This is a genomic window from Geodermatophilus sp. SYSU D00742, from assembly GCF_054049935.1.
This window is the reverse complement of sequence record NZ_JBJGYJ010000010.1, coordinates 1-57671: the sequence shown is the minus strand read 5'-3', so window position 1 is coordinate 57671 and position 57671 is coordinate 1. Positions and strand designations below refer to the sequence as shown.

The following is a 57671-nucleotide window of genomic DNA, read 5'->3' as shown; positions in this document are numbered from 1 at the left end:
GGACGCCGTCCGGGGCAGCGCGCTGCCCAAGCCGCTGGGCGGAGGGCGATCGTGAAGCTGGACCACGTCGTCATCGAGCTGCTGGACGTCGGCGCGGTCGACGGAGCCAAGGGGCTGCAGCGGCGCATGGAGGTGCAGTACAACCCCACCCAGTACAGCTTGGCCAAGAGTGCGCAGATCGCCGAGATCGCCATTCCGGGCATCGACGCGCCGATCCAACAGTTCATCCGTGGTCAGGTCGAGAAACTCACCCTCGAGCTGCTGTTCGACACGGCCGCGCGGGGCATGGACGACGACGCCCAGGACGTGCGCACGCTGACCGGGCCGATCTACGAGCTGGTTCGCATCCAGCCGAAAACGCACGCCCCGCCACGGGTGCGGGTCACCTGGGGGACCGGGCTGTCGTTCAAGGCGATCGTGGAGACCATCGATCAGAAGTTCACCCTGTTCAACCCGCATGGAACGCCGCTGCGCGCGTCGCTGACCGTCACGTTCCGGGGCTACAAGACCCTGCGCGAGCAGATCGCCGAACTGCGGCTGGAGTCCTCGGACCACACGAAACAGCGGATGGTCCGCCGAGGTGAGAGCCTCAGCCGGATCGCCGGTGAGGAGCTGGGCGACCCGTCGCTGTGGCGGCACCTCGCCGACGCCAACCCCGGCGTCGATGTCCTCGAGCCAGAGCCCGGTGTCGTGCTGCGCATCCCCCCGATCGACCTCTTCCGATCGGCGGCGCGATGAGCACCCAGGCGATCTACGCCGACCAAGACTTCTACGTCCCCGCCTTCGAGCTGAGGCTCCGCGGAGCGAGCGCTCCACGGGACGTCATCCGCGACGTCACGCAGGTGAGCTTCAAGGACAGCCTGATCGACGTGGACAGCTTCGACGTCACGATCAACAACTGGGACGCCGACAGCCGTGCCTTCAAGTACAGCGACGACTACCTGTTCGACCCGGGGACGCAGGTGGAGCTGTGGATGGGCTATCACGACAGTTCCCTGCAGTTGATGATCACCGGCGAGGTCGTCGAGCTGCGCCCGTCCTTCCCCGCCTCGGGCCAGCCGACGCTGACCATCCACGGCATGAACCTGCTGCACCGTCTGCGGAAGGAACAGCGCTCCCGGTCCTACGTGGACAAGACCGACACCGAGATCGCCACGCTGATCGCCGCGGACCTCGGGGTGACGCTGGCCCCTGCCTCCGCCGACGTGCGCATGCGCGAGCCGCGCAACGCCTATCTCGTCCAGGACAACGCGTACGACATCGTCTTCCTGCTCGACCGCGCCCGGAGGATCGGCTACGAGCTGCGCGTCGACGAGATCGGCACCGATGGCACGGTGCAAAGTCGCCGGCTGGTGTTCGCCCCATCGACGACGGTGGCCCGGCCGACCTACGAGCTGCGCTACGGCCAGTCGCTCATCGAGTTCCAGCCCAACCTGAGCACCGCCAACCAGGTCGGGTCGGTCGTCGTCCGCGGCTGGGACGCGGCCAACAAGAAGAGCTTCGAGCACACGGCCACGCTCGACGACCTCAAGACCCGCGGGCTGGGGCCGCAGGGACGCAACGCCACCCTCTACCGGTCGTTCCAGGACCGGAAGGAGGTCATCGCGACGGCGGTGGTGGGCAGCAAGGCCGAGGCCGAGCAGCTCGCGCTGGAGACGCTGCAGCTGATCGCGAAGGGGCTGGTCACCGGGAGCGGCTCGGTCGTCGGGCTGCCGGACCTGCGGGCGGGCAGTGTGGTGATGATCTCCGGCATCGGCACCCGGTTCGACGGTCGCTACTTCGTCACCGAGACGACCCACACCATCGGCGACGGCGGGTACACGACCCAGTTCGGCTTCCGCCGCGAAGAGATCAAGGGGGGCTCATGACCGAGGGCCAGCCCGGGGTCTTCGTCGGGATCGTCGAGGATCTCGACGATCCCGACGGCCTGGCGCGGGTGCGGGTCACCCTGCCGCACCTGGACAACCAGGTCAGTGACTGGGCGCGGCTCTCGGTGCCGATGGCCGGTAAGGACCGCGGCACGTTCTTCCGCCCGCAGAAGGGCGACGAGGTCCTGCTCGCCTGCGAGCACGGTGACCCGCGGCGGCTGTACGTGCTGGGGTCGCTGTGGAACGGGCAGGACAAGCCTCCCTCGGGGATGGGTGAGCCGGAGGACAACGCGATCCGCGCCATCGTGACCCCACGCGGCCAGCGCATCGTCCTGGACGACACCCCGGGCGCGGAGAAGATCCAGGTGCTGGACAGCTCGGGCAAGCAGACCGTCGTCATCGACGGCTCCACCATCACGGTCCACGCCGACGCCGGAAAGGTCGACGTCACGGCGTCGGGCGACGTCAGCGTCTCCGCCGGGGGCGACCTGACGCTGCATGCGGCCAGGACGGTGACCATCACCGGCACCAAGGTCAACATCAACTGAGCACGGGCGCATCCAGGGAGCAGCCAGATGGGCATGCCAGCGGCCAAGCAGGGCGACCGGATCGTCGCCGTCGACGTTCACTTGATCCAGCCACCGGGTCCCACCTCGCCGGTACCCGTGCCGCACCCGTTCTCCGGCCCGCTCTCCGGCGGTCTCAGTGCGACCGTCTTCATCGAAGGCAGGGCGGCGGCGACCGTGGGCTCCACGGCGCAGAACACCCCCCGGCATGTGCCGATCGGTGGCTCGTTCGTCGTCCCGCCCACCGACCGGGGTGAGGTCGCCATGGGGAGCGCCACCGTGCGGGTGGAGGGCAAGGCCGCCGCCCGGGCGGGCGACCCGGCGACCACCTGCAACGACCCCGTCCCGATGGCGACCGGCTCGGTCGTGGCCACGAGCACCGTGCTCATCGGGGGCTGAGATGAGCGGCGTGCTCGGCGCCGGCTGGCGCTTCCCGGTGCGCCCGGGCCAGGACGGTGGGCTCGCGCTCGTGGGCGGTGACGAGCGCATCCGGCAGAGCATCTGGCTGGTCCTTGCCACCGCGCCCGGCGAGCGGGTGATGCTGCCGGACTTCGGCTGCGGCGTGCACGACCTGGTGTTCCAGCCCAACACCGCCGCCGTCCGCGGCTCGGTGCGGGCAGAGGTCCGGGATGCGCTCGTCCGGTGGGAGCCTCGCATCGACGTCATCGACGTCGCCGTGACGCAGCCTCCCGACCGTCCCGAGGTGATGCTCATCGAGGTCGAGTACCGCATCCGGTCGACCAACGCCTTCTACAACCTGGTCTACCCGCTGTTCATCACCGAGGGGATCGCGGCCGGCCGCGGACGGGGCGGGGTGCTCGATGATGCCTGACCGGCCACCCCCGCTGGATGCGCGCACCTACGAGGAGTTCAAGCGCGACCTCCAGCTGCTGATCCCGCGGTACACCCCGGAGTGGACCGACTGGAACGAGAGCGACCCTGGGACCACGCTGCTGGAGCTCTTCGCGTGGCTGGCCGACTCGGTGGTCTACCGGCTCAACCAGGTGCCCGACGCGCTATACCTCAAGTTGCTCGAGCTGATCGGCATCCAGCCCGCCGCGGCCCTGCCGGCGCGGGTGCACCTGACCTTCACGCCGAACGCCGGCAGCATCGCCGACCCGATCGTCGTGCCGCTCGGCACGGTGGTGTCGGCGGATGGCAGCGACGGCCGGCCGGTGTACTTCGAGACCGAGGTCGCTCTGGGGGTGACGCGGTTCCCGCTGAGCGCGCTCCAGGTGTTCGACGGCACGACGCACGGGGTCTCGGGAGCCTTCGCCCCGTTCGGGGAGTCACCCGCGCCGGGCAACGCCGTGTACCTCGGGTTCGGACCGGTGCCACCCGACGTGACCCGGTCCGCGTTCCCGGCCCAGCTGCGGCTGCACGTCGTGTCCGCGGCCGGCCGCGGTGCGGTCGCCTCCGACGTGGCCGCTGGCACCTCACGGCCCGCGCCGCCGGTGACCGTCCAGTGGGAGTACCTCGACCAGCTCGCGCCGAGGCAGCGCTGGACGCGGCTGGAGGTCCGTGACGACGCCTCGGTGGCCCTCACCAGGGACGGGGACGTCGTGCTGGACGCCCCGCCGGCAAGGGCGACGGCCCATGGCCCGCTCGGCGCGGTGGCCGAACCCCACTACTGGGTGCGCGGCCGGCTGGTCAGCGGCGTCTACCCCGATGGCGCCGCACCCCTGCTGGAGGCGATCGAGGCCAACACCGTGCCGGCGGTCGGCCTGCGCACCGTCCGGGACGAGCCGGTCGGTACCAGCAACGGCTTGCCGGGGCAGCGCATGCAGCTGGCCAACGGCCTGATCGACGCCGCCAGCCTGCGCGTGGTGGTCACCACCGGCACCCGGGCGGTGCCGTGGACGGCCCGGGAAGACCTGGTCACGTCGTCGCCGACCGATACCCACTTCGTTCTCGACTCGGCGGCCGGGGTGCTGGTCTTCGGTGACGGCGCTCACGCGCTCATCCCACCGGCGGGCAGCGAGGTCACTGCGTCCTACCGGTTCGGCGGCGGCGCCGGGAGCAACATCGCCGCGGGCTCCGCCACCGCGCTCCTCGGGCCGGTCACCGGCGTGTCCGCGGTGACCAACCCGCGGCCGGCCGTCGGCGGGCAGGACCGGCAGACCACCGAGGAGTTGACCCGCCAGGCGCCTGCACGACTGCGGGCCCAGCAGCGCGCGGTCACCGCCGAGGACCTCGTCGACGAGGCACTGCGGGTGGGCGGGGTGGCCCGGGCCACCGTGATCCGCTCCGCGCATCCCGAGTACCCCGGTGTTCAGGTCCCGGGGGCCGTCACCGTGCTCGTCCTGCCGTCGGCCCCGCCGCAGGGCGGAGTGGCGCTGCCGCAGCCGACGCCAGAGCTCAAGGAGGCCGTGGCCCGGCACCTGGACCCCCTGCGCCCGATCACTGCCGAGGTCTACGTCGACGGCCCGACCTACCGCGAAGTGCGTGTCCGTGCGCGGGTGGAGATCCGCGCCACGGCGAGCCCCGATGCGGTGGGCGACGAGTTGCGCCGGGCGCTGCAGGGTTTCCTGTCACCGCTACCGGTGCCCGGGCCCGCCGGGCCGAGCCAGCCCCGGGACTTCGGTGAGGACTTCCATCCCACGAGCCTGTTCCGGGCGCTCCTCGACGTCGACGGCGTCGTGGCCGTTCCCGCTCTGACGATCTGGGTGGACGGCGAGGAGGTGCCCATCACGGTGCCCGTACCCCTGGGACAGGGGGAGCTGCTCGGCGACTCGGGTCAGCACGTGCTGATCGTCGTGCCCCGTCGCGACGCCCAGGGGTCTCGATGACACCGCCGCCCCGATCGGTCCTGCTCGACGGGACGGTCGGCTGGGGCAAGGGGACGTCTGCGGACGTCGGCACGTTCAGCGAGCTGGGGCTGCACCTCGCCGACCCAGCGGGGGTGCGCCGGCTGGCGATGGCGCTGCCGCCCTGGGTGGCGGCCCCCGCCTGGAGCGGCGGGGGAACGGTACCCGCGGACGTCCCTCCGGCGCTGCTCGGGGACGACGGCACGGTGCGGCGGCTGGACCCGGGCACCGGCACGTTCGTCGCCGTGGTCGGTCCGGCCGACCTCGACGTCGCCGCCGACGACCTCAGCGCGCTGACGGTGTCCCATGAGGACGTCTACCTCCTCGACGAGCAGCGCGCCCGGGTCCTCGTCGTCACCTGGCGCGGCGTGCTCCGTGCGGTGCTGACGCCGCCGGCGCGGCCGGTCGCCGTGTGCGGCCTGCCCGAGGGCGCGGCGGTGCTGTGCGTCCCGGCCGACGCAGGCGCGGACGATGCGGGCGCCACCGTGTGGTGGCACCGCACCGGGGAGCTCGCGCTCGAGGTCGACGTCGTCGCGCTGCCACCCGGCAACTGGGCGCGGTGCCTCGCCGGACGCGACGGCGCGGTCTGGACCGTGGACGTCGAGGCGTCCACGGCTGTCCGGGTGGGAGCGCGCGGGGCGGAGTTCTCGACCGACGACGGTCCGGGGCTGGGGCAGGAGGTCCTCCGGCCCGGCGTCGAACTGCTGCCCGACGGCCTGCTGCTGCCCGGGCTGTCCGGACCGGTCGACCGGGACGGGCGGCCGGTGGCCCCGTCCCACGAGCTGACGGATCCGGTGCTGCCGCAGCGCGGTTGGTGGATCAGCGACGTTCTCGACAGCAGGACTTACCGGTGCAGCTGGCACCGCGTCGCGGTGCACGCGCGGGTGGCCCCGCGGACGAGGGTGCGGCTGAGCACGCACACGGCGGACGCGGCACGGCCGGCAGCGGAGCTGGCGAGCCTGCCCGCTCAGGAGTGGCAGCAGACCGGGCGGGTCGACGACGGCGAGACCGACGTCCTCCTGCTCAGCGGGCCCGGGCGGTTCCTGTGGATCCGGGTCGAGCTCGAGGGCGACGGCTATGCCTCGCCCGAGGTGCGCAGCCTGCGGATCGAGTTCCCGCGCCGGTCCTACCTGCGGTTCCTGCCTGCCGTCTGGTCGGCGGACGCCGCCGCGGCGGACTTCCTCACCCGCTTCCTGGCGATGCCCGGAACGCTGCTCGAGTCCTGGGACGCCCTGTTGCAGGACCTACCGCAGTACGTCGACCCGCGCACGACGCCGGACCGCTTCGTCGACCTGCTCGCCTCCTGGCTGCACGTAGCCGTCGAGGGCACCTGGACGCCGGCCCAGCAACGCTGCCTGGTCGATGCCGCCAGCACCTACCTGGCCCGGCGGGGGACCCGTGCGGCGGTGCGTGCCCACGTCGCCGCCTACCTGACCGCGATGTCGGGAGCGGACCCGGACGACGACGGGCTCCCGCGGATCGTGGAGGGCTTCGAGCAGCGGCGATACCTCGTGCTGCCCACCGGCGACCGGCAGCAGCGGCCGCTGTGGGGCCTGGGACGCGTCGGCCGGCTGCAGCCCGACCGCTACGACCAGCTCGGGCAGGTGCGACTCGTCGCCGATGGTGATCCGCAGCTGGACGTCTTCGCCGAGCACGCGCACCGGTTCGCCGTCCTCGTCCCCGCCGGCTCCGCTCCCACCCTCGCCGACCGGGCGATGCTGCGGCGGGCGATCGAGCAGGAGAGCCCGGCCCACGCGCAGGCCAGCCTGGTCCTGGTGGAGCCGGCCATGTGCCTGGGAGTGCAGTCGCAGCTCGGGGTGGACTCGGTGCTGGCCGCACCCGCGCCGGTGCGCCTGGTGTGCCGGAGCACCGCGGACCGGTACCGGGACGAGGGCGAGGACCCGCCGGTGCCCCGGCTGGGCCCGCTCGCCGTCCTGGGCGGTCCGCCCGGCCCGGACGAGGGGACGGTCGGGCATCCGCCATCCGGCGGTGGCCTGCTGGCGGTGTCGTGATGGCAAGTACGGCGGCGGCACAACTACCACACCGGCGGTTCGAACCGGTTCGAGGAGGAGGACGGGCATGAGGAGCGACGTGGCCGCCGAGTGGCACGCGGACCCCTATGACTCGGCAGACCCCCGCGAGCGGATGCGCTGGTTCACCGGCCGCTTCGTCACCGCGCGGGACCTCACCGACGAGCAGGACTACTTCCTGCGCCGTCGCTGGCTGTTGAACCGGGTGCTGCACGGCGAAGGTGTGCTGTGCGGCATGGGGGTGGTGCGCCACGAGCGCATCGACTGCCGCTCCACCACGGTCTTCATCGAGGAGGGCCTCGCCCTCGACTGTGCCGGCCGAGAACTGCTCCTCGACCGCCGCCTCTGCGTCACTTGGCCGCTGCCGGCGGGCGTGGCCACGACGGGGGAGGAGACGGACGCTGCACCGGACGTCGCCCCGGACGCCGCGTCCGGCGACGACGGTCGCCCCGAGGAGGCCGAGGCCGCCGCGGCGTACCACGGGGGCGATCGCCAGGAGGTCCTCCTGGCCGTGCACTACGACGAGGAGGAGGTGGCTCCGCGCCATGCCGTCCGCAGCGGTTGCCCGAGCTCCGTCGTCAAGCAGCCCAGCCGTATCCGCGAGGGGGTGCGGTACCGGCTCTTCGACCGGGACGAGGCGCCGCACTGCTGGCCCGAGGACTGCGGGGAGGACGACCTCCCGGACGAGGCCGCGGGCCCGGGGGGCGGGTGCCTGCGGCCGGTGTGCCGCTGCGGAGGATGGCTGCCGCTGGCGGTGCTCAGCCGCCGGGGCGGCGGACCGATCCAGATCACCGTCATCGCCCCGGGCCGGCCGACCAGGATCACCGGGACCAACTGGGAACACGGCAGCTCCCTGGACCTGCGGGACATCGCACGCCGACAGGGCCGTCTTGAGGTCGAGTTCGATCGTCCACTGCGCCCGGCGCAGGACGAGGCCCTGGGGATCAACCAGTTCACCTTCCGGGTGGAGATGCTCGGCGCCCAGCGCGCATCAGAGCTCGTGCCCTTCGACCGGGCACCAGAACTGGAGACCCCGACGAAGGCCGTGTTCACCATCGACCCCGACCTGTGGCACCCGGCTCGGGCCGGGGGCCCGCGGCGGTGGCGGGGGAGCCTCGACGGGCAGGTCGTGATGGTCACGCTGCTGTGCGACTTCATCCTCGACTGCTATGGCAAACCGGTCGACGGCGAGCACCTCCGCGGGACGACGCCGAGCGGGAACGGCACACCCGGCGGGGTGTTCCGCAGCTGGTTCACGGTCACCAGGAACGAGGGAGACGGGTCATGACGGCCTACCAGATCCCACCGGAGGCGACGCGGACGCCAGCAGCGGACGAGGGCTCGGACTGGGGGATCGACGAGGCGAGCTGCGGCCTGCCGTGCCTGGCCCGGCCACGGTTCTACTGCGGGATGGTGCTCACCGACGACCACCTCAACGACCTCGCCCGTTGGGTACGGCAACGGCTGTCCTTGCACCGGTTCGTCGAGGGGTGGGGGGTCGCGCAGGGCCTGGAGGTCGGGCAGCGCCGGGCCGACCCGTCCTCGACCGGGCAGCGCCGGGCCGACCCGTCCTCGACCGGGCAGCGCCGGGGCGAACTGCCCTCGGTGCTCGTCGTCGGACCGGGGTACGCGCGGTCCTGCTGCGGCGACGACATCGTGGTCTGCGACCAGCTGACCGTGGACGTGTGCAGTGTCTGGGCGGATCCGGTCTGCGCCGATCCGGGGCAACCGGACGGTGAGGCGGCCGACGGGACCGAGCGACGGGTCGTGGACCTCCTCCTGCTCCCCGCCGCGATGCCGGTCGACCCGACCTGGGTCAGGTCGGCGTGCGAGTGCGGCGAGCACAACGGGCCCGAGCACGAGCGCGTCGTCGAGGGCGGCGTGCTGCAGCTGGTCGACGTCGCCGACTCCCGCACCGACCCGGCGACGCTGGCGGCACAGCACTGGCGGGACGGCCTCCGGTCGTGCGCGCAGGTGCTCAGCGAGTACGCCGCCGCGTTCTCGGAGGCACCCATTCCGGAGGAGTTCCGCCGGTGGCTGCTCGGCTGGATCGACCGCCAGGACGCGGACCTGCTCCCGCTGTTGGCCGGGATCCGCGACAGGGTGCGGGCGCGCGGGATCGGTGATGCGTCACCCGTCACCGTGCTCGCCCAGCTGGTACGCGAGTTGCGGAACCACCACCTGACGACGACGTTCGCTGCCTGCGACACCGCCTCGGGTGTCCGCCTGGCCCGGGTCTGGGCGTCGCGATCGGACGACGGCACCTGCGCGGTCGACTGCGTCGACGCCCGCCCGCCCTTCCGGCACGTGCTCACCGCACCCGGCTGGCCCAGCCCGCCCGGCGAGGTGAGCCTGTCGTCGGCGCTGTGGCAGCGCTGGGACGTCGCGCAGGACCTGCTCCTGGGACTCGGCCTGCAGGTCACCGGCCAGGCCGAGGACCTGCCGGCGGACGCCACGTCGTTACGGGAAGCGCTCGCCGACGAGGTGGTCTCCGCCGTCCGAGGATCAGCGGTGGAGGCAGTTCTGCACGTGGACCCCTGTGGCCCCGACGACCCCGACGACGCCCACCGGCGGGTGGCCTGGCTGCGGCGGCCGACGCCCCGGGCGGCGGCCACCGGTCCGGCTCCGCGCACGTCGAGCCGCCGGAAGGAACCGGCGACGTGACCGCGCCCCGGTCGCCCGACGCGGCCCCGGCCCCGGCCGCGACCGCCCGGCCGGTGTACCGGGACCGGCAGGTGCTCACCGTGGAGTCGCTCCGGCTGGAGCAGACCGCCAGGGAGGAGTCGCTGCAGCGGCACGTGACCGGGGTGCACGGCACACCCACCAGCACGGTCGGTGGGGTGGCCGCGGGGCTGCGGCTGGTGGGGCATGGGAAGGACAGCGTCGTCGTCACCTCAGGTCTCGCGGTGGACGGGTGTGGTGAGTACCTCGGACTGGAGGCGGACGTCACGGTTTCCCTCGAGGAGGGGACGAGCTTCCTGGTGATCGTCCGGACCGGCCGCGGGAGCCGGATAGCGGTGCTGGACAACCCGCCTCCGCCACCGTCGCGGCGATCGGGCCCCGCCTGGCCCGTCGTGCTCGGCACGGCCACCCGTGCGGCCGGCGTCGACGTCGAACCACACGTGACCGGGCGCGAACAGCTGGTGCTGACCGCGCAGACGATCACCGCTCCGGCGGGGACGGGCAGGGTCGTCCTCGGGCCCGTCCCCGGACGTCCGAACCGGGTGCTGGGCATCGAGCTGCCCGGCACCGACGGAGGCCTGACGGAGACCACCACGGTGCAGGCGACGGGGAACGGCCATGTGCGGGGAGACGTCCGGGGCGACGTCCGCGCCCGGAGTCTCCAGGCCACCGCGCTCGCCTTCGACGAGCCCGTCCCACCTCCCGCCGAAGCGGCGCCTTGGTCGCTCTACCGGACCGCGGTCGAACGCGCCGACGGCGCGGCGGAGCAGCTGCGAGCGGAGGTGGGGGAGGTGCGCGCGGGGATCCCGGCGACCTCGCAGACGTTCCGGGTGGTGCAGGCCGGGAATCCGTCACCGGACCTGCTGGTCGTCGATGCGGCGGGCACCGTGACCATCCCCGGCGGGCTCCTGGTCCGCGGTACGGCTACCTTCCGCGGGGGTGGTGGACCCGGGGGCGCGGCGACCAGTGCGGCCGAGCTGGCTCTGCAGACCGCGGACGTCCTCGCCCGAGCGCAGCAGCTGCTCGCCGCCCGCGCCGACCTCGACCTGACCGCGCGGCAGGACGGCCTGCCCGGCTTCTCGGGCACCACCCTGCGCTACTCCGTGGCCCTGGCCGCCGGGCCCGGAGTCCCCCTGCACTCCGTCGCGGCCTACGAGACGGTCGTCGCCGGTGAGGAACGGCTGCGCCATGGGTTCGTCGTCCAGGGGCTGGACCTGGCCGCGGGTGCCCGGCACGTGCTGTCCCGTGAGATCGACGTCTCCTCGGTGCCACCCGGCGTCGCGATCGACCTTACGGTCCTGGCGGTCGGCGTTGGGCCCGATGGTCAACCCCGCACCGGCACCTACGTCGGGCGGGCGCGGCGTTGAGGGAACCGGGCGCGGCGACCACGAGCAGCAGGAGGACCGGATGAACAGCTTCCCCACCGCGGTGCACTACCACCACGGCCAGAACCTCTCCAGCGCGCTGTTCCGCAGCGAGCAGGAGTACCACTTGACCGCCCGCGAACGGCACAACCTCACCGCGCACGAGTGGGGCATCGCGCTCGGGCTCGAGCTGACCGGCGACGCCGTCGGCCCCGGCGTCGCGATCGACGGCTACGGCCGCGAGCTGGTGCTGCCGGTGCGCACCCAGTTCGACCGGCAATCGGCGTTCGACCTCTACGGCGTCGACTCACTCGATGTCGCCCTGGTGTACGACCGCGCCGTCCAGCCACCGGGCGACGTGGTCCTCGAGCGCCCGCGGATCGTCCTGGGCCCGGCAGCCGAAGCGGGTGCCGACCGGCGGTCGCCTCCGGACGGCGCTCCGCTCGACGCGATCTCGGCGGCGACCCGGCCTGCACCGCACGACCTCGCCCATCCCTGGCCGGTCCACCTCGGCACCGTGACCCGCGACCCCACCGACCCGACCGCGGCTCCTGCCGTCGGCACCGACGGCCGGCCGTACATCGGGGTCCGGGCCGAGCGCGTCGACACACCCGACGGGACGGCCGCCCTCGTCCTCGGCACGGAGGTCACCGTCCGGGCCCCGGCGCAGAAGGGGCAGGCCCCCAAGGACGTCCTCATCTGGCGGCCGAAGGGATCGGCGCCGCGGGCGGGGTTGGTCATCGATGGCGAGCTGTCCGTGGCGGGCGGGGTCACGGTCACCGAGGGGCCGGTGCGGCTGCCCGCGGCGCAGGTCGCCGTCAGCCCGGCCGGCTGGAAGATCGAGCACGTCAAGCCGACGGCCCAGGGCGCCCCGGAGCAGCTGCGGCTGGTCCTCGGCAATCCCCCGGGAGCGGTGAACCGCACGGAGTTCGTGGTCGGCGCCACCGTGGACGGTGCGTTCACGCCGTGCCTGACCGTCGCGGCCGACGGAACGGTGACGGTGCACGGGAACCTCGTCGTCAACGGTGACACGACCCTCAAGGGTCAGGTCAGCACGTGATCGCGGGCCCCGGCGGTGGAGCGGCCCCCAGTTGGCCCAGCAGCGTGGGACACCTGACCTGCCGTGCGGTCCTCGTCGGGGAGCCCTCGGCGGCAGCGGCAGCACGTCACCGGGTGGAGACGATGTGCCGCGACGAGCTCCCCGCTGCCCTCTCCACGGCGGTCGATGCGGCCCTGGCCGGGGACTCGGCCGTGCACGTGATCCGGCGGATCACCTGCACCGGTCGGCTGACGCTGTCGCGTGACTCCGGAACGCTGCTCGCCCAGGCGCTCGTGTCCTCCGTCGTCCGTGCGGTCAACGGTGCCGGGCCCCCGGGTGTGGAGGTCGTGACTTTCCCGTCGACCGCCGAGTACGTCGCCCGCTTCCTCGACGAGCTGGTCCGCGGCTACGCCTGGGACCGCTGGTACTTCCACCCCTTCCGCCGGCTCGCCGGGCGTGCGGTCGACGACGTGATCCGCGCGCTGCACGAGGAGCACGGCGCCGGGTTTCGCCTGGTGTGGCAGGCGCTGCACCGCGGCCGTGCGCTCGGCGCCGTGCTCGCTGCCGCCGGCGAGGACACGGTGGCCGAGGTCTGGCACGGCACGGCCCGGGTCGAACCGGGGGTGGTCCAGTGGCAGACCATCGCCCGGCTGGCGACCGGGCTCGTCGGGCAGCTCGGCTGGTCGATCCGCCCGGACGCCGACCCGACCGCGGTCGGCGAGGAGCTGGCAGCCACCAGCGGCACGGACCTGGACTGGACCGACCCGGGCGCGCTCACCGACGCCGTGCTGCGCGCCGTCCGCCGGATCGCCGAGCCCCCGGGTGACCCGGGACCGGCCGGCATCCCGGAGGACTCCACGCAGACCTGGGACTGGCTGGACGCGGAGGCTCTCGTACGCGGACTGCAACGCATCCAGCAGGCCGGCAGCGTCGGCTCACCTCCGGCCGGACTCCCGTCGGCGGTCCCACCGGAGCTGCCCGTGCCGGCCATGGCGCGGACCCCGCGGCAGGCGGCCGTCGAGCAACTGCTCCAGGACCTGTTGCAGGAGCACGCCGTGGTCGTCGACCGCCGACGGCCGGCGTCGGCAGCGGTGCAGCTGTGGGCCGCGCTCGTCGACCGGCGTCCCGAACTGACGGACGAGGACTGGCTGCGCGCCGCGGTACGACGGTTCGTCGAGTCCGGTACGTGCGACGCGGCGGCCGACGGCGCGGACACCGGCATGTGGACGCCCAGCGCGCGACCCGAGGCAGGTCGGCGTCCCGAGGCGGGCAGGGAACCCGAGCCGGGCAGCGACGTCGACGCTTGCTCTGCCGGGGTGTTGCTGCTCCTGCGCAGCCTCGATGCCCTGCGCCTGCCACACCTGTGCCGCCAGCACGGTGTGGCTGCCGGGACGCTGCTGCGGGCGCTGGCGCTGCGCTGGGCCGGACCCGGCGTCCCTACGAAGGACGTCGCCCAGGCAGTGGCGCCGGTGGTCGGAGATCCGCAGGAGCGATCCGGTGACGGGCTGCCCGTCGAGGCGGTGCGGGGCCTCGCGACGGCGGTGCTGCAGGGGCTGCTCGGGCAGCGGCGGCTGGCGTCGGACGCCGTGCGACTGCACGTGATCTCGTCCTCCCCCTCCGGTTACGCGACCATCGCCGGCGATGCACAGGGCGTGTACTGGCCGGTCGGCGTCCCCGGCCGCGGGCCGAGTGAGGAGGAGGCGCTCCGAGGGATCTGGGCGAGCGCGGCCGGCAGACCGGCGGTCGCCGTCCGGCCCCCTCCATCGGACGGCGAGGACCCGGGGCGGGACGCACTGCTGGCCGCGCTCGCCACGGTCGGGCACGCACACACCGGCGACGCCGGGACTGACCTGTCGCTCGACCTGCTGGCCCTCACGCTGCTGCGCGAGTGGGCTCAGTGGCTCCGCGGCTTCGCCACGGCGTCCGCGCCGTTTCTGCTGTCCCGCTTCGTCCGACGTCCCGGCCGACTGGTGCGCACCGGGCCGGACGCGTGGACGGTGCGGCTGCGCCCGGCTCCGCACGACGTCGTGCTGGACCTGGCGGGCTACCTGGGCGGCTTCGAGCCGGTCTGCGCATGGACCGACCCGCCGCTCCTCCGGCGGCTCGAGTTCGTGGTGGGGGAGTGATGACACAGCCGTACTGCTCGAGCAGGGAACACCTGCTGGAGGAGTTGGCCGTCGCCGACGTGCTGGTCAAGGCGCAGACCCGGCGGTGGCGGACGATGGTCGCCTCCACCAAGAGCGACTGGTCGATGGCCTACGTCGACGACCGGGAGGTGGAGCGCTACCTCGGCAGCCGCTTCGACCTCGGCATCCCCGCGGACCCGGCCGAGGCGACGATGGCCGGCGGGAACCGCAGGGACATCGCGGCGCGGGTCGCCGCGACTCATCTGGCGGGTGGGTCGCTGCGGCTGGAGGAGCTCGTCTCACGCTTCGGACTGGGCTGCAGGGAACGGCAGATCCTGCTGCTGGCGCTGCTGCCGGAAGTGGACAGCAGGTACAGCAGGCTCTACGGCTACCTGCTCGACGACGGCAGCCGGTGGGCGCCCACGATCGGCCTGCTCGACGAGATGCTGGCGCACCACGGTCAGTTCGCGGCCCGGGGGGTTCTCGAACCCGGCTGTCCACTGGTCGACCACGAGCTGGTCGTCGTCGCCGACTGGTCGGCGGCTGACGGCCCGTCCCGGCGTGCGGTGCGTGTCGACGACCGCGTCACCGCGTTCCTGCTGGGCAGTGATGCGATCGACCCGCGGCTCCGCTCAACCGTGCGTGTCCTGGACGACGACCACGACGTCGTGGAGCTGTCAGACGAGCGGGCCGAGCTGGTGCGCGGGCTGGCGGCCGAGGGCGGCCCCCGGATCGTGCTCAGCGGCGGTGATCCCCGGGCGTACCTCCGCACGGTTGCTGCCATCGGCCGGCTGATCGTGCGACCTGTCCTCGTCGCCGGGGCGGGAGAGGTGGGGGAGACCGTCGGCCCTTGCGCGGTCCGCCTCGTGGTGCGTGAGGCGCGGCTGCGAGGAGCCGTGCTGTTCTGGCAGGACTGCGAGGCGTTGTTCGACCGTGGCCGCCCGGTTCCTGCCTGGGACACCCTGATCCACGAGTCGGCGCGGTACCCGGGGCTGACGGTGCTCGACCAGGCCGCGCCGTGGGACCCGGAGGGGCGGGCACGGTCGACGCGCATGGTCCGGTGGGCGCTGCCCCGTGCCGGGGCGCCGGAGCGCAAGGCGCTCTGGCAGCGGCTTCTCTCCGACCTTCCCGGGGAGGCGATCCCGGACACGGACGTGACGGCTCAGCGGCTGGCCCAGACCTTCGAGCTGTCCCGCTCGCAGATCGAGGACGCCGCGGCGTCGGCGGAGGACCTGGCGTTCGCCGAGCGGCCGGGAGCAGCCACGGTCACGGTCGACCACATCCTGGAGGCGTGCCGCCGGCAGACGGGTCGGCGGCTGCTCACCTTCACCCAGCGGGTGCCCGTGCCGCCGAGACTGGACCTCGACGCCGAGATCGTGCTGCCGGACGAGCAGAAGCGGCAGTTGTACGACCTCGTCGACCGCATCCGGCTGCGGAACGTCCTCGCCGAGCGGCACCCTGAGGATGCCTGGCGCCGGCCGAGCGGGGTGGTGTGCCTGTTCGCCGGGTCGTCCGGAACCGGCAAGACCCTCGCGGCGGCCTGCGTGGCCAGCGCCCTGGGCAAGGACCTGCTCAAAGTCGACCTCCCGGCGGTGGTGAGCAAGTGGGTGGGGGAGACGGAGAAGAACCTGCAGCAGGTGTTCGCTGAGGCCGAGGACGCCAACGCGGTCATGTTCTTCGACGAGGCGGAGTCGTTCTTCGCCAAGCGCGGTGACGTCAAGGGCGCGCAGGACCGCTGGGCGATGATGGAGACCGACTACCTCCTCCAGCGCATCGAGGGCTACACCGGCGCGGTCATCCTGGCCACGAATTTGCGCCAGCAGATCGACGAGGCATTCCTTCGCCGCATCCACGTGATCGTCGACTTTCCTTTTCCCGATGCACGGCAGCGTGCAGACCTGTGGCGACGCGCGCTGAGGCGGTGTCACCCCAGCACAAGAGACGACGATCTTGAACGCGAATATGGAGTTATGGAACTGGCAGAGCAGTACAGCTTCAGTGGTGCTGCTATCGACAACATCGTTGTGAACGCCGAAATTGCAGCGCTCTCCGCCGGTGGCGAGAGGATGCAGCCCGGCCTCATACGTGAGGCCACGACTGCAGAACTGCGCAAGAGTGGTCGCAGTATGGGGATCTAGCGCAACGTGATGGGGATCTAGCCCAACGTGGCCGGTGTGACCCTATGAATTCTTCTGTCACCCTCCGCCCATCGCCCCAGGAGTGTTCAGCCGACATCTCCAGCGAGAATAGTAACACTATCGGGCCCCGGAGGTGTGGCATTGGTCAGTATCCACCACTTTCCTGCGGCCTTCGCTTGTGCATAGCAGGCGACCACGACTTGCTCGTAGATTTCACGGCGGAGGGCCTGCATCGCATCTGGCTTGAGGTACTGGCCGCGCACATCAACAATGATGGCCTGCAGCTGGGCGTGAGCTGGGAGTGAACCGAGCCGGATGGCATATTGACGTCTAAGTTCTTGAATCAGCTCGGCTCGGCCCTTTGGGCGATTGATGATGTAGCGCTTGGTTTCGATGGACCAGCTGGACAACTCCAAGTCGGGGATAGTGGTCGTGGATCCCTGAGGATCGACTCCTCGCGGCACGGATCGTCGGACTTGAGTCGCGGCACCGACGCTTTCGTGTAGCCATACCACTTCTTGCTCGGAGGCTCGTCCATCCTGCGGCAGGTCGCCTGACCATGCCCTACGGGCGTTTTCCTCCATCCAAGCCTTTTTCTTCGGATCCGCCTCGCTAGCCGCACGGTTTTGCCATCGTGCAGCCAACTCATTTCGAGCGGTCTGGTCAAGTACCGCTACGCCGGGCGGTGGATTGGCGGGATCGAGCCCGGACGGCTTTCGCTGACTTGCCGATTGGAGGTTGAGGGTGGCCTTGGCCTTGCCGGCCGAGCTTTTTGTCACCTTGGGGCCGGTCTTGGCTGCCGAATTCTCTGCTACGACATGGGCAACCGCCCCTTCGGCGTTCTCGCTGTCGATCACAACGGAGAGGACCCGGACTTGGTGCTTATCCCTGATTCGTGTCAGCGCCTTCGTCGCGTCTGCGATATCATTCTTGTCGTCCTGCAAGGCCTCCTGCGCCTCGCCCAATGCCGCATCACGTGCCACCTCCCTCTCGGCGGGGGTCTGCTCTTCCCTCTTACGCCCAGAACCGAGCGTCTTGCCTAGGACCTTGACGAGGGCCACCGCCTTGGTGATCAGCCACTTGACTGCTGCATGCACGGGCGCCTGAATTTTGGTGATGATGGCCTTAATCTTTTCGGAAATGTTACCGAGCCCCAGCAGGCTGGCCAGGAAGCCGATGGTTACCGGCAGCGCCTTAGCCAGTGCAGCCTCGACCTTCTTGGCGGCGTTGCCTAGAGAGCCCGCGGCAATTTCGGTGACGGTGTCGACGATGGCGGCGACGAACTCGAGGATCTGCTTCCCGCGGGTGACGACGAACTGCAAGATGTCGTAGATCGCCTTGCAGGCCTTGATGAAGGCGGACGCCGGGTTCAGCAGCCCGATCAGCCAGGCGATGCCGGCCTTCACCACGTTGGTGATCAGCCAGTCCTCGAGCTGGTCGACCACCATTGCCTTGAGGTTGGCCAGCTGCTCCTTCACCCAGTTCCACAGGGCGCCGGGACCCTCGCGAATCAGCAGGACGATCGGCTCGGCTGCGGTCTCCAGGACGGCGACGATCGGCTCGCCCACCACCTCGACCGCGATCTTGCGGATGTTGGCCCAGGTGAGTCCCAGCACCTGCATGACCAGGTGGAAGACACCCTTGAGGTCCCACGTCTGCGGCAACGTGATGCCGGCGCTGGCGAACTGGCCGAACAACCACTGGAAGAAGCCTTGCTTGAGGTGGGTGGCGATGTTGTCCAGGAAGCCCTGCACGCCCTGGCCGACCGCCGCGACGAGGTTGCCGAGGAACCGGATGGGATCGGCGATGATCACGTCGAGTGTGCTGGCCGCCTTCGCCAGCACCGTCATCAGCAGGTCCTTGAGCTCCAGGATCGTCTTGACCGTGCCGGTGACGGCACTGACGGCCTTGGAGAGGAAACCCTCGTTCTCCTTCTGCAGCTCGGTGATGCGCTCGTCGAGCTGGTGCACCGCGTCCTGGTAGTTCGCGACGAGGGTGTCGACGAGCTGCTCCTGCTTCGCCGAGATGGACGCGTCGAGGCCGTCGAACTTGGCGCCGATCTGCGCGGCGGCCTCCAGGCCCACCTCACGCAGCGCCGGGTCCAGCTTCTCGACGGCCTCGGCCACCTCCTTGCGGCCGGCTGCAGCACACGCCTTCGCCTCGTTGAGGCCGTTGGCGACCAGCTCGGCGACGTGGTCGATCGCCGCGTCGACCGCGGCGAGGAACTCGGTCCGGCCGGCGTCGTAGATGGCCTGGACGCCCTCAGGCAGACCCCAGGTGAGCAGTTTGTCGTCGATCCACACGAGCGGGTCGGAGTACCGCTCGTCCAACTTGCGCTCGACGTAGCTCTCGAAGGCCTTCCGGGCGTCGGTGATCGCCGCACTGAAGGCGTCGGCGACCTCTTTGTCCAGCGCCTCCAGCCGGGCCTCGACGTCCTTCGCGGTCTTCGCATAGATGTCCTCGAACTGTTGCGCGATCCCGGCGCGGGCGGCCTGGTCCGCCCCCATCGTCGTCTTCTGCTGGTCCCCGACCTGCCCGAGCAGGCCGGCGCGTACCTCGTGCATCGCGGCGGTCTTCTGCTGCCCGGCCGCCACGGCCTGCCCCTGCGCGGAGGTGAGGGTGGCGGCTTCCCCGGCGCGGTACCGCTGCGGCACGCCGGCCGCGTGGTCCGCGGATGCCTGCTTGTCGGCGAGGGCGGCGGTGAACGTGGGTTCGTTGGACGCGGCGAGCTGCTCGTCGGTGACCTTGGCGCTGCGCATCGTCGCCGCCAGCGACTCCTGACCGGCGACGATCGGGCCGGTCACGGTGGCCTCGGCCCGCGGCTTGGGCACGGCCTGCCCCGTCCCGATGTCGGCCGGTGCCGGCCCGGCGGACAGCCCGGGCAGGGGAGCCACCGGCTTGGGGCTGATCCCGGACTGGTCCGGAGCCGCGGCGGACTCGCCCTTGATCTGCGACCCGGCGCTGGCTGCGCCCGCCTTGGCATCGGTGGTGAGCTCACCGCCCAGTGTGGTCAGGGCGCCCGATGTCGGGAACTCCCGAGCCTCCACCGGGTTCCTGGGCTTCTTCTGCTCCAGTCGCGCCCGCAGCAGCGTGGCGAACGCCCGTGCGTCGAACGGCTTGGGCTCCTGGGCGTCGATCCGTCGCACCTGCTGCGCTGCCGCCGCGGCGCGGACCTCGCCGGCCGGGCCGGGTGCCGCAGCCTGCGCGGCGCTCGCGGCAGCGGGGGCGCTGCCGTGCCGGCGCTGAGCCGCGGCGACTGCGCCGATGCGGTGCACCGTCGCCTGGAAACCAGGGTCCACGTGCGGTGAGCGCATCTCCGACGCCGCCCCGGCGCCACCGGTAGGTGCCGGGCCGGCCGCGCCCTCGGCTGCAACGACGCCTGCTGCCGGGACGCCGCCCGGCGCAGGCACCCCGCCTGCCGGCGGCGCTGGGCCGGCCGGCGCTGCCGGAATCGCCCTGCTCGGCGCGGTCGCCAGCGCAGGATCGGCTGATGGAGCCGCGGGCGCTGCACTCGACGCCGTCGCGACTGGGACGCCCGCCGGTGCAGCTCCCGCACGCACCGGGGCGCCACCGGCGGCTGCGGTCCCACTGGGAGCGGTCGAGGCGCTGGTCGGGGAGAGCCCTGCGGTCGCCGGGGCGAGGCCCCGCGGAGCCGCCGGGGACACACCCGAGGTCTGAGCACTGCGGGTCAGCCGGGCCATGCCCGGCGCCGGCGCGCCGGCGCGCGCCTGCCGGGCCGGCGACGCTGTGGCAGGTGGACGCCCTGTCTGCGCCGGCTCCAGCCGTCCGCCGGCGGCCGGGGGAGAGAGGAGACGGCCGGGTCGTGCGCGCTCGGGCTCCGCCCTCCCACCGGCCTCGCGGCCCGGCAGGGTAGACACGGTGACCGCGGGTGGCCGCGGCCGCCGGTTCAGGGCCGGCTGGAGGGTGCGGGCGCGCTCCTTCGTGGCCATGTGCCGTCAGTCGGGAGCCGACGCGCCGGGCAGCGTGCCGGGCGACGTGCTAGTTGCCAGTGGTTCCGGAGAAGTGTCCACGGCACGGCCTGTTCCCTACCCCGCAGGCGCATGGGGCAGGCCTGCGTTCCCGGCATCGTCGCCCGCGACCCGTCACCCATGCGTCACGGGACCAGCGTGCCTCCTCGTACAAGCCCTCCAGGTCCGACACCCGGTGACGGTCGGGCGATGCCGCGGTGACGGCGCGAGGCGAGCATGGCCGTGCCGGCGATCGATCGAGGAGGCACACCTTGACGCAATCACCCGAACAACACGCACGTGCCGGGACGGCCGCCCGGACCGATGGGCCCGGTGACTGCCCCGATCCGATCGGACCCCACACCGCTTACAAGGTGGAAGCCGCAGTGGCGCAGAGGTCGTCCGAGCTCTTCGCGGCGGACGAGACCGAGGTCGACCAGAAGTTCAACGCGATGGACGGGATCCAGAACCGGTATCGGGACGCCAAGGCCGCTCAGCAGGCAGCGTTCGACGCTCGCCGCACCCAGCTCAAGCGCATCGAGGACACGTTGGTCTGCGCCATCCCGGAGGCCGAGCGAACTCGGCTGTCCGGCTGCTGGGACAAGGTCCGCGGCGACGCGGGATCGGGAACGTCCGCGGATTGCGCCGGGGTCGATGCGTTGGACGGCACCGCCTTGCCCACCGAGATCGACGCATTACGCACGTTGAGCGACACGGCGCGCACCTGCGTTCGCGCGGCCGACCAAGCCTTCGATCGCCTCGTGAACGTGCCCGCGACGCTGGGAGAACGCCTTGGGGACCTGGGAACGCGCGCCACCGCCCTGGAGCAGGATGTCAACGGTCCCCGGGCGGATCCGACCCGCAGCTTCGTCGAGTTCCTACAGATGCGAGGAGAACTCGGGCGCATCGAGGCCGACTGGCTACCCCCCGCGGACTACGTGTGCGGGGTGAAGGCGGCCTTCGTCGTGCTGCTGCGCCGCCACGCCGCCTCGATTCGCGTGCAGTCCGCTGTGTACAGATGGGACAAGCAGCGAGAGCTCGACGAGGTGGCCAAGGGCACGAAGGCGAAGACCCTCGTGGACGCGGCGCTGGAGTGCTTCCGGAGCGCTCCGCAGGAGGATGGCTACGGCGCTGCCGCGGCGCAAGAAGGCGGCCAGGGTGGGTCGCCTGGCTACGAGAAGGAGTTTTCGGAGTAACTGTACTGAACAGGGCGCGGTCAGGCGGCTGATGGGTGGGGCTGGGTGGTGGTGGCGGGGCAGCCCGAGGCCGGGAGCCCGCTCGGCCTCGCCGTCTGGGCGTGGCGGCGAGCAGGCGCCGCTGCGTGCGCCTGGGACGTCTGCGGAGGCGGCTGGGCAGCTGAGGGCAGCCGGATTCCGCGAGGTGCAGACCGTCGCCCTCTACCGACTGCTGCCGGTCCTCGCGGTCGGGGCCCGCGTGAAATGAGGCTGCCACCGTGGAGACCCGGTCCGCAGTGGGAGTCGAGGGGGGCCGCGAAGCTGTGTTGGGCATCGCCCGCACCGTGTGGACCGCCGTCGGCTGGGCAGTCGCCGCAGCACCTGGCGCAGCGGCACGCGTCGGTGGGAACGGCTGCGCGCTCGATCGGCGTGGGCCAGAGAAGGCTCAGAGCTACCTGTGCCGCAGCTCATCTTTCGGGCATCGTCTGCCGCTCACCGGCGTCGTGGCGATGTGGAGTCCCCGGCTGCACGTGGGGTCCGGCGGCAGCAGCAGACCGTGGCCGAGGACGCCTCGCGAAGGCACTCGAGGGCACCGTGAGCGTGGTGGTCGGCGGCGGCACGGTTGCGGTGGACTCCGCCGACGATGCGCTGCCCTCCGACGGGGCGTCAGCATCACCGACGGCACGCTGGACCTGACCAGCGACGACGACGGTGTGCGCGCCGACTCGCTGGGAGGGGGCCGTCCGATCCAGCAGCGGGCAGGCGCGGATGTCAGGGCAGTCTCGGCGACCAGGCGAGCCACCCGCCGGGCGCGCCGAGCGTGACCAGCAGCGCCATCCCGGCGACGCCGGATGACACGTCCTGCCGCGCCGTTCCGGTGAGGGCGACGGCCGCGGCGGCCCTGGCCGTCAGCACCAAGCGGCTGCACCGCCGCAACCACCTGGGCGCACGGGCCGCGGTCGGCGCCGCGGTGAGCGTGTGCTGTGGCGGCTCGGCTGCGGTCGGCGTGCGCACGCCGTCCCGGCCGGGAGCAGGGCGAGAAGGCCGTCGATCCGCTCCTCGGCGAGGTCGTCGGCCGTCCGGCCGCTCGCGCAGGCGCGAGCGAGAGGGGACCGGACGGGTCGAGTCCCACCCCGCGGCCGGGCCGATCTCCTGCACGTCCACCTGCTCACTCCTGCACGTCGTCACCGGATCGGGCACAGCGACGGCGACGGCGCGCACGTTGTCGGCACCGGTGCCGGCCGGAGGGCTCCCTGCCACTGCGGGCAGTCTCTTCCGCGGTCGCTGCGCTCGCTCACCGCCGAGCCCCTGTCACCGGTGAGGCAGTGGTTCCCGTCCGGACCCAGGAACCGTTCACAGCGACATCCGGGCATCGTCACAGTCCGCGCACGGGCCCCTGGAGGATCCCCGCGTCACCCGCTCGGCGTGGTGCACCGGGAGTGGACGAGGTCGAACCCGCGGCGCGGGTCTTCCCCGATCTGCTGTTCCAGGAGCTCGGGTCGGTCGGATGTGGCGGTCGTTCCAGGGGGTGACGAGGTCACCGCCGCGGGCTTCACCGGGTGATGGCCTCCTCCGGCGCCGGATCTGCCGTCCGGGACGCGGCTCGGCCGTCGGCCACCCGGCAGCAGACCGCCACGGCGGCGAGGCCGGCCACCACGTACCAGGGATGGGCGATGACGGTCTCCTCCGCGCCGGCGAGCGGGTTGGCCAGCGCGCCGAGGCGGTCCAGCGCCCAGCCGAGGGCGGCGGCCAGCGCCACGGCGGCACCGGCCAGGCGCAGCGCCGGGTAGTACCGGGTCCGGGACACCACGTACAGCGACGGGAAGACCAGCGCCACGGTCAGCAGCTGCGCCAGCTCGACGCCGACGTTGAAGGCCAGCAGCGACAGCACCGAGGCCGAGCCGTCGAGGCCCAGGTCGGTGAGGATGCCGGCGAAGGCCAGCCCGTGCGCCAGCCCGAAGCCGCCGGCGATGAGGAGCTCCCCCCGGCGGGCGAGCGGCCGCATGGCGTGCACGGCCGCCACGCCGACCGATGCGGCGATGAGCACCTCGACGGGAGCCCCGGGCACGGCCACCCAGCCCAGTGCCGAGGCGATGAGCGTGAGCGAGTGCCCGGCGGTGAACGCGGTGACGACGCCGAGGACCCGGCGCAGCGTGGGCACGAGGCCCTCGCGGCGCTGCCACCTGCCGGCGACCACGACCAGGGGTGCGACCAGCAGCAGCGTGAGCAGGAACAGCAGGTGGTCGGCGCCCTCGAGCACGTGGTGCAGGCCGTAGCCGACCATGTCGGCCAGCCCGGTGGAGGCGGCTCCGGTGGTCGTCTCGCCGATCTGCAGACTGCTGTCGGAGGCGGTGAGGACACCGGCGGTGGAGATGTCGCCGGCCGCGTCGGTGAGGACGACGACGGCCTCGTGGCTCGGGTCGGCGTCGATGATCGCGTCGTAGGTCAGGGTGAACGCCGAGGGGTCGGCGCCGCCGGGGTCGATCGCGACGTCGACGCTGAGGGACTGGATGCCCTCGACCGACTCCCGTGCGACATCGGTGTAGGTCTCGGTCCACGCCGTGCCGTCGGCGCCGGTCACGGTGAGGTGCTCGTCGAGGTAGGTGGTGACCGCGGCGGCGTAGGAGTCGACGTCCGTGGCGCTCGTGTCGTCGGTGCCGAGCGCCTCGTCGAGGGTCTCGAGCGCCACGCTGACCGTGGCGTCCACCGAGTCCTCGCCCACGCGCACCGACAGCGTGCTGCTGTCCAGGCTGTGTGCCTGGGCGACGCCGGGGGCGAGCAGGAGCAGGCCCGCGTTGAGCCCGCCGGTCAGAACAGCGGCGACGGCGAGCGCGCGGGTGCCGGGAAGGGTGGTCACGACGTCCGACCGTGACGGCCGGTGCTGGCAGGTCGCTGGACGTCGGCTGAGAACTTTTCACTGTGCGTTGTCGCTCACTGCCACAGCGTGTTCACAGGGGATGTTCAGCGACGGCCGAGCGGTGCCGGCCACCGTGGAGCCCGACCGACTCACCCCGACATCGAGATGAGCCCACGATGAAGCTCCGCAAGACCGTCGCCGCCCTCCTGCTGACCGCCGTGGTCCCGACCGCCGCAGCATGTGGCACGACCGCCGAGGCCGCCTCCACCACCAGCGGCACCAGCAGCACGGCCGACAGCAGCACCACCGACACCGGCTTCCCCGGCGGCGGGCCCGGAGGGGGCGGTGGGCCGGGCGGCGTCGACGTCTCCTCGGTCACCACCGAGGAGCAGCTGGTCGAGCTGGTCCAGGAGGCATACGGCGACGCCGGCCTGGACCTGCACCGCGGTCACCAGCCCGTCGAAGACGTCCTCGACGAGGTGCTGACCATCAGTCACGACGAGTTGCACGTCCGCATGGACGCCGGCCAGAACCTGGCCGCCGTCGCCGAGGACCTCGGCATCGACCCGCAGACGCTCGTCGACGCGCTCGTGGAGTCCTGGAGCCCGGCCATCGACGACCTGCTCGCCGCGGGCACCATCACCGACGACGAGGCCGAGCAGTACCGGGCCGCGCTGGAGGAGGCCTTCACCTTCCGCGTGAACTGGGACGGCCAGGAGGCCACGCCCGGCTTCACCGGCCTCGACACCTGAGCCGTCGTCCTGGCCGGGGACGTCGCCGGCCCCTCGGGCCGGCGGCAGTCAGTCGCCCGCGCCCGGTGGACGGCATCGGGCTCCGGACGTGCCGGAGCGGGATCTGACCCAGCTGGGCCCTCGTCGAGCGTCTGGCTGCCGTGATGTCGGCGGAGACGACGACCCGGCCCGGCCGTGACCTGGCCGCCCCGGTGGACCGAAGGCGCAGGTCAGGTGCAGGATGCGATCGCGGGACCTGTCGACCATCAGGACATCCGGTCCCCGACCGTCGGGTCGGCGACCGAGTTCCCAGCGGTGCCGGGCCGGACCATCCCTTCCGGAGGAGCAGCGCAGTGGCGAGTGGATTCGGCAACATCGACATCACCGACGAGGACGGCGTCTACACCATCGAGATCGGTCGGCTGGACGACGCCACCCACGAGGGGTTGTCGAAGGTCTTCCGTGCCGCCCACGAGTCGTCTGCGGACGTCGTCGTCGTCACCGGGAAGGACCGCAGCTTCCTTAACCCGATGAACTACGACATCGAGTGGGTCAAGCACCTGGCCATCTACAACGACATGCTGAAGATCTTCAAGGAAGCCGAAGACATCGTCCGCGACATCATCAACTGCGAGAAGCCGACGATCGCCAAGGTCTACGCCCCCGGTGCCCACAGCCTGGGTGCGTCGATCGCGCTGGCCTGCGACTTCGTCGTCGCGGCCGACGACGCCACCTTCAGCGATCCGCACCTCTCGGGCTTCGGCGTGGTGCCGGGCGACGGCGGATCACTGGTCTGGCCCACGCGTATCGGTCTGAGCCGGGCCCGCGAGTTCCTGATGCTCGACCGCATCGCCACGGCTCAGGAGGCGCTGGACATGGGTCTCATCAACCGTTCCGTGCCGGCCGACCGGTTGGACGCGGAGGTCGATGGCATGGTGGCGAAGCTGCGCTCTTACGACCAGGTCGGCGTGCGGTTCTCCAAGAAGTGGCTCAACCAGTACATGCGCCACTCGATGAACATCACGGGCATGGGCAGTCTCTTCGCCGAGGGCATGGTGTTCTCCCACGAGGACTTCGCGAAGAAGGTCGAGGACTACGCCAAGCTCCTGCAGGAGCAGGGCGGGTACAGCGAGGCCTGAGTCGTCCTGGCGGCGGTGGATGGGCGAGGCTCGAGCCATCCACCGCCGCTGTCATCCGCGCCTTGGTGAGCGACGTCCGATCTGCCCTCCGTCCCAGCGCACCGACCGCGACGCCAGTCGGGGCAGGTGCTGATGTCGGTGACGGTGCGGGTGTCCTCGACGTGCGGTACACGACCCGGTGGGTGTCATGGCAAGCGCTGTGCCGGTCGTCGAGTGTGGGCGAAGCCGCTCGGGTCGGCTGGGGGCCAGTGACGAGACCGGGGAAGGGCGCGGATCAGGGTGACGAGTCCATCTCCGCGGCTGACCACGGCCTCCATCGATCCCGAGGGCGGCTCATGCGCTGACGACGGTGAAGATGTCGAGCAGCCCGGTGATCTGCAGTGGCCGGGTCACCGGACGCGTGGTGGCTATCAGCAGGAGGCGGATGTCGCGCGCGGCGGCTGCCTTCTGCGTCTCCACGAGCAAGGCCAGTCCGGCCGAGCCCAGGAACTGCACGCCGCGCAGATCGAGCACCAGCTCCGGCGGTCGCCGCTCCAGCTGGATCTCCAGGGCCGCCTGCAACAGCGGGGCGGTGAACGTGTCCACCTCCCCGGCGGCGGACACGGTCACCACACCGTCGGGGCCGGTCCCGATGTCGAGGGACAGCACATCCTCGTCCCACGCTCCACCCGCGCCCGTCTCCGTGGGCCAGCCAGATGTGGTCACCGACAACGCTCCTCTCCGGCGGGACCCGGAAGGCGGGGTTGCCGGGGGTGTCCGCCGCTGCACCTGGTTCTTCGGTGGTGCCACGCCGTGCGGATGCAGCCGGGTTCACCACGAGGGTGGACCCGCCGACCGGCGCGGCCCGCGCCGGCGCGTCGTCGCCAGGGGCTGGCATCCTCCACCCGTGGTCCTGACGAGGCTCGGCTGAGTCGAACTCGGGAGAGCTGCAGGAGCCGGTCGGCCGGCGATGGGGCTGGGCTGCCCTAGGCGCCGTCCGTGCCGGTGAGCGCGGCGGTTCGCGACCACGAATCCCGGTCGACACGGGCGGGCGCGCCCGAAGGCGGCCCATAGTGGTACGGTTTTTCGTACTACTAGCCGATGGGGTGTCCATGTCCGTGACTGCCAGCGAGGCGCGTCAGCGGCTGTTCCCGCTGATCGAGCAGGTCAATGCCGATCAGAACGCGGTGGAGATCGTCTCGAAGAAGGGCACGGCCTTCCTGGTCTCGGCTGACGAGTACCGGTCGCTCAAGGAGACCGTGTACCTGCTCCAGTCGCCGCGCAACGCCCAGCGCCTCCGGGAGAGCCTCGCCGACGTCGCGGCGGGTTCGGTGGAGCCGCACGAGCTGGCTGAGTGAGGATCGCGTTTACGGCGAACGGCTGGGAGGACTACACCAGCTGGGCCGGGGACCGGAAAGTGCTCGCGCGGATCAACCGATTGATCCGCGAGGCGGCCCGTGACCCAGCGACCGGTGCCGGCAAGCCCGAGCGGCTCAGCGGAGACCTGTCGGGCTGTTGGTCGCGTCGCATCGACCAAGAGCACCGCTTGGTCTACACGGTCGACGGTGACCAGCTCGTCGTCCTCCAGGCGCGCTACCACTACTGACGTTTCATTCGCGAAAGTCCAGTGGAGGTCCGCCCGGACTCGCTGCGATGCGGGGCGCTGCCGGGTGTGCCCCTCCGAGACACCGTCACGCTCAGCGACAGTCATCCCAGCCGCGTTCAGCGGCGTTCGCGCTGGTCAGGATGGCGATCCTTGACCACCATTGTGACCACCATTGCACCCCGTTCGGGCCCGTCCGCTGCGGTTCGCCGCCGTTCCGTATGCCGTTTGAGCTGCGCGAATAGGCTCCGACGAACGGCCGCGGACCCGCGGCCGACGGCTGGGGGTTGTAGGCCCTCCGAGGTCATCGGTACAGTGGCGGCCAGCTCGTACGCCGCACATGTCGCCGTGCCGATTCACCCGCACAGCGGCTTCCCGGCCGTCGACGCCCTTCAGGAATACCGGAGAAGAACTGGAGGACCGAGGCGACGCTCCAGTAAGGCGCGGTGCTAGGTCCCTGCGGTCGCGTTTTCCACAGGCTGTTGCAGCCAGACCGCTGCCGGGATCCAGGGGCTGGCGGGACCGCGACACGGGACACGGGCGGTTCGGCGAGCTGCAGCGGGTCCGTCGAGGCCGTCCGCGCCGGCTGAGCCCCCGGCGTCGGCCGAGGAACCCGGCGCACGATCCGTTGACCGCGGCAGCGGACCTGTCGGACCGCCGGGCTGTGCAGGGCTGCGTTCGTACAGGTGCAGGTGGTGCACGCCTGCCGGACGCCGGCGAACCGCCACGAAGGTGGTCCTGACGGTCTGGCAGTGCGGGGACTGCAGTCAGCGCCGGGCGAGTCCTGCCAGCGCGGCCTCGATCCGCAGCCGGGTGTCGTCGGAGGCCCAGCCGGCGAGGACGGCCGCGTCATCTCCGGCGGTTGCCTCCATCGCCGCGTTCGCAGGGCGGTGGAGCTGCGCCTTGGCCAGCCGGTAGGACTCCGGTGAGCGGGCGGCCAGCTCGGCAGCCACCGCGACCGCCCGCGGCAGCAGCTGCCCGGGCTCGGGGAGCTCGTCGACCATCCCCAGGGCCAGCGCCCGCTCGCGGTCGGTGGTCTGCGCGCCGAGCAGCACCTGGCCGGCACGGGGGCCGAGCGCGTGCCGGACGATCTCCAGGGCGGATGTCGGGAAGGGAACGCCGACCGCCAGCTCGGCCAACCCGATCCGCCCGCCGGACATGAGCCGCAGGTCGCAGGCGAGGGCGAGCACGCAGCCGCCGGCGATCGCGTGCCCGTTGACCGCCGCGACCGTCGGCCGCGGATGGTCGAACACGGCACGGAACGTGCGGGACAGCGCCGCCAGCAGCTCCTCGGTGTACGGCCGCCCGCCGTCCAGGATCCGGCGCAGGTCCACGCCGGCGGAGAAGGACGAGCCGCTGCCGGTGATGACCAGCGCCCGGTCGGATGCGGTGACCGCCTCGGTGAGGGCGTTCAGCAGCTCGACGTCGAGGGCGCCGACGCGTCCGTGCTCGATGCGCAGAACGGCGACGTCATCGCGGTCCTCGGTGGTCAGCATCGGGCCATCATCCACGCACCGCGGTGGAGGGCCCGGACCACTGGAGTCTCGCGGAGACCGACGTGCAGGGGCGTGGCACAGCCGAACGTCGGGGGATCCGACGAAGGGCGACGAAGGGCTCCGAGATGGTTCCCCCCGTGCCACTCGAGGAGGGGACAGATGCGGGCGGCTCGTCGACGCCGCGGGGGAGCGACACAGCGGCACCCCGGATGCCCGCCGGCGATCTGCAGCCTCCTCGACCGCCGCCCTTGTACCGGTGACCAGCGTGGTCGACCGGAGGGTCGGGCCCTTGATCAAGCAGGTGGGGAGGACTGGAGGAGGCGGACGGCTCGGCCACCAGATCTGCATCAGGCGTCCGGCTGGGCGGGGCGTCGGGAGAGTCCGTCCCGAGAAGCGGATTCGATCAACACGCCCGGGCGCGGGGAGAACGACAGCAACCGCTACAGCAACGCGCTCGGAACGGCGGCGAACCAGACGGGACGCCGACGGACGTCCCGAGGCGCTGACCTGCGTCTATAGGACCTGGGCAGACCGTGGTGAACCCCTCGAATGTGACTGGGGGGCGACGGCAAACAGCCCCAGTTCCGTCGCCACGGCGCGGGTCGGGCCGGCTGCAGACGTCAGTGGCGTGCTCGTGCCTCTCCGCCGCGGCTACCGACGTCTCGTCGGCCGACATGGTCCCCTGTGCGGTGACGCGCCCGCGCAGTACGGCCGTGGGCACGAACGGTCAAGACGGAGGAGTATTCGTGAGCCCGAAGACTCAGCTGATCTGGACGTCAATCGTCTCGTTCGTTATAGCGTGCCTCGGCGTCACCGCCTCTGTCCTGATCGGCGTTGTCGGAGCCACCCCTGCCCATGGATCGTATGGGGTTGCTGCCGGTGAGGCGTGCCTCAACTATGAAGAGTGGGCGCTGAATCGCATTGAAGACGGCATGTCGGATGATGAGATAGCCACATTGACACTACGGGCGATCGAAGCGACTGGCGGTGACCTTTCTCCTTTCGGAGTCAACGAACCCCGCGACGAGGCCTTTCTGTATGAGCCGTGCCTGATCGAGAAGTTCGACGACGCTCTGCTGTTCATCAAGGAGTTGCGAGCGGCGTCCCTGTCCGATTGACGTCGGGGCGAACGAAGTGGCAGTCGTGTAGTAGTACTTGTGCGAGCTATGCATCACCCTCACGGACGTGGGCGGGCGGCGGAGGTGTCATGTCAGTGACACCCGCCGATGGCGTGACTCAGGAAGGCTGATGGCCGACTACACCGCGACCGCGATCAATGAGGGCGACCACTGGGTGATCGACGTGTCGGGTGTCGGTACCACTCAGGCCGAGAGAGTCGAGGACCTCGAAGAGACGGCACGTGATCTGGTCATCGCCATGACCCACGCCCTCGCCGAGGACGTGCACATCGCGCTGCGCATCGTCTGACCGACGTCCAGAGAGTGGATCGCTGCGGCGCTCGTGGCTCCAACCAGTCCTCAGCCGCCCGTGCCCAGTCCGGCTACCGCTCCTCCGGTCACAGGCGGTCTCCGAGGCTGAGGCGCCGGTGGGCGAAGGCCTGCCGGAATCGGTGCGGGTGGACATCGGGGACGCCGGCCTGCGCGGCGCGGGCGTGCGGCACGTCGCGCGCGCCGTCGGAGGTCATCGGACCGCGCTGACCGAGCAGCAGCCGCGGCGAGCGGGCGTACGGGTGCAGCGCCCGCACGCGCACATAGCGGTTGACAGCCTGGGCGGTCTTCGCGCCGAACGGCACCACCCGCGGCCGGGAGTCCTTGCCGGTGACGTAGGCCAGCTCCGGTCCAAGTCGACGTCGGTGAGGTCGAGCCCGCACAGCTCCCACACCCGCACGCCAGTGTCCAGCAGCAGCCGCAGTACCACCTCGTCGCGGCGGCCGAGGAAGACGGGCGCGATCAAAGACGCCCGGCCGGCCGCGGCCGACCGCGCAAGCCTTGAGTAGGGCGGCGCCTTCGGTGTCGGTGAGGATCGGGACAGGCTTGTCGAGTGGGCTGGGGAGCTCGATGCCGTCGGTGAGGGCGACCTCCAGTTGTCCTTCGGTGACCAGCCAGCGGCAGAACCAGCGCATTCCGCGCAGCCGGGTACCAACGGTGGAGGGTTCGCACGTCTCAGCCAGCTCGGCCAACCAGGCGGCGATCGCATGTCTCGTGAGCTCGTCCAGGACCGGTTCCCGCCCTCGGCCGGCCAGCCAGCGGCTGAAGTACCGCACCGACTGGCCGTAGAGCTCGATCGTCCGCGGCGCCTTCGCCGCGGCCCGCAGGTGCCGCCGGAAGGACGCCAGAAGGACGCCAGCAGGTTCTCCAGCCGGATCGCCACGGCGGGAGGTCATCGGGCGAGTGAGCGCTGTGCTACCTCTCGACGCGTTGCCCAACCAACCATCTGCGCTGGTAAGACGCCTGGCGCGGCTGGGCTGGACCCGCATCGGCTCGCCCGGCATCTTGGTGATGCCTGGAACCACCAGGCTCGACACTCGAGGACCCGTGACGCTCAGCAACCGGTGGATGTGTCGTTGAAGAGCCGCAATGGCATAGGTGGAGGCGGTGGTGTCGTTGACTACCATCAGGCCCCGTTCAGGCCGGTCCACCATCGTCCGCGGTAGTTCCGTATCTCGGTTGACCTGCGCGGATGAACGAAGGTGGACGTCTAGGAACCTGTGGCCCACGGCTGGGGGTTCTGGGACCGGCAAGGTGTGGTTGGCGGCCTCGAGTTCGGTGACTGCCAGTCCCTGAAGGTGCATCGACACATCCCCCGACGCGTGAGGGCGGCTATCCGACGACTCCGGCTCACTACCGGAGAAGAACCGGAGAAGCCGCGTGATGCTCCCCTCGTGGCCGTGCGCACGGGGCTGCTCCCTCGTCGACGTCGCGGTCCACAGGCCGCCTGGGCGTCCACAGATTGCGGCTGCGGCTCCCGGAGGTCTCCCGCCGGGAGTAGGCCGGGATGGACCTGGGACACGCGACTCGGCGAGAGGTCGTGGGATGGCCAAGCATCGGCGGCGCGAGGCGGGCGAGGGCAGCATCAGCGAGTACCAGACGAAGGCCGGCCCGCGCTTTCTGATCAAGTTCACCGCTCAGCGGGCCGACGGGACGAGACGCGTCGTCCTCAAGCGGGGATTCAGAACACGCAGGGATGCCGCGGCGGCGCTGCGAGTGGAGATCCGCAGGTCGGAGGCGGGGGAGTGGGTCGAGACGTCGAAGCAGCGTCTGGACAGCTACCTCGCCGAGTGGATCCAGACGCAGCGGCTGAGCCCCGCCACGCTGTCCTCCTACCGGAAGAACATCCGGCTGCACATCGACCCCTACCTCGGCGCGACCCCGCTGGCGCGGCTCACCGGCGCGGCGGTGGACGCCTGGATGCGCACACTGGAGACGACAGGGCGTGCGGACGGCCAGGGCGGCCTGTCCGCGCGCACCGTGCGCTACGTCTACACGGTCCTGCGGTCCGCGCTCGGTGACGCCGTGAAGCACGGGCGGCTGGCGGTGGACCCGACCGACCGGTCGACACCGCCGAGCCCGTCCGAGGCCCGGCCCCCCGAGATGCAGGCGTGGACCGCCTCGGAGCTCGCCCGGTTCCTCCGCTGGGCCGACGCCGAGGACTCCGATCTCGCCATGGGCTGGCGGCTGCTGGCGGCCACCGGCATGCGCCGCGGCGAGGCGCTGGCTCTTCGCTGGCGAGACGTCGACCTGGACGCCGGCCGGCTCGCGGTGCGGCGCAGCGTCGGCGTGGTGAAGGACAAGGGCGCCGGTCAGCGACTGGTCGAGGGTCCGACGAAAACCGGCCAGTCCCGGGTGGTCGATCTGGACGCGGGCACCGTGGCCGCGCTGCGCGTCTACCGGGCGGTGCGCGGAGCGCTGGCGCTGGACCTCGTGCGGGACTCAGCGCTCGTCCTGAGCGACCTCGACGGGACGCACCGGCACCCGGAGCGGTTCTCCCGCCGCTTCTCCGGCCAGGTCGCCCGGGCCCGCAAGGCGCTGGGGGAGGACCTGCTGCCGGTGATCCGGCTGCACGACCTGCGCCACACCCACGCCACCCTGCTGCTCGCCGACGGCGTGCCGGTGAAAGTGGTGTCGGAGCGCCTCGGCCACGCCAGCGCCACCATCACGCTCACCGTCTACCAGCACGTGCACCCCGGCATGGGCCGCGAGGCCGCGGACCGCTTCGCGGCGCTGCTCGAGGGCTGATCAGGCGCGGAGTATCACGCGGGTATCACGAGGGCCTCAAGAGCCCTGACAGCGGAACACCCCGGGCTCCTGACCTGCAGGAACACCGGGGCGGGAGGGTGTCCGAGGGGGGACTTGAACCCCCACGCCCGATAAAGGGCACTAGCACCTCAAGCTAGCGCGTCTGCCATTCCGCCACCCGGACGAGTGCGAGTCAGAGACTACCGGACGTCCGGACGACGATCACGCACCCCCTCCCGGGTCCGGACGAGTCGCGTCGAGGCATCGGCGAAGCCCCCGGCCGCTCCGCTCCGCGGCGTACCGCGCCCGGTCGGCGGTGGGGGACCGTCTCACCCGCTCGGGAGATCCTCCGGGCCGGTGGCACGATCGGCGGCATGCCCGAGCCGACGCCCGCCCCCCTCGCCCGCGCCCAGGCCGAGGTCGCCGAACTGCTGTCCGACCTCATCCGCATCGACACGACCAACACCGGTGACACCGCCACCGGCAAGGGCGAGCGCCGGGCCGCGGAGTGGGTCGCCGGCAAGCTCGACGAGGTCGGCATCAGCAGCGTCGTCCACGAGTCCGAGCGCGGGCGGGCCAGCCTGGTCGCCCGCATCCCGGGGCAGGACCGCGAGCGGCCGGGCCTGCTGGTCCACGGCCACCTCGACGTCGTCCCCGCGGACCCCGCCGAGTGGAGCGTGCACCCGTTCTCCGGTGAGGAGCGCGACGGCTACGTCTGGGGGCGCGGCGCGGTCGACATGAAGGACATGGACGCCATGGTGCTGGCGCTGGTCCGCGACTGGGCACGGACGGGCACGAAGCCGCCGCGGGACATCGTCCTGGCCTACGTCGCCGACGAGGAGGCCGGCGGCCGGCTCGGCGCGCGCTTCCTCGTCGACGAGCACCCCGACCTGTTCGAGGGCTGCACCGAGGCGATCAGCGAGGTCGGCGGCTTCTCCATCACCGTCCGCGACGACCTGCGCCTCTACCTCGTGCAGACCGCCGAGAAGGGCCTGGCCTGGATGCGGCTGACCGCCGGCGGCAAGCCCGGCCACGGCTCCTTCGTCCACGACGACAACGCCGTCACCCGGCTGTGCCAGGCCGTGGCCCGGCTGGGCTCGCACCGGCTGCCCACCGTGCTCACCCCGCCCATGCGTCAGTTCCTCGCCGCGGTCGAGGAGGCCTACGGCGTCGAGATCGACCCGGACGAGCCGGAGGAGGCGCTGGCCCGGCTCGGCAGCATCAGCCGCATGATCGGCGCGGCCCTGCGCAACACGGTCAACCCCACGATGCTCGACGCCGGCTACAAGGCCAACGTCATCCCCGGCACCGCCAGCGCCACCGTCGACGGCCGGTTCCTCTACGGCCAGGAGGAGGAGTTCGAGCGGCAGCTGGCGAACCTCCTGGGGGAGGGCGTCCAGCGCGAGTGGATCGTCCACGACCAGGCCGTGGAGACGACGTTCGACGGCCCGCTGGTCGAGCAGATGGTCGCCGCGCTCCGGGCCGAGGACGACGGCGCGCGTCCGGTGCCGTTCACGATGAGCGGCGGCACCGACGCCAAGAGCTTCGAGCGCCTGGGCATGCGCTGCTTCGGGTTCTCCCCGCTGCGGCTGCCGCCGGACCTCGACTTCGCCTCGCTGTTCCACGGCATCGACGAGCGCGTACCGGTGGAGTCACTGCGCTTCGGCATCCGGGTGCTGGACCGCTTCCTGCGCGCGGCCTGAGGCGGGCGTGGTGTGATGCCGGGGTGAGCGATCGCACCCCCGGTCCCGGTTCCGTCGCGCTGATCACCGGGGGGACCGGCGGCTTCGGCCGGGCCCTGGCCGCCAAGCTGCGCGAGGGCGGCGTCACCGTCGTCCTCGCCGACCTCGACAGCGAGCGGGCCCGCGCCACCGCCGCCGAGCTCGGCTGCGCGTTCGCCGTCCTCGACGTCACCGACCGCGCCGCCAACCGCGCCGTCGTCGAGCAGGTCGAGGCCGAGCACGGCCGGCTGGACGCGGTCTTCCTCAACGCCGGCATCGCCGGGTTCGACTCCGACCGGTTGCTCGACGTCGACGGCTTCCTGCGGGTGGTCGACGTCGACCTCTTCGGCGTCGTCTACGGCACCGAGGCCGCCCTGCCGGCGCTCCAGCGGGCCGGGGGCGGCGCGATCGTCGTGACGGCGTCGCTGGCCGGGCTCTCGCCGATGGCCACCGACCCCGGCTACAGCGTCGCCAAGGGCGGGGCGGTGGCGTTCGTCCGCTCGATGGCGCCCCGGCTGGCCGCCGAGGGCATCACCGTCACCGCCGTGTGCCCCGGCTTCGCCGACACCGCGATCATCGACCCGATCCGCCAGGAGTTCGAGAAGGCCGGCTTCCCGGTGCTGACCGCCGAGGAGGTGGCCGACGCGATGCTGGCGGCCTGGGCCTCGGGCGAGCCCGGCGCGGCCTACATCGTCCAGCCGGGCATCGGCGCCGTCCCGTACCGGTTCAAGGGCGTGCCCAGCGCGCGGACCGCGACCGGTGAGACCGCCGTCGTCCCGGAGGCGCTGCGCCCGCCGTCGATGCGCTGAACCGCTACCGGGCGGGGCCGGTCGGCCCGGTGCAGGCGAACAGGAACGCCGGGGGCACGTTCCACGGGGAGATCCGGCGCCGCACGGTGGCGAAGCGCCGGCGCAGCTCGCCCTCCATCAGCGGCGAGTATTGGATCACCAGGGTCACGCCCTGCGGTGTCATGGCCCGGGGCAGCACGTCGAGGATCCGGCGGCGCAGCCCGGGCTCCAGCGAGGTGTAGGGCAGGGCGGACACCACGACGTCGGCCAGCGACCCGTCCAGGTGCGCGTCGAGGAACTCGGCCGAGTCGCACACCACCGTGAGGCGGGGGTCCGGGTGCCGCTCGACGAGCAGCTTGGCCAGCTGGGGGTCGATCTCCAGGGCCACCAGGCGCGCGTCCGGGCCCAGCCGGGCGAGGATCTCGCCGGTCTGGGAGCCCGTCCCGGCGCCGAGCTCCACGACCAGCCGGGCCGAGGGGACGTCGGCGAGGTCGAGCATGTCGCGCACCGCCCAGCGCGAGGTCGGCAGGACGGCCCCGACCTGGCGGGGGTTGGTGACGAACGCCCGCAGGAAGCGCAGGCGATCGGTGAGCTGGGAGATCATCGACGTCCTTCCCGGTCGCCGTGGAGGGCGACGACCGCCGGCCCGCACCTTGTCACGGCCGGACGCCGACGGCGAACCGGGCCGGGCCCGTGACACCGGTCACCGCGCGTCTGGCAGGGTCGGCGCCATGCGTGCATGGCGGGTCCACGAACTCGGTGATCCCTCGACGGTGCTGCGGCTCGAGGACGTCGAGCAGCCCACCCCCTCCGACGGACAGGTGCTCGTGCGGGTACGCGCGGCGGCGCTGAACTTCCCCGACATCCTCATGGTGCAGGGCCGGTACCAGGAGCGGCCGCCGCTGCCCTTCACCCCCGGCGTGGAGCTGTGCGGGGAGGTCGTGGAGACCGGCCAGCGGGTGATCGGCGGCCCCTCGGGCGGGCCCGGCGCCTTCGCCGAGTACGCCCTCATGGACGCCGACGCCGCCTGGCCGGTGCCCGACGCCATGACCGACGAGAAGGCCGCCTCCCTCTACCTGACCTACCAGACCGGGCACGTCGGCCTGCACCGCCGGGCGCACCTGCAGCCGGGGGAGTGGCTGCTGGTGCACGCCGGCGCCGGCGGGGTCGGGTCGGCCGCCATCCAGCTGGGCAAGGCCGCCGGGGCGCGGGTCATCGCCACCGCCGGCGGCGCCCGCAAGGTCGAGGTGTGCCGCGAGCTCGGCGCCGACCACGTCGTGGACTACACCAGCGAGGACTTCGTCGGCGTGGTCAAGGAGGTCACCGGCGGCCACGGCGCCGACGTCGTCTACGACCCGGTGGGGGGCGACGTCTTCGACCGGTCCCGCAAGTGCATCGCCTTCGAGGGGCGGCTGGTCGTGGTCGGCTTCACCAGCGGCCGGATCCCCGAGGCCCCGGCCAACCACGCGCTGGTGAAGAACTACAGCGTCGTCGGCCTGCACTGGGGCCTCTACCGCACCCAGGAGCCCTCGCTGATCGCCAGCACGCACCGGGAGCTCATGGCCCTGGTGGCCGGCGGTCGGATCGACCCGATGGTCGGCGACGTGCTGCCGCTCGACCAGGCCCCGCAGGCGCTGGCGCGGCTGGGCGACCGCGGCACCGTGGGCAAGGTCGTCCTCGTCCCCTGAGGGAGCGGGAGCAGCTGGGCGTGCGGCGCGGCGCGGACGACGCGGATGCGCTCGCTGCCGGGACCTCGGCGGGGTCGACCGCCGGACCGGTGGGCACCACCGCCCGCACCGGCAGGGACTCCAGCGCCCGGACGATCCGGCGCAGCAGGTCGGCCTGCTGCATGTAGGTGCTCGACAGGCCCACGACCACGAGCGCACGTTGGCCGGCAGCTCGGCCGGCAGGTCGAACGCCGGGGAGGTCAGCACCAGCACGCGGGTGGCGCGGTCCCACTGGGCCCAGACGTCGCGCAGCGGCGGCAACCCCAGGGCGGTCCGCGCACCGTCGAGGTCGCGCCGCCCGCGGTTCCACAGCGCCGAGGCCAGCGCGTTGAGCGCCCGGTCCCGTGCCCGCCCGGGCAGGCCCCGCGCGGGGGACAGGCCCGAGCCGAACGGCGGGATGCCGCGGGCCGGCCGGGAGTGGATGTTCGACGACAGGGCCACGGCGGGCACCCCGGCCGACTCCGCGCCGACCAGGGACGCGCGGGTACACGGGCACGGGGTCGCAGCCCGTGCCCGCCCGGCCCACCGGCCCGGGACGGCCGACCGGCGCGGCCGTCCCGGCCGGCTCAGATGTGCGGCTTGGGCAGGTAGGACAGCCGCGCCCGCCGGCGCAGGATGGCCTTCCGCGTGCCGTCGGCGTGCAGCTGGAGCCGGGCGAGCTCCCAGCCACCGACGTCCGACTGCAGGCTCAGCATGGTCGCCGCCGCGGACCGGGACGTACCCGGCGGGATCCGCAGCGGCGCGAACTCGTAATCCCCGGCAACCGCCTCCATCATCCCGATTGTGCCTGCCCGTCGCCACATGCACACGTGTCCGTCGCCTCCCGGACTGCCGGGCACCGGTGCGGGCGGCAGGATGGGTCCGACCCCGCCCGCACGACGAGAGGGAGGACGACGTGACCGACCCCGGCATCGACGCGACCGCCGCCGATCGCGCCGAGCAGCAGGACCTGGTCGATCCGCCCGAGGTGTCCCTCGCCGCCGACGCCACCCCGCCCGCGGAGGACGTGCCGGAAGCCGATGCGCTGGAGCAGCAACTGGTCGCCCGGCCACGAGGCACCGGGGCGCCCCTGCGGCCCGTGGGCGACCGCGAGGCCAACGAGGCCGACGTCCTCGAGCAGGAGGCCGACGTCCCCGTGGAGGAGGAGCCCGACCTCACCTGATCCCCGCCGCCGGCGTCACGGTCCTCCGGCGGCGGGCTCCCCGACGACGCCGGCCCGGACCCCGGCCGCCGGGCCGGTCGTCAGCGGGGCGCCCGCACGAGCAGCTCGCCGGCCACCGAGACCCCGACCGGAGCCGGCGCCGGGGCGGTGAACGGCACCTCCTGCTGGCACACCGTCCCCTCGGCCGGGAGCGCCAGGTCGACGAGGAAGGCGTCGGTCGCCGCATCGATGCAGGGCGACTTGCCCGCGTACGCGGTGTGCCCGTCGCCCTCCATGGTCAGCAGCCGCGCGTTGCCGAGCTGGCGCACCATCTGCACGGCACCCGCGTAGGGGGTGGCCATGTCGTACGTCGTCCCGATGACCAGCACCGGCGGGGCGGTGGGGGAGGCGACGAAGGGACCGCCGAAGGCGTCCTCGTCGGTCCGGGGCCACAGCGCGAACCCGACCTCGGCGTAGGCCGCCGTGGCCCAGAAGTGCGGGAAGGCGGCCCACTCCCGGGCTCCGCGCTCGAGGTAGGAGTCGACGTCGCGCGGCCACTGCCGCTCGCTCGCGTTGATCGCGACGAACCGGTCCGGGCCGGGGTCGTCCGAGCCGTCGGGCTCCTCCGGGTAGACCGCCACGTCGAAGATCGCGCGGAACCGCGAGGCGTCTCCCGCGGCCGCCTCGGCCAGCGCCGCCCCCAGCAGGCCCCAGAGCCGCTTGGAGTACAGCAGCGTCTGGGTGACGTCGAGGACGACCTCGGCGGAGACCGGTTCGGGGTTGGCCGCGAAGCCGGGCGCGGGGATCGGCGTCGCGTCCGCCGTGGCCAGCAGTGCGTCGTAGGCGGCCAGCGGGTCGCTGCCACCGAACCCGGAGCAGGCGGCCTGGTCGGCGGCGCAGGCGGCGGTGAAGCGGCCGAGGGCGCGCTCAAGCGCCGCGTTCTGGGCGGTGCTGACGCCGACCGGGTCGTGCACGTAGGCCGTCGGGTCGAGGGCGCCGTCGAGGACCAGCGCCCGGTACCGGTCGGGGAACAGGGCCGCGTAGGTCGCGCCGAGGAAGGTGCCGTAGGAGAAGCCGAGGTAGGTCAGCCGCTCCTCACCCAGCGCCGCGCGCAGGACGTCCATGTCGCGGGCGACGTTCGCCGTCGAGACGTGCTCGAGGATCGCGCCGTTGTTGGCCGTGCACGCGTCGACGTAGCGCTGCGCCCGGCCCAGCAGCGCGTCGGGGTCCAGGTCCAGCGGGGTCGGGAACGGGTGCCCCCAGAGCCCCTCGGTGACCTGGTCGACGCGACAGTCGATGGCCGGGCTGCTCTGCCCGACGCCGCGGGGGTCGAACCCGACGATGTCGAACCGCCGGTTGAGGGAGGCGAACACGCCGGGCCCGTTGGCCTGCAGGTAGTCGATCGCCGAGGCACCGGGCCCGCCGAAGTTGTAGAACAGCGAGCCGATGCGGTTGGCCGGTTCGGTGGCGGGCACCCGGGCGACCGCGATCTGCACCTGCTCGCCGGCGGGGTCGTCGTAGTCCAGGGGCAGCGGTGCGGTGCTGCACTGGACGCCGGCCGCCGTCCCGGCCTCGGCGGTGCCGCAGTCGGTCCAGGTGAGCGTGGGCACGACCGGCTCGGAGGCCAGCGGCCCCGGGCCCTCCGCGCCGGCGACGGCACTGCTGCTGCCGAGCGCGAGAACGGTGACGACGCCGATGACGGCGGTGCGGCGGCAGGTGGTCACGAGCACGGCAGCCCCCTGGTCGGACCGGGCGCCGCGGACCGGCGCCCGGTGTGCGGCCCATGGGACACCCGCACCGGAAGCCGGGGCAACGGGCCTCCGGGGAGTCGTGCTGTCTCGATCTGAGACGCCCCGGTCCGGACGGCGCGGCGCTCCGGCTCGACCTTCCCCCCGACGCCACCTGTGGTTAGGCTTCCCTAAGTCCCGTGCCGCAGATCTCGAGGGAGCGCCCATGACGACCGGTTCCGGTGGGAGCTCCGCGCCGCCCGCTGTGCTGGCGGACCCGGCCGAACGGGCCCGCACCGTCGCCTCCCGGCAGGCGGCCGCGCTCTGCGTCCGCGGCCTGGCGCCCAGCCGTCCGCTGGCCCACGCCACGACCCGCGACGGGCAGGTGCTGGTGCTGGTGGCCAGCGCGGGGGAGGTGGCCACCGCCCTGGCCGACCAGCCCGACCTCACCACCGTGCTGATGGTCAGCGACCGGGCGCCCGTTCCGCTGCGCGACCAGCTGCGCGCCCAGCTGTGGCTGTCCGGCTGGCTCACCCCGGTCCGGCCGGCCGACCAGCGCCGGGCCGCGGTCGACTTCGCCGACGTCCGGCCGGTGGGCCCGCTGCTCGACGTCGGGGGCGAGACCACGCTGCTGCGCCTGGACCTGGCCGAGGTGGTGCTGCGGGAGGGCAGCGGCTGCGCCGAGATCAGCCCACCGGGGTTCGCCGCCGCCCGCCCCGACCCGCTGGCCGGCGTCGAGGCGGGGATGCTGCGCCACCTCGACCGCGACCACCCCGAGGTGCTCCAGCTGCTGCGCAGCCGCATCCCGGCCGGCGAGCTCGGTCCGCGTGACGTCGTCCGCCCGCTGGGGGTCGACCGCTTCGGCTACCGGCTGCGCATCGAGCGGCTCACCAGCACCCGTGACCTGCAGATCCCCTTCGCCCGGCCGCTCACCTGCCCCGGACAGCTGCACGCGGCCACCCGGCAGCTGCTGGGCGCCGCGCGCGCCGCCCTGGCCGCCCGCGCCTGAGGTCCCCTGCAGGATCCCGCCGCGAGCCTGCGAGTGGTGGGGCAGGGGTCCTCTCTCAGCCGGCGTTCTCGGCGAGCAGCTGCGCCAGCCGGGTGCGCCGCGGCCGGGCGTCGACCTGGCTCACCGCCCGCGCCAGCGCCGCGCCGGTCGCGTGCACGATCGACAGGTGCCGCTGGGCGCGGGTGAGCGCGGTGTAGACCAGCGGCCGCGACAGCATCCCGCCGGCCTCGGGCGGCAGGACGACGACGACACCCGGCCACTCCGAACCCTGCGCGCGGTGCACGGTGATCGCCCAGCCGTGCCGCAGGTCGCTCATCGCCGTGCCGCTGACCGTGACCGGCCCGGAGGCGAAGTCGACGTCCAGGGTGCCCTCGCCGGTGCCGGTGACCACCCCGACCTCGCCGTTGGCGAACCCGATCGGTTCGAGGTCCAGGTGGTTGGCGGTGGCCACCACGCGGTCGCCGACATCGAAGCCCCACACCGTGCCGTCGCCCGGGTTCAGCACCGCCTTGAGCGCCTTGTTCAGCTCGAGGGTGCCGGCCGGCCCGCGGTGCACGGGGGTGACGACCTGGACCGTCGCCGGGTCGATCCCCAGCGCGCGCGGGATGGAGTCGGTGACCAGCTGCACCACCCGCCGGGCGGCCTCCGCGGAGCCGGTCGCCGGGACGACGACGACCTCGCGGTCGGGGGAGTCCACCGGCGGCAGCTCCCCGCCGCGCACGGCGTTGGCCAGGCGGGCGATCGCGCCGCCCTCGGCCTGCCGGTAGAGGGTGGTCAGCTCCACGACCGGCACGACGCCGGAGTCGATCAGGTCCCCCAGGACGTGGCCGGGGCCGATCGAGGGCAGCTGCGCGGGGTCGCCGACCAGCAGCAGGTGGGTGCCGTCCTGGCAGGCCTCCAGCAGCGCCGCGGTCAGCTCGACGTCGAGCATCGAGGCCTCGTCGACCACGACGACGTCGGCGTCCAGCGGCCACTCCTCGTTGCGGGCGAAACCGCCGGAGGTGCCCTGGGCGCCCAGCAGCCGGTGCACGGTGACCGCCGGGTGGTCGGTCAGCTCCTCCAGCCGCTTGGCCGCCCGCCCGGTGGGCGCGGCCAGTGCCACCTCGCTGCCCCGGGACCGGAGCAGCGACACCACCGCCGCCACCGTGCGGCTCTTGCCGGTGCCCGGCCCCCCGGTCAGCAGGGACACCCCGGCGCCGAGGACCTGGGCCACGGCCTGCTTCTGCGCCTCGTCCAGCCCCTTGGCCACCGAGCGGACGGCGGCGGGGTCGGCGATCCGCTCGGCGGTGGCGGCCAACCGGGCCACGTTCTCCGCGACGGCCTCCTCCGCCATGCCGTAGCGGGCCAGCGACAGCATGCGCAGCGCCGGGTCGGGCTCGGGCAGCGCTGAGCCGTCCGCCCCGCCCTCCCCGTCCTCGTCGTACTCGGGCTCGGGCGGCTCGTGCTCGAGCACGTCGCCGGACTCCACGGCCGCGACGATCGCCGCCGCCGGGTCGGCGATGCCCTCGGCGCGCAGCGCGGCGACCACCAGGTCCGCGGGCAGCACGGTGTGCCCGTCGCGGGTCGCCGTCCGCAGGGTCATGGCCACCACCGCCCGGCCGCGCCGGGTGTCCTGGCGGTCGGCCCCGGGCAGGACGGCGATCGCCAGCCGGTCGGCGTCGGTGAGGGTCACCCCGGTCAGGCCGAGCAGCGCCCAGGGGTCGTCGCGGAGCCGGCGGGCCGCATCGGTGCCGAGGGCGTCGGCGGCGGTGGCAGCCAGCTTCGCGTCGAGGCCGGCGCCGACCAGCAGGGCCACCACCTCGTAGGTGGGTGCGGCGGCCAGGAAGCTCGAGAACAGCCGCTCGGCGCGCTGCCGGCCGACCCGGGGCAGCCTGAGCAGCCGGTCGGCGGTGACGTCGTCGGGGGAGGTGATGCCCGCGGCGGGCAGCTCCGCCGCGGTCCGCCTGCCCAGCCCCGGCCACAGCCCGGCGGCGCAGAACGCGGCGAAGACCGGGTCGGCCGCGGTGCTCATCGGTGGGCTCGCCAGCTCGCTCACCTCCGCTCCGGGTAGCCGAAGTAGGGCGCCGAGACGTCCTCCAGCGCCGTCCGGATGGCGGCCGGCAGCCGCACCGCGTCCGCGTCGAGGGAGGCCTGGAGCTGCTGGGCGGTGCGCGCGCCGACGACCGGCGCGGTGACGCCGGGACGGTCCCGCACCCAGGCCAGGGCGACGGCCAGCGGGCTGGTGCCCAGCCCCTCGGCGGCGGTGACCACGGCCTCGACGATCCGGTCGGCGGTGGCGCTGCGCAGCCCGTCGATGAACGCCTGCCACTGCGGGGAGGCGCCGCGGGACTCCGCCGGCGTGCTGTGCCGGTACTTGCCGGTGAGCAGCCCCCGGCCCAGCGGCGACCAGGCCAGCACCCCCAGACCCAGCGCCTCGGCGGCCGGCACCACCTCGCGCTCCACCCCGCGCTGCAGCAGCGAGTACTCGACCTGGGTGCTCACCAGCGGCACCCGTCCCGGCCAGGCCCGCTGCCAGGTCACCGCCTGGGCGGTCTGCCAGCCGGTGAAGTTGCTGATGCCGACGTAGCGCACCCGCCCCGAGGCGACGGCGGTGTCGCAGGCGGCCAGCGTCTCCTCGACCGGGGTGGTGTCGTCCCAGGCGTGCAGCTGCCACAGGTCGACGTGGTCCAGGCCCAGCCGGTCCAGGGAGGCGTCGAGGGCGGCCAGCAGGTGCCCCCGGGAGGCGCCGCGGCCCATCGGGCCCGGCGCGGTGCGCCCGACGGCCTTGGTGGCGACCAGCACGTCGGAGCGGGGGACGACGTCGGACAGCAGCCGGCCGAGGGTGCGCTCGCTCTCGCCGTCGCAGTAGACGTCGGCGGTGTCGACCAGGGTGCCGCCGGCGTCGACGAACGCCGTCAGCTGCATGGCGGCCTCGTCCTCGTCGGTGTCCCGGCCCCAGGTCATGGTGCCCAGCGCCAGGCGGGAGACGACCAGGCCGCTGCGCCCCAGCGCGCGTTGTTCCACGGAGGGCCAACCTACCGGCGACCCCGTGCCCGGGCCGGGGACCGGCGGTTCCCGGGGCGGCGCGCCGGGATCGGGCCCGCGCCCGCCTAGGGTGGCCTCCCGTGCTCCGCAGACCCGCCCCGCCCCACCACCGCCGCACGCCCGTGACGCGCCGGGGGACGACCGCACGATGAGCTGGGTCGAAGCCGTCGTCCTCGGGCTGGTCCAGGGCCTCACCGAGTTCCTGCCGATCTCCTCCAGCGCCCACCTGCGGGTGGTGGGGGAGGCCTTCGGCTGGGGCGACCCGGGAGCGGCGTTCACCGCCATCACCCAGATCGGCACCGAGGCCGCGGTGCTGCTCTACTTCCGCCGCGACATCGGCCGCATCACCGCCGCCTGGGTGCGCTCGCTGGGCGACCGGTCGATGCGCCGCGACCCCGATGCCCGCATGGGCTGGCTGATCATCGTGGGCAGCGTGCCGATCGTCGTCCTCGGGCTGCTGTTCCAGGACCGCATCGAGACCACCTTCCGCAGCCTCTGGATCGTCGCCACCGCGCTGATCGCCTTCTCCCTGATCCTGTTCTGGGCCGACCGGGTGGGTGCCAAGAAACGCGAGCTGGACCAGCTCACCGTCGGGCACGGCATCGCCTTCGGCCTCGCGCAGGCGATGGCGCTGGTGCCCGGGGTGTCCCGGTCCGGCGGCACGATCACCATGGGCCTGTTCCTCGGCTACTCCCGGGCGGCGGCCGCGCGCTACTCGTTCCTGCTGGCCGTGCCCGCCGTCCTGGGCTCCGGGTTCTTCCAGGCCTACGAGGCCCTCACCGGCGACGTCGCGGGCGAGACCGTGTCGTGGGGCCCGACGGTCCTCGCCACGGTGCTCGCCTTCGGCGTGGGCTGGACCGTGATCGCCTGGCTGCTCCGGTACCTGGACCGCGGCAGCTTCACCCCGTTCGTCGTCTACCGGCTGCTGCTGGGCGGGCTGGTCCTCGTCCTGCTCGGCACCGGGGTGCTCGCCGCCCAGTGACCGCGGCGGTGCCCGTGGACAGGCCGCGCCCGGCGTGTCCACGGGCACCGACGCCATGATCACCGCCGGCCCGGCCCTCTACCCTCGGGCGTCGTGACCACCGTTCTCCTCCTGCGGCACGGCCGCTCGACGGCCAACACCGGCGGCGTCCTCGCCGGCTGGACCCCGGGCGTGCAGCTCGACGAGACCGGGCAGGCGCAGGCGCGCGCGGTGGGGGAGCGGCTGGCCCCGGTGCCCCTGGCCGCGGTGGTCAGCAGCCCACTGGAGCGGTGCCGGCAGACGGCGGCCGCCGTCCTCGGCGGGCGCGACCTGCAGCTGCAGACCGACGACCGCCTCGGCGAGGCCCGCTACGGCGACTGGACCGGCCGGCCGCTCAAGGACCTCGTCAAGGAACCCCTGTGGAAGGTCGTGCAGCAGCACCCCTCCGCCGCGGTCTTCCCCGGCGACGAGGGGGAGGGCCTCGCGCAGACCCAGGCCCGCGCGGTCGCCGCCGTCCGGGCCTGGAACGCCACGCTGGGGCCCGACGCGGTCTGGCTGGCCTGCAGCCACGGCGACGTCATCAAGGCCGTCCTCGCCGACGCCCTGGGCCTGCACCTGGACCAGTTCCAGCGGATCGTCGTCGACCCCGCGTCCCTCTCGGTCGTCACCTACACCGAGACCCGCCCGTTCGTCGTCCGCGTGAACGACACCGGCGGCGACGTCGCCGCGCTGATCCCGCCGAAGAGGAAGAGCCGGCGCCGGAGGAGGACCGACTCCGACGCCGTCGTCGGCGGCGGGGCCGGCGCGACCGTGTGACCTCGGCGTCTCCGGCTCGCCCGGGACGCCCGCCCGCGTAACCTGGGGCCCGTGCCGCGCCAGGTCCATCTCTTCGACCGCCCGGCCCGCTTCGTCGCGGGGACGGTCGGGCAGCCCGGAGACCGCACCTTCTACCTGCAGGCCTCCGACTCCACCGGCCGCGTGGTCAGCGTGGCGCTGGAGAAGACCCAGGTGCAGGTGCTCGCCGACCGGATGAACGAGCTGCTCGACGAGGTGGCCACCCGGCCGGGCACCGTCGTCCCGCCCGACGCCGAGGTCGACGACCTCGAGCCGCTCACCGCGCCGGTCGACGAGGAGTTCCGCGTGGCCGCGATGGGCCTGGCCTGGGACGGCGACGCGCAGGCCGTCGTCGTGGAGGCCGTGGCCGCCGGCGAGGAGCCGGTCGACGAGGACGCCATCCTCTCCGACAGCGAGGAGGGGCCCGACGCGCTGCGGGTCACCATCACCCCCGCGGCCGCCCGGGCGTTCGTCGTCCGGGCCCGCCGCGTGATCGCCGCCGGCCGGCCGTCCTGCCCGCTGTGCTCCCTGCCGCTGGACCCCAGCGGGCACGTGTGCCCGCGGCAGAACGGCTACCGCCGCTGAGCACCGGCCGCCCGCCCCGATGACCGAGCGCCCCGCCGACCCGGCGTCGGACCTGCGCGCGCCGGCCGGGGACGACGAGGCCCGCGCACTGCTCCTCGAGGGCGAGATCGACCTCGAGGGGCGGATGCTCGACGCCAGCAACGTCACCCTGGTCGGCACGATCCGCACCGGGGAACTCGAGGCCGAGTGCGTCTACAAGCCCGTGGCCGGCGAGCGCCCGCTCTGGGACTTCCCCGACGGCACCCTCGCCGGCCGGGAGGTCGCCGCCGCCCTGGTCTCCGAGGCGACCGGCTGGCGCGTCGTCCCGCCCACGGTCCTGCGCGACGGACCCTTCGGCCCCGGCATGGTCCAGCTGTGGATCGACGGCGACGAGGACGTCGACCTCGCCGCGTTCGTCCGCTCCGACCACCCCGGGCTGCGGCGCATGGCGGTGTTCGACGCCGTGGTCAACAACGCCGACCGCAAGGGCGGGCACATCATCCCGACGCCCGACGGCCACGTGTACGGCGTCGACCACGGCATCTGCTTCTCCGTCGAGCCCAAGCTGCGCACCCTGCTGTGGCGCTGGGCCGGGCAGCCGCTGCCCGCCGAGGCCGTCGCGGTGCTGGAGAAGCTGACCGGCGACCTGCTCGGCGACCTCGGGGAGCAGTTGCACGAGCACCTCACCCGCCGCGAGGTGCGCCGCACCCAGCAGCGGGTCGCCGAGCTGCTGCGCACCGGCCGGCACCCGCAGCCCAGCGGGGACTGGCCCGCGCTGCCCTGGCCGCCGTTCTGACCGTCGGCCTGGGGCCGGGAGCCCGGGAGGGCCACAGTGGGCACATGCCGCACCGATCCCGTCTGGCCGTCCTGCTCCTCGACCTGCCGCCCAAGCTGCACGACGAGGGCCGGGCGTTCTGGGCCGCCGCCACCGGCCACCCCGTCGAGCCCGACGCCGTCGACGACGACTGGTCGGCCCTGGGCTCCTTCGCCGACGGCTTCCACCTGGAGGTGCAGCGCACCGGGGTCGGGACGCTGCCGCGCTGGCACGTCGACATCGAGACCGACGACGTCCCCGCCGAGGTCGCCCGGCTGGAGGCCCTCGGCGCCCGGCGGATCGAGGACATGGGCGGCTTCTGGCAGATGAAGGACCCCTCCGGGCTGGTGTTCTGCGTGGTCGGCGTCCAGACCGAGGAGTTCGACCGGCACGCCACCACCTGGCCGTGAGCCCCCGGACCCGCACGGCGGCGGCCCCCGCGGCCGGGACGACCGTCGCCGGGCGGGAGCCGGCGGCTACTCCAGCCGGACCAGCCCGATCATCGCCGCGGCCTGCAGCCCGTCGCCGTCCACGGTGAGCACCTCCAGCGGCACGCGCCGCCACACGGCCAGCAGCAGGTCACCGGCGGTGCCGGTCAGCGCCGCGATCGGGAACGGCCGCGAGCCGGGGAACAGGGTGCGCTCGGCGTCGGCGTCCACCGCGTGGAACACCACCGGGTGCGCGCCTTCCGGCGGCCCGTCCGGAAAGACGCCGGGCACCATCACCTCCAGCCACTCGTCGAGCCCGTCGAGCCCCACCGCGGTGGGGACGGGCCGCACGTCGCCGAGCACCTGCTCGACGTCGACGGTGTGCACCACCGCCTCCATCGTCTGCCGGCGCAGCACGAAGGCGACGTCCTGCCGCGGCGCCCACGTCCACACCCGCTCCGCCGGGTCCGCGCCGGCCAGCACGGTCTCCAGCTCCGCGGACTGCGCGAGCCCGTAGCCGAGCAACTCGTCGTCCGGGTGCCGCACCGGCGCCACGTAGGTGCCCGGGTCGGGAGCGCGGGTGCGCACCACCCACGCCCAGAAGTGCTGCACCTCGGCCAGGTGCCACACGAGGTCGGCCAGCGTCCACCCGGGGCAGCCGGGCACCCGGGCCCGCCAGCCGTGCGCCAGCACCGCCTCGGCGGCGGCGTCGGCGAAGCGGGCGTTGGTCTTCTGCAGGACCGGCAGGTACTCGTCGGGCTCCACGGTGGCTCCTCCGGCGCGGGACGTCGTCGCCCCAGGATGAGGTCCGCGGGGCCCGCCCGGTAGCCGCATCTAGGCTCGGGGCGTGCTCGCCTGGCCTGCTCCGCTCCTGCCGACCCTCCCGGGCACCGGTCCCGTGCTCAAGCTCCACGACACCGCGCGCGGCGAGGTGGTCGCCACCAACCCCGAGGGCACCGCCCGCATGTACGTCTGCGGCATCACGCCCTACGACGCCACCCACCTCGGCCACGCCGCCACCTACCTGGCCTTCGACCTGGTCAACCGGGTGTGGCGGGACGCCGGCCACGCGGTCCACTACGTGCAGAACGTCACCGACATCGACGACCCCCTGCTCGAGCGCGCCGAGCGCGACGGCGAGGACTGGATCGTCCTCGCGATGCGCGAGACGGCGCTGTTCCGGGAGGACATGACCGCGCTGCGGGTGCTGCCGCCCGAGGACTACGTCGGCGCGGTGGAGTCCATCCCGCGGATCGTCGCCCACATCGAGGACCTGCTCGACGAGGGCCTGGCCTACGTCCTCGACGACGGCACCGGCGACGTCTACCACGACGTCTCCCAGGCCCCCGGCTTCGGCGGGGAGTCCGGCTACGACGAGGCGACGATGCTGCGCCTGTCCGCCGAGCGCGGGGGGGACCCCGACCGCGCCGGCAAGCGCAACCGGCTCGACCCGATGCTGTGGCGGGGCCGCCGCCCCGGCGAGCCGTCCTGGGCGGGCCCGCGCGGCCTCGCCGGCCGGCCCGGCTGGCACATCGAGTGCGCCACCATCGCGCTGGAGACCATCGGCATGGGGTTCGACGTCCAGGGCGGTGGCAGCGACCTGGTCTTCCCCCACCACGAGTTCTCCGCCGTCCACGCCGAGGCGCTCACCGCCACCAAGCCGTTCGCCCGGGCCTACGTGCACGCGGCGATGATCGGCCTGGACGGCGAGAAGATGAGCAAGAGCCGCGGCAACCTGGTGTTCGTCTCGCGCCTGCGCGGTGACGGCGTCGACCCGATGGCGATCCGGCTGGCGCTGCTGTCCGGGCACTACCGCACCGACCGGTTCTGGACCCCGGACCTCCTGGACACCGCCCGCACCCGGCTGGCGACCTGGCGTCGCGCCGTCGCGCTGCCGGCCGGCGCCCCCGCCGCACCGGTGCTGCAGGGGCTGCGGGAGCGGCTGTCCGACGACCTCGACAGCCCCGGGGCGATCGCGCTGGTCGACGCCTGGGCCGCGGCGACGCTGGCCGCCGGGCCGGGCGACGAGCTCGAGGACGGCGCCCCGGGCGTGGTCTGCGACGCCGTCGACGCGCTGCTCGGTGTGGCCCTGGCCGACGCCTGATGGGCGGCTTCCGGCTGGTGGACCGGGCCGCCCGGGAGCGCGAGGAGGAGGCCCTCGCACCGGCGGCCACCCGCTCGACCGCCACCCGCGGGCGGGCGGTCACCGAGCCGGAGGACGCCCTGCGCACCGCCTTCGAGCGCGATCGCGACCGGATCCTGCACGCCAAGGCCTTCCGCCGGCTCAAGCACAAGACGCAGGTCTTCCTCAATCCCGACGGTGACCACTTCGTCACCCGGCTGACCCACACGCTGCAGGTCACCCAGGTGGCGCGGTCCCTGGCCCGGGCGCTGGGGCTCAACGAGACCCTCGCCGAGGCGGTCGCCCTGGGCCACGACCTCGGCCACTCACCGTTCGGTCACATCGGTGAGGACGCGTTGGAGCCGTACGTACCCGGTGGCTGGCACCACGCCGCCCAGGGCGTGCGGATCGTCGAGGTGCTGGAGCGGCTGAACCTCACCTGGGAGGTCCGCGACGGCATCCGCGCGCACAGCTGGAAGATCGACCCGCCGCCGGCCACCCGGGAGGCCGAGTGCGTGCGGTACGCCGACCGGATCGGCTACCTCTCCCACGACGCGCTGGACGCCGTCCGCGCCGGCGTGCTGCGGGTGGCCGACCTCCCCACCCGGGCCCGCGCGGTCTTCGGCGACCCGGGCAGCGAGATGGTGGGCGCGATGGTCGACGCGGTCGTCGAGGGGTCGCTGGCCGACGGGGGAGCGGTGGTCATGGCCGCCGAGCCGCTCGCGGCGATGCACGAGCTGCGGGCGTTCATGTTCCAGCGGGTGTACGCCTCGGAGACCGCGGCCGGGCAGAAGCAGCTGGCCATCGACGTCACCCGGCGGCTGGTCGACCACCACCTGGCCCGTCCCGACCTCATCCCGGCGTCCTACCGGGACACCGCGGCCGACCCCGTCACCCAGGTCGTCGACTACGTGTCGGGGATGACCGACCGGTTCGCCCTCACGATGCACGACCGGCTCTTCGACGCCGACGCGACGTCGGCGATGCGGCCCCTGCTCCGCCTGCAGTAGCCGCCCCCCGGCGACCGCCCGGCGGGGGTACGCCGCCCGACGTACGACCGTTATCCCCAACACGGCGCGCCGTCAGGCGCCACCGCCGGGCACGTCGGACGGGAGGGGCAGCGACCGGGGGAGGCCCGCGCCGGCGCCGGCGGGAGGACCCCGTCGCGACCACCGGCCCGGGCTCGTGGCGGCGACGGGGCCGACGTCAGCTCGTGCCGCCCCGGCGGCGCAGGTACCGCTCGAACTCCCGCGCGATGGTGTCGCCGTTGGCGTTGGACAGGTCGAACTCCGTGGCGCGCTCCTCCAGCGAGCGCACGTACTCGACGACCTCGGCGTCCTCGTTGGCCATCTCGTCGACCGTCTTCACCCAGTCCTCGGCCTGCTCCGGCAGGGCGCCGAGCGGCACGGGGATCTCCAGCACCTCCTCCACGCGCTGCAGCAGCGCGACGGTGGCCCGGGGCGACGGCGGCTGGGAGACGTAGTGGGGGACGGCGGCCCAGAAGCTGATCGCCGGCAGTCCCGCCTGGACACAGGCGTCCTGGAAGACGCCGAGGATGCCGGTGGGCCCCTCGTAGCGGGAGGTGTCGAGGCCGTAGCGCTCCGCCGACTCCGCGTCGTAGGCCGAGCCGGTCACCGGGGTGGGCCGGGTGTGCGGCGTGTCGGCGAGCAGCGCGCCGAGGCCGACGACGGAGCGGACGTCGAGCTCGCGGCACAGCTCGATCAGCTCCTCGCAGAAGCCCCGCCAGCGCATGTTCGGCTCGATGCCGCGGATCAGGACGACGTCGCGCTGTGCACCCGGCGGGCGCGCCACGGAGATCCGGGTGGTCGGCCACTCGATGCGGCGGCTGACCCCGCCGACGAGCGACACGGTGGGCCGGTTGACCTGGAAGTCGTAGTAGTCCTCGGGGTCGAGAGCGGCGAGCGGCCTGGCGTCCCAGATGAGCTCGAGGTGCTCCAGCGCCCCGGTGGCGGCGTCCCCGGCGTCGTTCCAGCCCTCGAAGGCGACGACCACCATCGGGTCGGTCAACCGGGGCAGGTCCTCAGGGGTGGACTTCGGGTCGATCACCCCTGGAAGCCTACGTCGGTCCGGGCGTCGGCCTCGGTCCACGCGCGGCTCGAGGTGGTGCGATCAGCCGACCGGGCGAGGGCGACGACCGTGCGGGCGCCCGGGATGGGACGATGGGGCCCGCAGTTCGCGGACGACGAGGCACCGCCGCCCGTCGGAGTTGCCAGAGCCCTGGCGCCGGACGCTCTCGTGACCGTGCCCGAACCCCTCCCGAGGACAGCCCGTGCCCGAGTTCCCCGCGCTCCGTCCCGATGCCACCGCCGAGCTCACCACCCTGCTCCAGCGGCGGATCCTCGTGCTCGACGGCGCCATGGGCACCGCGATCCAGCGCCACCGTCCCGACGAGGCGGGGTACCGCGGGGAGCGGTTCGCCGACTGGCCGGTCGACGTGCAGGGCAACAACGACCTGCTGAGCATCACCGCCCCCGAGATCGTCGCCGGCATCCACCGCGAGTACCTCGAGGCCGGCGCGGACGTCATCGAGACCAACACGTTCAACGCCACGGCGATCTCGCTGGCCGACTACCGCATGGAGGGGCTCGCCTACGAGCTCAACCTCGCCGCCGCCCGCCTCGCCCGCCGCGAGTGCGACGTCATGACCGGGCGGACGCCGGACAAGCCCCGCTACGTCGCCGGCGCCATCGGCCCGACCAGCCGCACCGCCTCCATCTCGCCCGACGTCAACGACCCCGGCGCCCGCAACGTCAGCTTCGACGAGCTGGCCGCGGCCTACCTGACCCAGGCCAACGGGCTGGTCGACGGCGGCGTCGACGTCCTGCTCATCGAGACCGTCTTCGACACCCTGAACGCCAAGGCGGCCGTCTTCGCCCTGGAGACGCTCTTCGAGGAGCGCGGGCGGCGGTGGCCGGTGATGGTCTCGGGCACCATCACCGACGCCTCCGGCCGCACCCTGTCCGGCCAGGTCACCGAGGCGTTCTGGAACTCCGTCCGGCACGTGCGCCCGCTGCTGGTCGGGCTGAACTGCGCGCTGGGCGCCGCCGACCTGCGGCCCTACGTCGCCGAGCTGGCCCGGATCGCCGACACCTTCGTCTCCTGCCACCCCAACGCCGGCCTGCCCAACGCCTTCGGCGAGTACGACGAGTCGCCGGAGGAGACCGCCGCCGTGCTGGGCGAGTTCGCCGGCAGCGGCTTCGTCAACCTGGTGGGCGGCTGCTGCGGCACGACCCCGGCGCACGTCGCCGCCGTCGCCGCGGCCGTCGCCGGCGTGGCGCCGCGGACGCCCCCCGCCACCCGCCCGGCGCTGCGGCTGTCCGGGCTGGAGCCGCTCACCGTCGACGAGGACTCCCTGTTCGTCAACGTGGGGGAGCGGACCAACATCACCGGCTCCGCCCGGTTCCGCAACCTCATCCGGGCCGGCGACTTCGCGGCCGCGCTGGCCGTGGCCCGGCAGCAGGTGGAGGCCGGCGCGCAGGTCATCGACGTCAACATGGACGAGGGGATGATCGACGGCGTCGCGGCCATGGACCGCTTCCTCAAGCTGGTGGCCGCCGAGCCCGACATCTGCCGTGTCCCGGTGATGGTCGACTCCTCCAAGTGGGAGGTCATCGAGGCCGGCCTCAAGTGCGTCCAGGGCAAGTCGATCGTCAACTCGATCTCGCTGAAGTCCGGCGAGGAGGAGTTCGTGCGCCAGGCGCGGCTGTGCCGCAAGCACGGGGCGGCCGTCGTGGTCATGGCCTTCGACGAGCAGGGCCAGGCCGACGACCTGCAGCGGCGCACCGAGATCTGCCGGCGGGCGTACGACATCCTCGTCGAGCAGGTCGGGTTCCCCGCCGAGGACGTCATCTTCGACCCCAACGTCTTCGCCGTCGCCACGGGCATCGAGGAGCACGCGAACTACGGGCTGGACTTCATCGAGGCCACGCGCTGGATCAAGGCCCACCTGCCCGGGGCGCTGGTCTCCGGGGGCGTCTCCAACGTCTCCTTCTCCTTCCGCGGCAACAACCGCGTGCGGGAGGCCATCCACGCGGTGTTCCTGTTCCACGCCATCGCCGCCGGCATGGACATGGGCATCGTCAACGCCGGTGCCCTCGAGGTCTACGACGAGGTCCCCGCCGAGCTGCGCGAGCGGATCGAGGACGTCGTCCTCAACCGCCGCCCCGACGCCACCGAGCGGCTGCTGCAGATCGCCGGTGACCACGCCGCCGACGGCGCGGCGAAGGAGGCCGCCACCGAGGAGTGGCGGGCGCTGCCGGTCGGCGAGCGAATCACCCACGCCCTGGTGAAGGGCATCGACGAGTTCGTGGAGGCCGACACCGAGGAGCTGCGGGCCGAGATCAGCGCCCGCGGCGGCCGGCCGATCGAGGTCATCGAGGGCCCGCTCATGGCCGGGATGAACGTCGTCGGCGACCTGTTCGGCGCGGGCAAAATGTTCCTGCCGCAGGTGGTCAAGTCGGCGCGGGTGATGAAGAAGGCCGTCGCCTACCTCATCCCCTTCATCGAGGCCGAGAAGCGCCCCGGCGACGCAGAGCGCAGCAACGGCAAGGTCGTGATGGCCACCGTCAAGGGCGACGTGCACGACATCGGCAAGAACATCGTCGGGGTCGTCCTGCAGTGCAACAACTACGACGTCGTCGACCTCGGGGTCATGGTGCCCGCGCAGACGGTGCTCGACACCGCCAAGCAGGAGGGCGCCGACGTCATCGGCCTGTCGGGCCTGATCACCCCCTCGCTGGACGAGATGGTCACCCTCGCCTCCGAGATGGAACGGCAGGGCTTCGAGATCCCGCTGCTGGTCGGCGGCGCCACCACCTCGCGGGCGCACACCGCGGTGAAGGTCGCCCCCGCCTACCACGGCCCGGTCATCTGGGTGAAGGACGCCTCCCGGTCGGTGCCGGTGGTCGCCGCCCTGCTGTCGGACGAGCAGCGCCCGGCGCTGCTGGCCGGCGTGGAGGACGAGTACGCCGCGCTGCGGGAGCGGCACGCGGCCCGGCAGGACACCCGCACCATGCTCCCGCTGGCGGCCGCGCGCGCCGCCGCGCCGGCGCTGGACTGGAGCAGCTACACCCCGCCCCGGCCGCGCATGCTGCTGCAGCAGGCCCGCGACGTCTGCAGCGCCCCGGACCGCGAGCACCGGCACGGCGCGGCGAGCCGGTTCGTCCGGTCGTTCCCCGACCAGTCGCTCGACGAGCTGCGGCGCTACATCGACTGGCAGCCGTTCTTCTCCGCCTGGGAGATGCGCGGCCGGTTCCCGGACGTCCTGCACAACCCGGCGACCGGCGAGGCCGCCCGCCGGCTGTTCGAGGACGCCCAGGCGATGCTCGACCGGATCGTGCGGGAACGGTGGCTGCGGGCGGCCGGCGTCGTCGGCCTGTTCCCCGCCAACCGGGTGGACGGCGAGGACATCGCGGTCTACACCGACGAGTCCCGCACCGCCGTCCGGGCCACCCTCCACCAGCTGCGCCAGCAGACCGAGGGCCGCGACGGCGCGCCCCGCAAGTCGCTGGCGGACTTCGTCGCGCCCCGGGAGACCGGGCTGGCCGACTACGTGGGTGCCTTCGCCGTCACCGCCGGTCTGGGCGTGGCCGAGCGGGTCGCGGCGTTCAAGGCGGCCAACGACGACTACAGCGCGATCCTGCTCGAGTCGCTGGCCGACCGCCTGGCGGAGGCCTTCGCCGAGCGGCTGCACGAGCGGGTGCGCACCCAGCTGTGGGGCTACGCCCCCGACGAGCACCTCGACAACGGCGAGCTCATCGCCGAGCGCTACCGCGGGATCCGTCCCGCACCGGGGTATCCCGCCTGCCCCGAGCACACCGAGAAGCGCACCATCTGGGAGCTGCTCGACGTCGAGGCGGCCACCGGCATCCGGCTCACCGACAGCATGGCCATGTGGCCGGGGGCCGCGGTCAGCGGGCTGTACTTCTCCCACCCGCAGTCGCGCTACTTCGTGCTGGGCCGCCTGGGCCGCGACCAGGTCGAGGACTACGCGCGCCGCAAGGGCTGGACCCTGGCCGAGGCCGAGCGGTGGCTCTCGCCCAACCTCGGGTACCGCACCGACGACGAGTGAGCGCCCCGGGGCGTTGCCGATCTCACGGCCGGCGGGCGGCCGGTCGCCGCGACCCGGCGCCTACCGTGGACGTGATGGAGATCCTGCGGAGCGACGCCGGCACCGACACGACGGCGGGGACCGCCCTGCAGGCGGTGCTGTTCGACATGGACGGCACGCTGGTGGAGACCGAGCAGTACTGGGGCGAGGCGATGTTCGCCCTGGCCCGCCGGCTCGGCGGCCGGATGTCCGACCGGGCCCGGCAGCGGACCGTGGGCACCAGCATGCGGGTGGCGATGGACATCCTGTACGCCGACCTCGGCGTGGTCCGTAGCGAGGAGCAGTTCCTCGCCGACTGCCGGTGGATCGAGGACCGCGTGGCCGAGCTGCTCGGCGGGGACATCCACTGGCGGCCCGGCGCCCGCGAGCTGATCGCGGAGATCCGGCACGCCGCCGTCCTCACCGCGCTGGTGACCACCACCCCGCGGCGACTCGCCGACGTCGTCCTCGCCGCGATCGGCCAGGCGTTCCCCGACGTGCCCCCGTTCGACGTCACCGTGTGCGGCGACGAGGTCCCCGCCCGCAAGCCCGACCCCGCGCCCTACCGGCAGGCCATGGCCGCGCTCGGCGTCGACCCCGACGGCTGCGTGGTGCTCGAGGACTCCGTGGCCGGCGTGACCGCGGGGCTCGCCGCGGGCGCCGCGGTGCTCGGCGTGCCCTCGTTGCAGCCACTGGAGCCGGCGGCCGGGCTGGTGCTGCGCGACACCCTGGCCGGCGTCGGCCTGGCCGAGCTGCACGGGGTGCTGGTCGCCCGCGACGCCGGCGTGCGGGTCTAGCGGCGCCGGCTAGCTGTTCTGCTCCGACAGGTTGGGCACGCGGCTGGCCGGCGGAAGACCGCCGAGTGCGGTGTGGGTGCGGTGATGGTTGTAGAGGTGCAGCCACCGGCGCAACGCCTTGGTGCGGGCGGCGTCTGAGGT

General features: G+C 73.1%; 50 protein-coding genes and 1 tRNA gene (1 of these 51 running past the window's edge). 36 read left to right on the top strand and 15 right to left on the bottom strand.

Annotated features, from left to right (window positions below; translation table 11 throughout):
• From ACI78V_RS09290 to ACI78V_RS09225, 14 genes are all read left to right on the top strand, one after another.
• A protein-coding gene (locus ACI78V_RS09290) for a hypothetical protein (RefSeq protein ID WP_456850556.1) crosses the window boundary here: on the top strand, positions 1-55 show its 3' end. 149 nt of this gene lie to the left of the window's left edge; 55 of the gene's 204 nt are visible here — the last part of the coding sequence; its start codon lies off the left edge, out of view; it ends in the stop codon at positions 53-55.
• Positions 52-738 carry a CIS tube protein gene (locus ACI78V_RS09285; protein ID WP_456850555.1) on the top strand — a complete coding sequence of 229 codons (687 nt, stop codon included), beginning with the start codon at positions 52-54 and terminating at the stop codon, positions 736-738. Before ACI78V_RS09290 ends, ACI78V_RS09285 begins: the two co-directional genes overlap by 4 nt.
• The gene (locus ACI78V_RS09280; RefSeq protein WP_456850554.1) at positions 735-1868 is read left to right on the top strand and encodes a phage late control D family protein; all 1134 of its coding nucleotides are present in this window, start codon (positions 735-737) and stop codon (positions 1866-1868) included. The genes ACI78V_RS09285 and ACI78V_RS09280 overlap by 4 nt, the downstream gene beginning before the upstream one ends.
• On the top strand, positions 1865-2416 hold the full coding sequence (locus ACI78V_RS09275; RefSeq protein ID WP_456850553.1) for a phage baseplate assembly protein V: 552 nt from the start codon (positions 1865-1867) through the stop codon (positions 2414-2416). Before ACI78V_RS09280 ends, ACI78V_RS09275 begins: the two co-directional genes overlap by 4 nt.
• A gap of 27 nt (positions 2417-2443) precedes the next feature.
• Positions 2444-2833, top strand: coding sequence for a PAAR domain-containing protein (locus ACI78V_RS09270; RefSeq protein ID WP_456850552.1), 390 nt, complete (start codon positions 2444-2446; stop codon positions 2831-2833).
• A 1-nt stretch (position 2834) separates the two neighbouring features.
• The gene (locus ACI78V_RS09265) at positions 2835-3266 is read left to right on the top strand and encodes a GPW/gp25 family protein (protein ID WP_456850551.1); all 432 of its coding nucleotides are present in this window, start codon (positions 2835-2837) and stop codon (positions 3264-3266) included.
• Positions 3259-5223 carry a putative baseplate assembly protein gene (locus tag ACI78V_RS09260; protein WP_456850550.1) on the top strand — a complete coding sequence of 655 codons (1965 nt, stop codon included), beginning with the start codon at positions 3259-3261 and terminating at the stop codon, positions 5221-5223. Before ACI78V_RS09265 ends, ACI78V_RS09260 begins: the two co-directional genes overlap by 8 nt.
• Complete coding sequence (locus tag ACI78V_RS09255; protein WP_456850549.1) at positions 5220-7253, top strand: phage tail protein; 2034 nt, start codon at positions 5220-5222, stop codon at positions 7251-7253. The genes ACI78V_RS09260 and ACI78V_RS09255 overlap by 4 nt, the downstream gene beginning before the upstream one ends.
• A gap of 67 nt (positions 7254-7320) precedes the next feature.
• Positions 7321-8559, top strand: coding sequence for a hypothetical protein (locus tag ACI78V_RS09250; RefSeq protein WP_456850548.1), 1239 nt, complete (start codon positions 7321-7323; stop codon positions 8557-8559).
• Complete coding sequence (locus ACI78V_RS09245; protein WP_456850547.1) at positions 8556-9935, top strand: hypothetical protein; 1380 nt, start codon at positions 8556-8558, stop codon at positions 9933-9935. The genes ACI78V_RS09250 and ACI78V_RS09245 overlap by 4 nt, the downstream gene beginning before the upstream one ends.
• Entirely contained in the window at positions 9932-11320 is a 1389-nt protein-coding gene (locus ACI78V_RS09240; RefSeq protein WP_456850546.1) for a hypothetical protein, read from the top strand. Before ACI78V_RS09245 ends, ACI78V_RS09240 begins: the two co-directional genes overlap by 4 nt.
• Positions 11321-11360: 40 nt before the next feature.
• Positions 11361-12377 (top strand): hypothetical protein, encoded by a 1017-nt coding sequence (locus tag ACI78V_RS09235; RefSeq protein ID WP_456850545.1) that lies wholly within the window; start codon positions 11361-11363, stop codon positions 12375-12377.
• Positions 12378-12499: 122 nt separating this feature from the next.
• Positions 12500-14482 (top strand): hypothetical protein, encoded by a 1983-nt coding sequence (locus ACI78V_RS09230; RefSeq protein ID WP_456850544.1) that lies wholly within the window; start codon positions 12500-12502, stop codon positions 14480-14482.
• Positions 14482-16620, top strand: coding sequence for an ATP-binding protein (locus ACI78V_RS09225; protein ID WP_456850543.1), 2139 nt, complete (start codon positions 14482-14484; stop codon positions 16618-16620). Before ACI78V_RS09230 ends, ACI78V_RS09225 begins: the two co-directional genes overlap by 1 nt.
• 86 nt (positions 16621-16706) lie before the next feature.
• On the opposite strand, the gene ACI78V_RS09220 is transcribed toward ACI78V_RS09225, so the two are convergent.
• Positions 16707-19919 carry a phage tail protein gene (locus ACI78V_RS09220; protein WP_456850542.1) on the bottom strand — a complete coding sequence of 1071 codons (3213 nt, stop codon included), beginning with the start codon at positions 19917-19919 and terminating at the stop codon, positions 16707-16709.
• A 1043-nt stretch (positions 19920-20962) separates the two neighbouring features.
• On the opposite strand from ACI78V_RS09220, the gene ACI78V_RS09215 reads away from it, so the two are divergent.
• The gene (locus ACI78V_RS09215) at positions 20963-21784 is read left to right on the top strand and encodes a hypothetical protein (protein WP_456850541.1); all 822 of its coding nucleotides are present in this window, start codon (positions 20963-20965) and stop codon (positions 21782-21784) included.
• A gap of 750 nt (positions 21785-22534) precedes the next feature.
• On the opposite strand, the gene ACI78V_RS09210 is transcribed toward ACI78V_RS09215, so the two are convergent.
• Both ACI78V_RS09210 and ACI78V_RS09205 read right to left on the bottom strand, forming a co-directional pair.
• On the bottom strand, positions 22535-22678 hold the full coding sequence (locus ACI78V_RS09210) for a hypothetical protein (protein ID WP_456850540.1): 144 nt from the start codon (positions 22676-22678) through the stop codon (positions 22535-22537).
• Between the two features lie 637 nt (positions 22679-23315).
• Positions 23316-24620: a HupE/UreJ family protein gene (locus ACI78V_RS09205; RefSeq protein WP_456850539.1), complete on the bottom strand. Its 1305-nt coding sequence runs from the start codon at positions 24618-24620 to the stop codon at positions 23316-23318.
• Positions 24621-24796: 176 nt separating this feature from the next.
• Here ACI78V_RS09205 and ACI78V_RS09200 point away from each other — a divergent pair, with 176 nt between their 5' ends.
• Entirely contained in the window at positions 24797-25372 is a 576-nt protein-coding gene (locus ACI78V_RS09200; protein WP_456850538.1) for a hypothetical protein, read from the top strand.
• A gap of 332 nt (positions 25373-25704) precedes the next feature.
• Positions 25705-26490, top strand: coding sequence for an enoyl-CoA hydratase/isomerase family protein (locus ACI78V_RS09195; protein WP_456850537.1), 786 nt, complete (start codon positions 25705-25707; stop codon positions 26488-26490).
• A 333-nt stretch (positions 26491-26823) separates the two neighbouring features.
• Here ACI78V_RS09195 and ACI78V_RS09190 read toward each other — a convergent pair whose 3' ends face one another.
• A complete protein-coding gene (locus tag ACI78V_RS09190) occupies positions 26824-27138 on the bottom strand; it encodes an STAS domain-containing protein (RefSeq protein WP_456850536.1) in 315 nt (104 codons plus the stop codon).
• Between the two features lie 449 nt (positions 27139-27587).
• Here ACI78V_RS09190 and ACI78V_RS09185 point away from each other — a divergent pair, with 449 nt between their 5' ends.
• Both ACI78V_RS09185 and ACI78V_RS09180 read left to right on the top strand, forming a co-directional pair.
• Positions 27588-27827 (top strand): type II toxin-antitoxin system Phd/YefM family antitoxin, encoded by a 240-nt coding sequence (locus ACI78V_RS09185; RefSeq protein WP_456850535.1) that lies wholly within the window; start codon positions 27588-27590, stop codon positions 27825-27827.
• On the top strand, positions 27824-28075 hold the full coding sequence (locus ACI78V_RS09180; RefSeq protein WP_456850534.1) for a Txe/YoeB family addiction module toxin: 252 nt from the start codon (positions 27824-27826) through the stop codon (positions 28073-28075). Before ACI78V_RS09185 ends, ACI78V_RS09180 begins: the two co-directional genes overlap by 4 nt.
• A 764-nt stretch (positions 28076-28839) precedes the next feature.
• On the opposite strand, the gene ACI78V_RS09175 is transcribed toward ACI78V_RS09180, so the two are convergent.
• Positions 28840-29568 carry an enoyl-CoA hydratase/isomerase family protein gene (locus ACI78V_RS09175; protein ID WP_456850533.1) on the bottom strand — a complete coding sequence of 243 codons (729 nt, stop codon included), beginning with the start codon at positions 29566-29568 and terminating at the stop codon, positions 28840-28842.
• A gap of 746 nt (positions 29569-30314) precedes the next feature.
• Here ACI78V_RS09175 and ACI78V_RS09170 point away from each other — a divergent pair.
• Positions 30315-30686: a hypothetical protein gene (locus ACI78V_RS09170; RefSeq protein WP_456850532.1), complete on the top strand. Its 372-nt coding sequence runs from the start codon at positions 30315-30317 to the stop codon at positions 30684-30686.
• Between the two features lie 130 nt (positions 30687-30816).
• Positions 30817-30996: a hypothetical protein gene (locus ACI78V_RS09165; protein ID WP_456850531.1), complete on the top strand. Its 180-nt coding sequence runs from the start codon at positions 30817-30819 to the stop codon at positions 30994-30996.
• An 88-nt stretch (positions 30997-31084) separates the two neighbouring features.
• On the opposite strand, the gene ACI78V_RS09160 is transcribed toward ACI78V_RS09165, so the two are convergent.
• On the bottom strand, positions 31085-31912 hold the full coding sequence (locus ACI78V_RS09160) for a tyrosine-type recombinase/integrase (protein WP_456850530.1): 828 nt from the start codon (positions 31910-31912) through the stop codon (positions 31085-31087).
• A 649-nt stretch (positions 31913-32561) separates the two neighbouring features.
• Here ACI78V_RS09160 and ACI78V_RS09155 point away from each other — a divergent pair.
• A complete protein-coding gene (locus ACI78V_RS09155) occupies positions 32562-33764 on the top strand; it encodes a tyrosine-type recombinase/integrase (protein WP_456850529.1) in 1203 nt (400 codons plus the stop codon).
• A 99-nt stretch (positions 33765-33863) separates the two neighbouring features.
• Here ACI78V_RS09155 and ACI78V_RS09150 read toward each other — a convergent pair.
• Positions 33864-33948, bottom strand: a tRNA-Leu gene (locus tag ACI78V_RS09150).
• Between the two features lie 190 nt (positions 33949-34138).
• Here ACI78V_RS09150 and ACI78V_RS09145 point away from each other — a divergent pair.
• Positions 34139-35467: a M20/M25/M40 family metallo-hydrolase gene (locus tag ACI78V_RS09145; RefSeq protein WP_456850528.1), complete on the top strand. Its 1329-nt coding sequence runs from the start codon at positions 34139-34141 to the stop codon at positions 35465-35467.
• A 23-nt stretch (positions 35468-35490) separates the two neighbouring features.
• Positions 35491-36294: an SDR family oxidoreductase gene (locus ACI78V_RS09140; protein WP_456850527.1), complete on the top strand. Its 804-nt coding sequence runs from the start codon at positions 35491-35493 to the stop codon at positions 36292-36294.
• A 4-nt stretch (positions 36295-36298) separates the two neighbouring features.
• On the opposite strand, the gene ACI78V_RS09135 is transcribed toward ACI78V_RS09140, so the two are convergent.
• Positions 36299-36877: a class I SAM-dependent methyltransferase gene (locus tag ACI78V_RS09135; RefSeq protein ID WP_456850526.1), complete on the bottom strand. Its 579-nt coding sequence runs from the start codon at positions 36875-36877 to the stop codon at positions 36299-36301.
• Positions 36878-37004: 127 nt separating this feature from the next.
• On the opposite strand from ACI78V_RS09135, the gene ACI78V_RS09130 reads away from it, so the two are divergent.
• Positions 37005-37961 (top strand): NADPH:quinone oxidoreductase family protein, encoded by a 957-nt coding sequence (locus ACI78V_RS09130; RefSeq protein WP_456850525.1) that lies wholly within the window; start codon positions 37005-37007, stop codon positions 37959-37961.
• A gap of 605 nt (positions 37962-38566) precedes the next feature.
• Here ACI78V_RS09130 and ACI78V_RS09125 read toward each other — a convergent pair.
• Entirely contained in the window at positions 38567-38773 is a 207-nt protein-coding gene (locus tag ACI78V_RS09125; protein WP_097206678.1) for a DUF5703 family protein, read from the bottom strand.
• Positions 38774-38895: 122 nt separating this feature from the next.
• Between ACI78V_RS09125 and ACI78V_RS09120 the strand changes: the two genes are divergently transcribed.
• The gene (locus ACI78V_RS09120) at positions 38896-39162 is read left to right on the top strand and encodes a hypothetical protein (RefSeq protein ID WP_456850524.1); all 267 of its coding nucleotides are present in this window, start codon (positions 38896-38898) and stop codon (positions 39160-39162) included.
• 80 nt (positions 39163-39242) lie between these two features.
• Here the strand turns inward: ACI78V_RS09120 and ACI78V_RS09115 are convergent, their stop codons facing one another.
• Positions 39243-40871, bottom strand: a complete 1629-nt coding sequence (locus ACI78V_RS09115) for an alpha/beta hydrolase (protein ID WP_456850523.1) — start codon at positions 40869-40871, stop codon at positions 39243-39245.
• Positions 40872-41094: 223 nt separating this feature from the next.
• On the opposite strand from ACI78V_RS09115, the gene ACI78V_RS09110 reads away from it, so the two are divergent.
• Positions 41095-41877: a DUF2470 domain-containing protein gene (locus ACI78V_RS09110; RefSeq protein ID WP_456850522.1), complete on the top strand. Its 783-nt coding sequence runs from the start codon at positions 41095-41097 to the stop codon at positions 41875-41877.
• Positions 41878-41932: 55 nt separating this feature from the next.
• Here ACI78V_RS09110 and ACI78V_RS09105 read toward each other — a convergent pair whose 3' ends face one another.
• Both ACI78V_RS09105 and ACI78V_RS09100 read right to left on the bottom strand, forming a co-directional pair.
• The gene (locus ACI78V_RS09105) at positions 41933-43912 is read right to left on the bottom strand and encodes an AAA family ATPase (RefSeq protein ID WP_456850521.1); all 1980 of its coding nucleotides are present in this window, start codon (positions 43910-43912) and stop codon (positions 41933-41935) included.
• Complete coding sequence (locus tag ACI78V_RS09100) at positions 43909-44880, bottom strand: aldo/keto reductase (protein ID WP_456850520.1); 972 nt, start codon at positions 44878-44880, stop codon at positions 43909-43911. Before ACI78V_RS09100 ends, ACI78V_RS09105 begins: the two co-directional genes overlap by 4 nt.
• Before the next feature lie 169 nt (positions 44881-45049).
• On the opposite strand from ACI78V_RS09100, the gene ACI78V_RS09095 reads away from it, so the two are divergent.
• The 5 genes from ACI78V_RS09095 (at position 45050) to ACI78V_RS09075 (ending at position 48484) form a co-directional block, all read left to right on the top strand.
• Positions 45050-45883, top strand: a complete 834-nt coding sequence (locus ACI78V_RS09095; RefSeq protein WP_456850519.1) for an undecaprenyl-diphosphate phosphatase — start codon at positions 45050-45052, stop codon at positions 45881-45883.
• A gap of 93 nt (positions 45884-45976) precedes the next feature.
• The gene (locus ACI78V_RS09090; protein ID WP_456850518.1) at positions 45977-46678 is read left to right on the top strand and encodes a histidine phosphatase family protein; all 702 of its coding nucleotides are present in this window, start codon (positions 45977-45979) and stop codon (positions 46676-46678) included.
• 51 nt (positions 46679-46729) lie between these two features.
• Entirely contained in the window at positions 46730-47281 is a 552-nt protein-coding gene (locus tag ACI78V_RS09085) for a DUF3090 family protein (protein WP_456850517.1), read from the top strand.
• Positions 47282-47300: 19 nt separating this feature from the next.
• A complete protein-coding gene (locus ACI78V_RS09080) occupies positions 47301-48056 on the top strand; it encodes an SCO1664 family protein (RefSeq protein WP_456850516.1) in 756 nt (251 codons plus the stop codon).
• Positions 48057-48100: 44 nt separating this feature from the next.
• On the top strand, positions 48101-48484 hold the full coding sequence (locus tag ACI78V_RS09075) for a VOC family protein (RefSeq protein WP_456850515.1): 384 nt from the start codon (positions 48101-48103) through the stop codon (positions 48482-48484).
• A 66-nt stretch (positions 48485-48550) separates the two neighbouring features.
• Here the strand turns inward: ACI78V_RS09075 and ACI78V_RS09070 are convergent, their stop codons facing one another.
• Positions 48551-49267 carry a maleylpyruvate isomerase family mycothiol-dependent enzyme gene (locus ACI78V_RS09070; RefSeq protein WP_456850514.1) on the bottom strand — a complete coding sequence of 239 codons (717 nt, stop codon included), beginning with the start codon at positions 49265-49267 and terminating at the stop codon, positions 48551-48553.
• A gap of 82 nt (positions 49268-49349) precedes the next feature.
• Between ACI78V_RS09070 and mshC the strand changes: the two genes are divergently transcribed.
• A complete protein-coding gene (mshC, locus tag ACI78V_RS09065; protein WP_456850513.1) occupies positions 49350-50606 on the top strand; it encodes a cysteine--1-D-myo-inosityl 2-amino-2-deoxy-alpha-D-glucopyranoside ligase in 1257 nt (418 codons plus the stop codon).
• A complete protein-coding gene (locus ACI78V_RS09060; protein WP_456850512.1) occupies positions 50606-51634 on the top strand; it encodes an HD domain-containing protein in 1029 nt (342 codons plus the stop codon). The genes mshC and ACI78V_RS09060 overlap by 1 nt, the downstream gene beginning before the upstream one ends.
• A 196-nt stretch (positions 51635-51830) precedes the next feature.
• Here ACI78V_RS09060 and ACI78V_RS09055 read toward each other — a convergent pair whose 3' ends face one another.
• Complete coding sequence (locus ACI78V_RS09055; RefSeq protein WP_456850511.1) at positions 51831-52691, bottom strand: PAC2 family protein; 861 nt, start codon at positions 52689-52691, stop codon at positions 51831-51833.
• Positions 52692-52914: 223 nt separating this feature from the next.
• On the opposite strand from ACI78V_RS09055, the gene metH reads away from it, so the two are divergent.
• Positions 52915-56715 carry a methionine synthase gene (gene metH, locus ACI78V_RS09050; RefSeq protein WP_456850510.1) on the top strand — a complete coding sequence of 1267 codons (3801 nt, stop codon included), beginning with the start codon at positions 52915-52917 and terminating at the stop codon, positions 56713-56715.
• A 74-nt stretch (positions 56716-56789) separates the two neighbouring features.
• A complete protein-coding gene (locus tag ACI78V_RS09045) occupies positions 56790-57530 on the top strand; it encodes an HAD family hydrolase (protein WP_456850509.1) in 741 nt (246 codons plus the stop codon).
• Positions 57531-57539: 9 nt separating this feature from the next.
• Here ACI78V_RS09045 and ACI78V_RS09040 read toward each other — a convergent pair.
• Positions 57540-57671 (bottom strand): integrase core domain-containing protein (locus ACI78V_RS09040; RefSeq protein WP_456850665.1); only part of this gene is annotated, 132 nt, incomplete at its 5' end.

Bases quoted from the DNA above. Each gene is read 5' to 3' on its own strand.
- ACI78V_RS09280 (WP_456850554.1), top strand. From the start codon at position 735: ATGAGCACCCAGGCGATCTACGCCGACCAAGACTTCTACGTCCCCGCC.
- ACI78V_RS09275 (WP_456850553.1), top strand. From the start codon at position 1,865: ATGACCGAGGGCCAGCCCGGGGTCTTCGTCGGGATCGTCGAGGATCTC.
- ACI78V_RS09270 (WP_456850552.1), top strand. From the start codon at position 2,444: ATGGGCATGCCAGCGGCCAAGCAGGGCGACCGGATCGTCGCCGTCGAC.
- ACI78V_RS09265 (WP_456850551.1), top strand. From the start codon at position 2,835: ATGAGCGGCGTGCTCGGCGCCGGCTGGCGCTTCCCGGTGCGCCCGGGC.
- ACI78V_RS09260 (WP_456850550.1), top strand. From the start codon at position 3,259: ATGCCTGACCGGCCACCCCCGCTGGATGCGCGCACCTACGAGGAGTTC.
- ACI78V_RS09255 (WP_456850549.1), top strand. From the start codon at position 5,220: ATGACACCGCCGCCCCGATCGGTCCTGCTCGACGGGACGGTCGGCTGG.
- ACI78V_RS09250 (WP_456850548.1), top strand. From the start codon at position 7,321: ATGAGGAGCGACGTGGCCGCCGAGTGGCACGCGGACCCCTATGACTCG.
- ACI78V_RS09245 (WP_456850547.1), top strand. From the start codon at position 8,556: ATGACGGCCTACCAGATCCCACCGGAGGCGACGCGGACGCCAGCAGCG.
- ACI78V_RS09235 (WP_456850545.1), top strand. From the start codon at position 11,361: ATGAACAGCTTCCCCACCGCGGTGCACTACCACCACGGCCAGAACCTC.
- ACI78V_RS09230 (WP_456850544.1), top strand. From the start codon at position 12,500: ATGTGCCGCGACGAGCTCCCCGCTGCCCTCTCCACGGCGGTCGATGCG.
- ACI78V_RS09225 (WP_456850543.1), top strand. From the start codon at position 14,482: ATGACACAGCCGTACTGCTCGAGCAGGGAACACCTGCTGGAGGAGTTG.
- ACI78V_RS09200 (WP_456850538.1), top strand. From the start codon at position 24,797: ATGAAGCTCCGCAAGACCGTCGCCGCCCTCCTGCTGACCGCCGTGGTC.
- ACI78V_RS09175 (WP_456850533.1), bottom strand. From the start codon at position 29,568: ATGCTGACCACCGAGGACCGCGATGACGTCGCCGTTCTGCGCATCGAG.
- ACI78V_RS09165 (WP_456850531.1), top strand. From the start codon at position 30,817: ATGGCCGACTACACCGCGACCGCGATCAATGAGGGCGACCACTGGGTG.
- ACI78V_RS09160 (WP_456850530.1), bottom strand. From the start codon at position 31,912: ATGACCTCCCGCCGTGGCGATCCGGCTGGAGAACCTGCTGGCGTCCTT.
- ACI78V_RS09155 (WP_456850529.1), top strand. From the start codon at position 32,562: ATGGCCAAGCATCGGCGGCGCGAGGCGGGCGAGGGCAGCATCAGCGAG.
- ACI78V_RS09145 (WP_456850528.1), top strand. From the start codon at position 34,139: ATGCCCGAGCCGACGCCCGCCCCCCTCGCCCGCGCCCAGGCCGAGGTC.
- ACI78V_RS09135 (WP_456850526.1), bottom strand. From the start codon at position 36,877: ATGATCTCCCAGCTCACCGATCGCCTGCGCTTCCTGCGGGCGTTCGTC.
- ACI78V_RS09130 (WP_456850525.1), top strand. From the start codon at position 37,005: ATGCGTGCATGGCGGGTCCACGAACTCGGTGATCCCTCGACGGTGCTG.
- ACI78V_RS09125 (WP_097206678.1), bottom strand. From the start codon at position 38,773: ATGGAGGCGGTTGCCGGGGATTACGAGTTCGCGCCGCTGCGGATCCCG.
- ACI78V_RS09110 (WP_456850522.1), top strand. From the start codon at position 41,095: ATGACGACCGGTTCCGGTGGGAGCTCCGCGCCGCCCGCTGTGCTGGCG.
- ACI78V_RS09095 (WP_456850519.1), top strand. From the start codon at position 45,050: ATGAGCTGGGTCGAAGCCGTCGTCCTCGGGCTGGTCCAGGGCCTCACC.
- ACI78V_RS09080 (WP_456850516.1), top strand. From the start codon at position 47,301: ATGACCGAGCGCCCCGCCGACCCGGCGTCGGACCTGCGCGCGCCGGCC.
- ACI78V_RS09075 (WP_456850515.1), top strand. From the start codon at position 48,101: ATGCCGCACCGATCCCGTCTGGCCGTCCTGCTCCTCGACCTGCCGCCC.
- ACI78V_RS09060 (WP_456850512.1), top strand. From the start codon at position 50,606: ATGGGCGGCTTCCGGCTGGTGGACCGGGCCGCCCGGGAGCGCGAGGAG.
- ACI78V_RS09045 (WP_456850509.1), top strand. From the start codon at position 56,790: ATGGAGATCCTGCGGAGCGACGCCGGCACCGACACGACGGCGGGGACC.